This is a genomic window from Kibdelosporangium banguiense (assembly GCF_017876405.1).
In the GTDB taxonomy this organism is placed as follows: domain Bacteria; phylum Actinomycetota; class Actinomycetes; order Mycobacteriales; family Pseudonocardiaceae; genus Kibdelosporangium; species Kibdelosporangium banguiense.
The window spans coordinates 3,836,562-3,892,333 of the sequence record NZ_JAGINW010000001.1 but is presented as its reverse complement, the minus strand read 5'-3'; the positions used below and the strand labels follow the sequence as shown (position 1 = coordinate 3,892,333).

The window sequence follows — 55,772 nt, the reverse complement described above, 5'->3', positions numbered from 1 at the left end:
TCGTCCCCGCCGAACTCGTCCCTCGGATCATCGCCGCCATGCGTGGGCTCTACCCCACCGCCACCGCCGACCTCGATGATGAGGCGGCTGTTCGGGCAGTGCTGAAGCATTGGGTCACCACAACGCTTGCGACCTTCGAGGCCCAGCGCGTCGCGGCCCCCATGGCCGAGCAAGTGGCCGCGCTCCAAGCGGATGCCCAGCAGAAGGAGCAGGCGGCCCGAGAGCAGGCGGAGCGCGCCGCCGGACTGATCACCGAGGCGGCCCTTCCGTCGCCAGACGACCCGAGACTCTAATCCAGCTGAGAAGAGGCCCCTTTCCTATGCAGAAGGTGGCCTCTCGGCATCCCAGAAGGGAAAGCGATGCGCCACATGTTGGACCTCGTCGCCAAGTTCCGCCTCTTCTACGCCCCCACGCGCGAGCCGCTGCGCCGTCGCGTTCACACGACCCTCCTCGCCATTGCGGCCCTCGCCGTCACGGCCGGCCTCATTGCAGGCTCGACGGTCGCCGCCCTGATCGGTCCGCTCGCTCTGCTCCTGGCCGTGCCCGCCGTCGAGAAGGTCCGAGCCCAGGTGACGCCCGCGGCCTCCCCGCCAGGCAAGCACGCCGCCCCGGAGGTGACCGATGACTCCCGCTGAGTGGATTCCCATCCTCATCGCGCTGATCTCCGCCGGCCTACTCAAGTACGCCGTAGACGTCATCAAGTGGTGGACAGTGCGACGAAAGAGCAAGACCCCCGAGGGCAAGCAGGCCGCAAACCTCGCCACCCTCGATCAGTCCCTGGCCGTCGTCGCCCGCGCCCGCGACGAGCTGGAAGCAGACAATGCCCGGCTCCGCGCCCAACTCGCCGAGGCCGACGCCCGGCATGCCGTCGAGCGTATGACGTGGACCGAGGAGAAGGCCGCGATGAAGAGCGAGATTCACGAACTTGAGCGCCGTCTCCGCGAGATGCTCGCCGAGATCGAGAACCTCAAGCTCCGCCACGCCTGAGCAGGGCGTCAAAATCTCGCAGACCTCCCCATGTGGCAAGTCCCGACACCACATGGAGAAGTACATGGCATCTCTCGTCGTCGGCATCACCGGTAAGAAGCGGTCCGGAAAGGACACTTTCGCTCACCGGTTGATCGAGCACCACGGCTTCACCCGGATCGCCTTCGCCGACGCGCTCAGGGCAGTGATGGAGGGCGTCAACCCTGTCGTGCCCATCGAGGCCGACGAGACCGGCATCGTCTTCGGGCCAGACTCGTTCGGCCGCCGCGGCTACCACCGACTGGTGTCCCTCGTCGCCGAGGTCGGCTGGGAGCGGGCCAAGGAGGCCCGCGAGGTCCGACGTCTACTTCAGACACACGGTGTGAGCATCCGCGAGCAGGTCAACCCCGATGTCTGGGTTGACGCGGTCCGCCTCAAGGCCAACGCGATCCCAGGCCCCGTCGTGATCACGGATGTCCGGTTCCCGAACGAAGCGGAGTATGTCCAGAAGACCGTCGGAGGTCAGCTCCTCAAGATCGTCCGCAGTGGACATGACCACAACGACACCCACATCTCCGAGACCGCGCTGGACGCCTGGCCCGTCGACCACTACATCGCCAACGACGGCGACATGAACGACTTACATGTCCGGGCAGACGTTCTCGTCCGAATGTTCCTCACGACCTGCTGATAGCACCCCCGCAAGGCCCTCTCTGTCCCTGGACGGAGGGGGCTTTTTGCGTTTCTGGACTAATCTACCTACTCCGACGACGCCATCGATGTTATAGGTTGCTTGGGGACGTCACCGTGATTGAAAGAGGCCTGGAACATGGCGCGCAAGTCCGTCAGTGAGCTGACCTCCGAGGCCGTGGCCATCCTCAAGAAGTACCTTAAGAACCCACGCACAGAACATCTTCGCGAGCTGGCACCGGTCATCGTCGAGCTCAGGTCCAACTTCAACCTCGAAGACGGGCGAGTGGACTGGAGCGGCCGGTCACCCGGCTACCGAGAGGCGATCGCCGACGTATACAAGAAGGCTCGCGTGCCGCAGGACGACCTGGACCGTCTCCAGACAGCCCTTCGATACCACGTTGGCAACCTCATCCGCGAGCGGGTGCCCAAGCAGGAGCTGACCTCGGTGGGTCTCACCTCCGTGAAGCCGAAGGAGCGCATCCAGAACACCCGGGACGCCTTCCAGGCTATGAAGGAGGCCGCATCCCCACGCGACGACATCCCCCGTCTCGCGGCCTACGCACAGGCCCTCCTTGAGTACGTCGACGAGACGTGCATCCCCGATCTGAAGCCTGAAGAGGTAGAGGCGAGCCTGCTGGCGATGGAGGCCGTCCAGACCCGATCCGCCGAGCTTCTCGTCCGTCTCAAGGACGCAAAGAATGGTCATGGGATCACCCGACGAAACACGCGGGGCCGGCGGTCGCAGATTCACGGCGTGTAAACGACCGCTCCGCCTCCAAACCCCACCGAGAGTGGGGTTTGAACCCCTGCGCCTCATAAGTGCCTATATGAGTGTCTTTTCTATCCTCGTTAATGCCGAATACCACCAAGAACCTCACTGAGAGTGGGGTTTCGAGGGTGCGACCCCGCGATGCGCAGCTCCACACGCGACTATCATCGCATCTCGGTCATAGAGATCTCTCGGTGACTTGTTAGGATGCGTTGCCAGCAGTACGGTCTGACGCATGCGATCCACCGAGAACAAGGTCACCGAGAAGACCGGCCGGTGTATGACCGAGACCGACAAGTACGGCCAGTTCGTTCGCCGCATCATGCGCGCCTACGGCAACCGCGTGGCCGACCTGGACATCGAAGGGCTCAAGGGCCTCGTCGACCTTCGCGCCGAGCTGGACGCCGAGATCGCCAAGGCCGTCGCCCAGCTCCAGGACCGGCCGAAGGGCAAGGGCTACTCCTGGGCCGACATCGGCCGCGTCCTCGGCATCACCCGCCAGGCTGCCCAGCAGCGCTTCGGCAGGAGGTGATCATGTTCCCTGCCATGGTTGCTCGCCGTGGCGGGGGAAACCGCGATCTTCATCCCGTTACGTTAGGCCCTTTGGTGCCGATGGTGAGGCGTGAGCGAACCACCCGCCGTCCTGCCCAACGCGTCAGCTGACGGGCCACCGCCGAGGCGTCCGGTGCTGACGCCGATCCCGCGGTGGGTGATCGTGGTCGGCGTCCCGGTCATGGTCCTGGTCGCAGTCGCGACGGTGTGGCTGCTACTGGGCATCGGCGTGACCGGCGACAAGCTGGACGCCATCCGCACCGGCGGCACGCTCGGGGTCGGCCTGGGCGGCGTAGCGGTGCTGTGGCTGGCTGTGCGCCGGCAGCGCTCCACCGAACTGGATCTGCTGCAGAAGTACGAGGCACACCGACTCGCCGAACGCGTCGCCGCTCACAGTGCAGAGGACGCGGTCGAGCGGCGGATCACCGAGCTGTACACGAAGGCGGTCGAACAGCTCGGCTCCGAGAAGGCACCGGTCCGCCTGGGCGGACTCTACGCTCTGGAACGCCTGGCTCAGAACAACACGAGCCAGCGCCAGACCATCGTCAACGTCACCTGTGCCTACCTACGTATGCCCTACACCCCGCCCGACCTCCAGCTTTCTGACAACGCCGACACCGAGACCCGCACAGTCCACGAGCAACGGGTCCAGGAACGCCAGGTGCGTCTCACCGCTCAGCGGCTCCTCACCACCCACCTTCGCCCCGACCCAGACTCCGATCACCCGGTGGAAACCTTCTGGGACGGCATCGACCTCGACCTCACCGGCGCCACTCTCATCAACCTCGACCTCCGTCTCTGCCACATCAGGACCGCCCAGTTCACAGGGGCGACGTTCACCGAGATCGCCCGATTCGACCACGCGACGTTCACCGGGCCCGCCTGGTTCGACCACGCGACGTTCACTGGGCCCGCCTGGTTCGAAAGGGCGACGTTCACCGAGATCGCCCGGTTCGACCAGGCGACGTTCACCGAGGACGCCCGGTTCGACCAGGCGACGTTCACCGGGATCTCCTTGTACGCCGGGGCGACGTTCGGAGGGGCGACGTTCGGAGGGGACGCCCGGTTCGCCGGGGCGACGTTCACCGGGAGCGCCTGGTTCGACGGAGCGACGTTCGGAGGGGATGCCCAGTTCACCGCGGGCGCCTGGTTCGACGGGGCGACGTTCAAGGGCGGCGTTCCGCCCGAGGTTGCTCGCTTCGCTGCCGAGGCCAGCCCTCCGGCCGAGGCGGGCGCGGCGCCGGACCACTGAGGCTTCCTTGCGTGTCACGCCGTCTGGTTGATCAGTGATAAATCCGTTTATCGCCGAACTGGGCGGCCCTTGGGAGCGCGTGTTGCGCTGCTGCCGTGGGATGCGATGTTGAGGTGTGAGCGAACCACCTGTGCCCGTGCCCCTCTCGCCTGACGGGCTGCAGCCCCGGCCAGCGCTGACGCCGATCCCGCGGTGGGTGATCGTGGTCGGCATCCCGCTGATGATGCTGGTCGCGGCCGCAGCGGTGTGGCTGCTGCTCAAGTTCGGGCTGGACCGCGACAAGCTGGACGCGGTGCGCACCGGCGGCACACTTGGTGTGGGCCTGGGTGGTGTGGTCGTGCTGTGGTTGGCCGTCCGTCGACAGCGCTCCACCGAGCTGGACCTGTTGCAGAAGTACGAGGCTCACGTACTCGCTGAACGGATCGCAGCGCACAACGAACAGGTCGCCGCCGACAACCGCGCGCACCAGTTGCAGGTCGCGGAAGATAGCCGGCTGGACGCGACTGAGCGGCGGATCACGGACCTGTATGTGCGGGCCGCCGATCAGCTCGGTTCGGACAAGGCCCCGGTCCGACTTGCCGGGCTGTACGCCTTGGAGCGATTGGCCCAGGACCACCCCCGGCTCCGCCAAACGATCGTGAATGTGCTCTGTGCCTACCTGAGAATGCCCTACACGCTGCCCGTTGCTGCCCCGCGCGTCCCCCGCCCGCTGGGCCGTCGACGCCGGATCCACCCCGGCCACCCAACGCCTCCGCCAGTCAGCACTCCGACTACAGCACGCCCGGTAGCTGTAGAGATCGACCGTCAGGAACGCGAAGTCCGCCTCACCGCCCAGAGCATCCTCACAACCCACCTACATCCTGGTAACGACCCCGGCCACCCCGCAGACACCTTCTGGGACGACATCGACATTGACCTCACCGAAGCCACGCTCGTCAACCTCGACCTCACCGACTGCAAGATCAGCACGGCCACATTTGACAAGGTGAAGTTCGACGGGCCTGCCCGGTTCAACAGGGTGAAGTTCGGTGGACATGCCTGGTTCAACGACGCGGAGTTCACCGAGAGGGCATGGTTCGATCAAGCAGCGTTCAACGGGGACGCCGCGTTCAGCAAGGTGAAGTTCGACGGCAACGTCCGATTCGGCGAGGCCAAGTTCGTCGGGGACGCCCAGTTCAGAGAGGCTGAGTTCGCCGGAGACGCATGGTTCGCCAAGGTGAAGTTCGGTTGGGGCCTCTGGTTCAGCAGGGCGAAGTTCGACGGGACCGTCCGGTTCACCGAGGTGGAATTCGGCCAGGACGCTCGGTTCAACGGAACGAGGTTCGCCAGGGCCGCCTGGTTCCGCGGAGCAACGTTCACCGAGGACGCCGATTTCGGCAAGTCGGAGTTCGGCGGGAACGCCTTGTTCGAAGGAGCGAAGTTCCGCGCGAACGCTTGGTTCGACCTGGCAGCATTCAGCGCGCGTGCTCGGTTCGACGGAGTGCAGTTCGGCGCAGAGACCCGGTTCGAGGGAGCAACGCTGGCGAATGGCGTCCCGCGCGAGTTGGCCGCCTTCTTTCCGGGTCCACCTTCGAGCGCGGATACATGAGGGCTGACACCGCCTCGTCGTGGTCGGCCATGAGCCCTGACCGGCAGTTGCATGACGTCTAAACCGGTCCGCCATGATGGACCGCATGCCTCACGTGCTGATCTTGGGCGGGTCATGGTTCCTCGGCCGAGCGACCGCGGAACTCGCGGTCGCCAAGGGCTGGGATGTAACTATCTTCCGGCGCGGCCGGAGCGAGTCAGGGCCAGACCCAGCAGGTGTGCGAACGATCCACGGCGACTACGCAGACGCGCGGTCCGCGTCTGATCTCGCCGCACGCGGACCATATGACCTGGTCGTCGACAACCTCGCATTCACCCCACGCGACACCCTGGCGATGGCTCACGCGCTCTCGTCGGTGGCACAGAAGTACGTCGTGATTTCTTCTGTCAGCGCCTACAAGGGCTGGCCTACCGAACCTCTGACAGAGGACTCGTTCACTCTCGACTGCGAGCCGGACGCCGGCCCGGACCCTGGCTATGACGCCGACCCTGGCCCCTCAACCTATGGATTCGGCAAAGCAGGCTGTGAGCGCGCGGTGTTGCGGGTGTTCGGCGCGGCAGGATCGGTGGTCCTCCGCCCCGGCGTCATCCTCGGCCCCGGCGAGTACGTGGGACGTACGGCGTGGTGGCTCGCTCGAATGCGGAAGGGCGGCGACGTCGTGGCGCCGCACCCGGCCGACCGGTCAATCCAGCCGGTGGACGTTCGCGACGTGGCAGCCTTCGCCCTGACGGCCCCGACAGGCGTCTTCAACGTGACGGCAACCGGCATGGACACGTTCGGCGACTTCCTCGACGCCTGCCAGCGCGAGGCCCCAGCCCCAACCGGCACAGCGCTCCACTGGGTACCTCCGGAGACTCTCCTGGCGCACGACGTCCATCAATGGACCGAGCTACCTCTCTGGCGCACCTACGCGGGTGCCTGGGACGTGGATTCCTCTCGCGCCAGGGCCGCAGGACTGGTCACCCGACCCATCGCGGAGACCGTGCGGGATACGGCCGCGTGGCTGGCCGACGGCGGCGCCCTGGTCACCAGCGAGCGAGCCGCCGAGCTGGGACTATCACCCGAGAAAGAAGCCGAGATCCTCGCCGACCACCGCCGACGAACTCACGGGTCAGACGCCCGGTAGCTCGCTCGCGCTGGGCAGTTCGAGCGTGGCCGTAGCCTTCGGCAACGTGTCAGAAGCCCATGTGGTGACGGCGTCTCGGATACGAACGCCCTCGACGGCGCCGCGGAATGACCCGGCTGTCACCAGCCTCCCTAGGCCGGTTACTCGCTGGGTCAGCGCTTCCGTTCGGTGTTCGGCCGGAAGCGCCAGCACTGGCTTCAGGGCGTACTCGGCGCCTGCCAGGTCGCCGCGAAGGACGCGAGCGGTCGACAGGTCGACCTGGGCGGCCAGCTCGCCGGCCCGCCAACGCTGGGACACGGGATGTGCGGTGAACGCCTCAACGGCCGCCGCGGCCTCGATCTCTGCGCGCTCGCCGTCGCGCAGTGCGACGTGAGCGGCCCCGGCGCACAGAGCCCGGCGTGTGTGGCCGAAACTGAGTTCACCACCGACGCCGTCCATGAGGGCGTCATTCCCGGCCCGGTCCAGCTCGTCTGAGCACGCGCCTAGATTGGTGGCCACCTCATCGGCGGCGCCGAGGTAGGCGAGCGCCCGAGATTTCACCGCGAAGAGTCGAGCGCGTGGCGTCCCGGCGGGAGCCAGCTCGATGGCACGGGTCGCCACGTTCACTACGTCGTGGTAGCGACCACTCCACAGCAGTACCGACATCGTCAATGCCCTCGCCCATCCGCACAACGACGGGTGGTCGATGACGTCCCCGTAGGTGTACGCAGCACGGGCCAGTTCCTCGGCCGCTTCGGCGTGTCCGAGGTCGAAGGCGACGGACGACAGCAGGCCACAGGTTTGACCGGCCAGCAGGAACAACTCCGCGCGCTGGCGCGGCTTGTGAGTGCGTTCCAGTTGCTGATAGACGGTGTCGCGCAGCTTCACGAGTTCACCGAGCAGCTCTAGGGGCGCCTTGGTGAAGTACGCGCGGGCAAGGCGACCAGCCTCGGCGTGCAGTGCCTCCAAGGCGGCCGACGCCAGGGCGGTCGCGGCGTTCAGCGCGTGGTCCGCGGCTTCCCTTCCGGCAGACATCAGCAACTCCTCGGTGTTGACGGCGATGAGGGCGGGAGAGGCCTCACTCGGCGGGCCGAACAAACGATCTACGGGCTCGCGAAGCCAATACTCCAGCACTCGACGTGCCTGGGGTCGGGGCAGCTCTGAGGCTCCAGCCAGCCAGCGTTTCGCCTGCCGTTCGGATACCTGGGTGTTCTCGCCGATTTCCCCGGCTGCCTTGTTGAACGCTGAGCAGAACTCACGCAGGGTCCAGTGAGCCCCCTGCACGCGCTGTTCGAGGCGGGATCGGGGTTGTGGCGCGAGCCGCCTCCCAGTCGTTGACACAATCCAACGGTAGCTCGCCGAGGCACTGATTCTCTGCCTTCAGACTGAAATGGCCCCGCAATGACCCTAAGTGGCCCTTCCATGGCCTCTTGATGGCTGGGCTCCGAGGGCGAATCTTCAGTGAGACGCCTCGCCGTCGAGCCGTCCGGCCGTCCCTCCCGACGATATGCCGGGCCACACCTCGACGGTGGGGCGTCGCCCACAGTCCCGCGACCCACGGAGCCCCTGTGCGTTCCCGCATCGTATTTGCCATTGAAGGTCCTTGGCGGAAGTGCTCTATGCCAAGGTGCGAGCATTGCGAGACGTGCCGCATTGAACAAGCTGCTCGTCATGACGAGACGTGGCACTACGTTGATGATCGGACATTCGTAGTTTCGTGCGGACACCCGTATGGGCACCTAGAATCGAAAGGCGTCGCATTTCCGCCTCACCCGCTGGGTGGCTGCCCTCCATGCATGAAACATCAAGAAGCGAATGCCAATGCTGTGACGCTCAGCAGGATCACCGTCGCTCGGCAGCTTGTTGTTGACTCTTACGATCTCGCTGCGCGGGCAGTGGCGGCACAGCTGAAGATCGAAACTGAAGAAATCGCCAGCCAAATTTGCGACATGATCTCCGAAGGCGGACCAGTCTATGCGGACGCGTCATGAGCAAGCGTGCTCGTGGTGCTCGACGACTAGCCAGTTTGCTGACCGCCGCGTCCCATACCTACGTCCGGGTGTATTACGACCGGCAAATTCGCCGGTACCGAGTCGTGTGGACCAACGGGCCGGACGCTTCTCAGATGTTCACATTGGCAGTTCAGGCATCCGAGGAGGTACCGGACCTCGACATATCGACCCTGTTGTGGGACCGAGGTACTCGCTGAGATACCCCACGCGGCAGAGGAAGGAGGACACACAACCGTGCCCACATACGCCGTGCTCGTTGCTTTCATCGTGGCGCTACTTGCATTGCTGGCCTTGTTGCGCCTGCGCGCTCGGGATGGAGACCCAATCGGACGACATCGGGCCAACTCGGATAGCGCACCTACCATGCCCGACATTCTCGAACGGCTTGCCGACGCGCATCCAGACTCCTCCTGTCCCGGCCGTACGGTCCGGATCACATCCAACGATACGGACGCCGACAGGTTTAAACGGACCGGAGACTTCGACCCGGATTCCGACACTGACTTCCTCGACGTCTTCGCTTCGGCCCTCGTGAGGCCATATGTGAGTAAAACGGAGCAAGATCGACAGACTTCAGAATGGTTTGACGCATCATTCACAGCCCGCGAAGACCAGCCGGAATTGATTCCACCGGATCAGATGAGCGAAAACACAAACGTCGCTACACAAGAAGCAGAGCGCCATTCGCCGAATAACGTGCCGCCCGTCGGGGAGTCGGGCCGCGTCGCGAAGGTGGCTTAGAAACCTAACCGCTTGCGACATGAATTCACAGGTTCAACCCCGATGAACGGCTACCTAGAGCAAGAAATCATCGCGAGAGCTTCTCACGCAGACCTTGCGCTGTACTTCCTACTTCGTGGCGGAGGATACGTGAGCGCCATATCGTTAGCCCTCGCGACGGGCCACACCAAGGAGTTGTTCCGTGTCGCGCTGAACTGGGAACTAAAACACGGGAACTTGATTCGTCGGCCAGAGGCCGAACTCAAAGGCACAGGACCGAAAGACTACAACAGCGTCGAGTATCAATTGACGAATCAGGGAGTTGCAGCAGCGTTCTACGCATTGAAGCGCAGAAATCCTGCCCTGCACGTCATGCTGCTTGAGCAGCAAGGATGGCCTGATCACCCCTGCCGCATCGAAGCCTCGACAAAGGAAGGAAATACGCACAGGTGTCCGAAGAAATGTGTCTGACCAGAGGGCCGAGCGGGATGATGTGCACGTTACCGAAGGGCCATACCGGTGATCACATCGCCGAGTCAGGCAAGAGGGGCAACATCAAGGACGCGTTCCGAGAAGGCGTCCCCAGCGCCAGCGAAGAGACCGACCAGGAGCACGCCAGTACCGGCGGAGGCGGGACCGTGGTGGTCAAGGGCGGGTGCCCCCTGGTTGTCTTGCCCGTCGTCGGCGGCGTAACTGTCGTAGTGCTCTGCCTGATCAAGACACTCCGCCGCATTCGCTAGTCGTTGACGGCACGGATTTCGCTTAGCTGCAACAGAAACAAGAGCCCAGCTCCGCCCGGCCCCGCGCATGGGCGTCGAGCGGGCCGTGAGGGCAGCCCCGCTGAGCCTGGACATCGCTCAGCGGGGCTGCTGCGTTCCGTGAAGCCGCTCCCCGGCGACCTCACGACCCATCGCGCGGCTGGAGCGCCCCGAACGGCACTAGCTGATCTTCGAGAAAGACCCGGTGACGCCGCCCGTCGGCATACGGAACGTAAAAATTCACCACCCCTAGCCACCGGCCTCGTACCGACCGGAACCTCCCGTAGATCCAGCCCTCCGTCTTGAAGTCGAGGTCAAGGCCGTCGCCCACGGACCGTGGAGCCTCGTCCTCGCCGGCCTGGTACAGCACGTCCAAGAGGACCCAAACCGCGTCGGCCTTCGGGATATGGCCGTGGAGGTCGTCTTATGTGGACTATCTTGTTATGCCGATCTTGTTTGCGTTGTGCCTGGCGAGGGGTGTCGGTTCTATTTACACAGAAGAAATTCCAAACAGTTCGAGCCATCACCCCTGTGTTCAATTCTCTGGGGTGGACCGCGGGTCGCGCAGGCGCAATATTAGGTTTAGAGCCATTGCCCGTGCCGCACACGCCGAGCATTGGGTAATACCAAACAGTGCGGTCAGTCGGGCGACGTATTCACCAGCGCCTATCTCGTTCCCGCGCCCAACGAACCATGGAACGGTAATCGGCGTGCGGGGACTCGGCTCAGTCATTAGAAACGCTTTCCCCCTCCGGCGCATAGAATAGTATGTATTCGCTTGCAATGACGTCGACGATCTTCTCTGAATGAAAATCTTTAATGACTCGCCGGACGCTAGTGTCGCGGTAGAGGCGAATGCACGCTTGACATCGATGTGCGTACATTCCCTCCCATTCGATCGACGTGTCGTGTTCTGCCGCCCATGCGAGGATCCGCTCTGGTCCTTCTACTCGTAACCAATGCTTGAGAAAGTCATTCCCGGCCCGTTCATCCGCTTGGGCAAGGGTTGTATTTTCGATGTGGCCTACAAGTAACTCTGGAACCGTCCTCATTCCCAACCCGCAGCATGCTGCGATACTGCCGTCAGCTTGGATTGTCGTGGTGGTGAGAACGCTATCGCATCCTTTGCGCGCCATGACATTTGACCGATCTGCCGCCATGCCGGCAGGGTAATTCTCAATCAGGTCGGGCTCTATAGGCATCCACGGGCTCTCGCGAAGCGGAATGGCAACATTGGGGTGATCACGCCTTAACCTAACGTAATCTGGATGCTTGGCGATAGCGGCCGCCGTAATACGTCTCTGAGCCCTGGTTTCGACCATGATAGTGAGCGGAAGTTGGCGTTCTATGGCAGCGCGTGCGGCCAAGAACAGGCGCTCAAGTGGCACGAAACGCGCATGCTCGTCGCCGGTGGAAAAATTGATCTCGTCGAGTCCAGCGTCGAAGAGACGGCGAACTTTGTGGCGTGCAGCAGAAGGGCTTAGCGCCCAGTACCCGTTCGTCACGATTCGAGTGACAAGGTTACGTTTGCGTGCATACTTAATTGCCGCCAGGAGATTAGCGCCCGCTAACGTCGGTTCACCACCAGTAAAAACAACCACGAGATATTCGTTGTCACTGGCTTGGTCAATCACTCGTGTCATCTGCTCTAACGAGAGAGCATGTCGTTCCCGAGGGCTACTGCCAGTTCCGCAATGGAGACATTCGGCTGTGCACCGCCATGTCGTCATAATCGATAATGTTCGCCCACCAGGCAGTCCGCCGGTCACAACTGAGGCCCACGCCGTATTGCGTCCGGATCCGTTAGCACGCCTTGCTCTCGAAGAATCATAGCTCGCCGTTCGAAGCGATCCGACAGCAGGTTGCTCACTGCAGCAATATCTTCACGTGTGAGTCCCACGGGAGCCGGCTTCGGCGTAAAGTCGATCACTGTCACCACTACAAAAGCTAACGCCACAGCGACAGTTACGACCGCGACCTCGTGATATGCTAAAGTACTACCTACAGGTGGCCCTTTGGGGCCAACCTTTGGATCGGGACACAGATCTGGCAATTTTCCGCCAGGCTCGGGGATGTCAGGGCACCAATCTCCGCCGCCTCCTCCTCCAGGGTCAGGCATTAGCCTTGTCGTCGGGTCTACGAACGCCATCGAGAATAACAATTCACGGTCCATGTTTCTGATCAGACCGTCCGCGACGCGGTTATACAGAGCGGTTCGATCCATTCGAGTGGCGTACAAGCGAAGCCCTTCTTCAAAGTCCTCGATACCCTCGTTAGCGGCTTCGCGCCTAGCCTCAGATTCCATTTCTTCTTGTAGGTTCCGAGTGAACTCCATGAACCCTGGATTGCTCAGAACCGAGAACAGTATTCTATTGGCTTGATTGAGGGTTTCAGGCATGGGCGGCATGTAGCCGTTGAACACCTTTCGGCTAATCGTTCCGGCCGGATCGCGTAAAAACAGCTCCGTAAATGAGCGAGAGTCTCGCATATTCCAGAACAAGGATCGGACATGTCGAGAAAAACCTGAATAGTTAAGGATGAGTAGCTCATCAGCGCGCATAAGATCACCTCATGCCTTCACGACTGGACCAGGCGACTTACTGTAACTACGAGGACCCGGTGCATCTAGAGCTGACAAGCCCGAGCGCCTGATCCGTTGGGGTGAAATCGCATGGACCGCTTCGTTACATATGCAATCTAGTGTTTCCAGCTTCGTCCAATCGGTCTAATTTTTGTTCGCCACCGACCGAATCGCTGTCCGTAGTGGTGATCAAAAAGTAGGGTCGTACATCTTGATCGCGAGTCGCGATTAGTCGTGCGCGTACTGGATCGATCACGAAGCCCTGTGCCATTGTCTCGAAGTGTCGGACTGTCGAAAACGGCACGTTCAAACGGCATTGACTCTCAATGACCTGAGTAATAAGTAGCGTTGATCCATTATCCCGCCGGGCGGGGGCCGACGCCCCTAGCTTGCACGCCTCAGCCGCCTGTGATTATGCCGAGCCGACACGAGCATTGGCCGCCACCTCAAGGCACCCGCCGTGGGCGGCATAACGGAGAGATCCACATAAGACGACTTACGCCGAGGTCGGCATAAGTCGTCGCCGATCCAGGTCATGTAGGGGCTGATCAGCATGGGTCGAGGATGTCCACAGTAGAACAAATGTTCGAATCCGCCCGGATGTGCGTGGCGTCGATGGTCCTGCTAACCTACGGCCGTGAGGCTAGCCGCCCTTAGGCGCTAGCCACGCGAAACCTTCCCAGGATTGGCATCGACGGGCCTGTCCACTGCGGAAGCGATCGCGTAAAAGTGTCGAAGTGCGATAGTGCAGGACCTGCAGTAAGACTAATGTCCGAACCGTCGGGCGGATCTTAGTTCAACCAGTTCATAGGACTGGTCGAGCTGAGGTGCGCTTTCACCCTCTCGGCCAGCAGAGGGTGAAAGGGCGATCGTCGTGGTGGATGTCCTCGTCTACGCGGCAGCCGCGGCAGTGGCTTTGGGCTCTGTCGTCGGCCACATATGCAAGCGCCTGACGCAGCGAGACCTGATCCGGAAAGCTCGCGTGAGCGACATCGCGACCATCTCCAGCCACATTCACGGCCAGACTGAGCCGCCACCGCCGCAGCTCGACAGCGGGCAAGGCGGCCTCGATTCTTCCCCTCCCGCGAATCCGGACGGTCCTTCCGCTCCCTCCTGAGCAGACCTGTGCACACTCGCAGATGTCCCGAAGTGGCAACTAAACCCACCACTTTCGGAGACAACGCACATGACCGATCCGTTCACCACGGTCGCCACTGAGCTCCCTCGTGACCGCTGGGGCCGGCCACTCATCACGCCGCCGGAGGGCAGTGAGCCGGTCGCCTACATGCGGACGACGACATTCGTCGGAGCGCTGGAGGACACCTTCCACCTCGGTAGGTGGCAGATGCGTATGACCGCCCTGGGGATGGCCCGCCGCCGAGACCTCCAGCTCGCCGCGTCCGCGATCCAGGATCCCAAGGACCGCTACCAGAAGCGCACGCTCAACGACCTCGCCAAGGCCGCCATGGAGGCCGCCTCCGGGTCGGCAGCTGCCACCACCGGCACGGCGCTCCACACCTTCACCGAGAACATCGACCGCGGCCTCCCGGTCGGCTACGTACCGGAGGAGTACGAGGCGGACCTGGAGGCGTACCGTCAGGTCACCGCCGGATTCGCCGTCATTGACATCGAAGGCTTCTGCGTATGCGACCACCTCCGGGTCGGCGGCTCCTACGACCGGATCATGGGCCTGCCATCAGATGGCATCTTGGCCCCGGACTGGTGGCTTCTACGCCACCCCGCCGAGAACCCGATCATCACCGGCAACGTCATCTGGGACTTGAAGACCGGCGGTTCGATCGAGGACGGCCTCTTCGGCATGGGCAAGATCGCTATGCAGGAGGGCGTTTACACGAACTCCGTGTCGTATGACCACACTCTTGGGACTCGATCCCCGTTACCTGGCAACCCAAGGAAGGACCTGGGGATCGTCTGCCACCTGCCAGCAGGGAGCGGTCAAGCCCAGCTCCTTTGGGTCGACCTGGAGTCTGGCTGGGAGATGGCCGAGGAGGTCGCGCCGCGCGTTCACGTCTGGCGCAAGCGAACGGATATCTCCGCACCGTTCGCCGCAGCGACAGCGCGGCCCACGATCACCCCGATCCCGGAGTTGATCCGGAGAGCCAGCTCGTACGCCGAACTTCAGGCCATTTTCGCTGAGTACCAGATGGTCTGGACGCCAGGCCTCACCGCGCTTGCTGCGGCACGTAAGGCCGAACTGGCCGTGTGACTTCCGCGCCGAGGATCGCCAAACGATCCCGACTGGCGCTGAGCAAATGCCGCTCGCCTCGCAGACCTCTTTGAGTGAGGCGGGAAAGAGCCTGTCTCGCTCGCAAGCCACAAGAAGGAGCACGACTCCCGCATGAGCGAATTCAAGGACCCGAGCACGGCCACCGGCATCGAGTGGAAGGACTTGAACGGCGCGCTGCTGCTGTTCAGGGTTCACAGCCAGGAGCACGGCATCAAGACCGTGCACGGCGACTCCTCGGCCGTGCGTGGCGACGTGATCGTCCTGGACGGCGACAACGTCGACACCGTTTACACAGACACGCTGGTCTTCCCAAAGGTGCTCCAGAGCCAGCTCAAGCCGTCGATCGGTTCGATGGTGCTGGGCCGGCTGGGCCAGGGCCACAAGAAGCCGGGCCAGAGTGCACCATGGACGCTGGCCGCGGCTTCCGAGGCGGACAAGGGCGTCGCCCGGGAGTACCTGGCAAAGTCGGTCGAGACTCCTTTCTGAGCCAACCACCGAGATCTCTCGGTCGACTCGAGAAGCCTAGCCAGGTCACCCCCTGAGACACGGCTGTACCGGGCGGCTCGACCGAGCCCTGACTGGACAGGCGCCGTGAGGCGCTGCAACGGGTACCCGCCGCCGAGTGCGTTCCGGTGACGGCGCCTGTCCTCCTTTCCCTGGTAGCAAACAACTTTCCCAGGAGCGCACCATGACCGAGACCGCGACCGAGCCGACGACCGCCCAGATGCGCGCCTACCTGCGCGCCAACCGGCCGGACCTGGACGTCGGCATCCGCGGCTTCCTGTCGAAGGACGCCATCAAGGCGTACCGCGAGGCACACGGCCTGCCGGTCGAGGACTGACCTTCCCACTCACAGAGGCCCCGTTCCCACCGCAGGGAGCGGGGGCCTTCTGGCGCGAGCGATCCAGAAAGGACAGGGCTCGATGATCGAGAAGTCCACTGCGGACGCCGTCGGGACGGCTCTCCCGGCGGTGGTGGTGTGAGCGTAGATATGGACCGAGTGGACGCCGCGTGGCTCGCCGGGCTGCTTGACGGCGAAGGCTGTTTCGACGCGCCACGCGGAAACCCGCGCGTCCGCGTGAAGATGAGCGACTTCGACGTGATCCTTCGCGCCGCCGCGCTCATGGAAGCGCGAACGCATCGGGAGACAGTTCCCGGCCGCAAGCCGTTGCTCGTTGCGCAGATCACCGGAGAGCCCGCTGTGCGCGTTCTGCGCGCTGTTCTGCCTTTCCTCGGTGCGCGTCGTTCCGCTCGCGCCACGGAGATCATCGTGTCGCATCAAACCAAGGGGAAGACCGGCCGTCGTCTCGCCCTGGCGCGTGCGGCGTGAGCAACCCCAACAAGGCGCGTGGTGACCGCTGGGAGCGGTCCGTCCTGGATTTCCTCCGTGAGGTCTTTGGACGGGCCGCCATCCGGCCCCGCCAGGAGGGCCACATCGACGTCGGCGACGTCCACCTCTCTCCCTGGGCTCTCCAGCTCAAGGACGAGGCGTCGCACAACTTCTCCGGCTACCTCAACGACGCCGAGAAGCAGGCCGCCGCGGCCGGCGAGCCGTTTGCCGCCGCTGTCGTGAAGCGGCGCAGGTACTCCGTCGACCGCGGCTACGTGGTCATGACGCTCGCAACCTTCCGCCGTGCCACCGCGCGCCTTCGCCGCGCCGAGGAGCTGCTCCTCCGCGCCAACTCGGACCTCTTCGACAAGCACATGAGCGAGAACCTGAAGGAGAACGAGAACCGGTGAACACCGACACCCGCAACGCCTTGATCGGCGCCCTGCCGCACGGGTCGAAGTTCCTGTTTGTCCTGAACGCCAAGGCGTCCGCGACCGGCGCGCCGATCTTCGCTGGGATCGACCGGGCCGAGAAGCTCCGGCGCCGGGCGGCCGGGAAACGTCAGCGTGCGGCGCGCCGGATCAATCGGGCGGCCTGACGTGCCGGAGTCGTACGAGAAGCACGTCATCGGGGGAACGACATTCTCGTTTCCCCCGTTGCCGCCGAAGGACGAGATCGACCCGGTTCTGTTCGAGCGCCTCACCACCGAGCGGGAGAAGATCCTCGACGAGGCGCGGAAGGTCAAGCCCACCAAGCGAACGGCGCCGCGCGGCGTACGCACACCGAAGCCGGGCAACGGCGTCTTCGAGCCGGAACCCGGTGCTCCAGGGTCGGTGCTCGAAGTAGATGGTCGCCGTTTCGAGGTCTGGTGTTCCGCTCCGACTTACCTGGGTCACCGCGCTGTCTGGGCAACCGTCGAAGGTTCCGTTAGCTACTGGCACGTCAATTGCCATGGCTCCTATCAGGAATGCGACGCCCGGGGCCACCGCGTCGAGCGCGAAAAGGAGGCATGACATGCCGCGTCGCATTGCCACCGACGGCAAGCAGCTTTACCGGGCCGTCATCACGACCACGGTGACACGCCAGGGCGAAGATCCGAGATCCCGAACCGAGGTCTACGGCCCCTACAACCGGACGAACGAGGCCGCCGCACTGATCACGCGCGAGAAGAACGACGCCGAGCGTGAGAACTTCCGGTTCGGCCCGGACGGCATGGTCACCCACAAGCACGGAAGCCCGTGGACGGAGCGGGCCGAGGAAGGTCACGTCGAGAAGGCGACCGTCAACTGGGAGCGGGTGGGCGCGTGAGCAGGTACGCGCGGCAGTACGAGGGCGACGTCCTCTACCGGGTCGTCATCCGGATTTTCGACGAGAGTGGTCACGTCGTCCGCAAGACCTACCTCGGCCCATATGACACCCCAGGCAAGGCCAAGGCACGACTCACCGGAGCCATCCGCCACCGCGATCCCTCGCGGGTCGTCGGCCGGGTCGAGGAGGCCCGTCCCGATTGGATTCCCATCCAGACGTGAAGGAGTGCGCGTAGTGCCGTTCATGTTCGACCCTGCACTGTCATGTCAGGCCGACGGGGTTTCCTTCCGGCTCCTCGCGCCAAACGTCTACTTCGGACGGTCGGATAGGTGGATCATTCCGGAGGGCTTCGTTACCGACTTCGCCACGATCCCCGCCGTCGTCTCCTGGGCTATTCCAAAGCTTGGCGCCTACACAGAGGCCGCAATCGTCCACGACTACTTCTGCTCAGTAGGTATCGGTACCGGGGAGATCTCGGCGCGCGATGCCGACGCGGTCTTCCGCCGGATCATGCGTGAGCGAGGCGTAGACCTCGTCACTCGATGGCTCATGTGGGTCGGCGTCCGCTGGGGAGCGGCGTTCAACTCGATCCGTCGACCCGAGTGGTGGAAGGACATCCCCGCGGTACTGGCCCTCACGGTCCTCGCCGCGCCGGTCGTCGTCCCCGTATCGCTTCTGGCCGTCGGAGGCCGCCTGGTGTTGCGGGCGGCCTCATTTGTGGCCCGGATTTTCTGCCGGTAGCCACTCACACCGAGAAGACCCCGTCTCCACCCGGAGACGGGGTCTTCGTCGTTTAAACACAAAGGAGATCTCTTGCCCAAGTCCTACAACGGCTGGTCTGCCTCGCCCAACCCCGCAGACTTCGGAGGCCTGGCCCGGCTCGAAGTTGCCGGGGAGACCTTCGCCCCTGGTGTTCGCGCTGGCGATGTCCACGCGGTCTTCCAGTACCTCGCCGAGCAGCTCCACCGCCGCGTCGAGCCGATCGTCCGGCCGGACTGGCACCAGGCGGACGACTGGGGCTACTCGTACCGCAAGAACGTCAACGCCAACAATCTCTCTTGTCACGCCTCGGGTACGGCCATCGACTACAACGCCACGCGCCACCCGAACGGCAAGCGCGGGACGTTCTCTGCTGGGCAGGTCGCGGAGATCCGCCGCATCCTCGGCGAGCTGGAGGGCGTCGTCTGTTGGGGCGGCGACTTCACCGGCACGGCGGACGAGATGCACTTCGAGATCATCAAGGGCGCCGGGGACATCGCCCGCGTGGCCGCGAAGGTTCGTGGAGGTGCTCCGGCGCCCGTTCCGCCTCCGGCACCCGCTCCTCCGCACACTCCTGGCAAGTTCGCCTGGAACCTCCCGGCGGGTCACTACTACGGCAACATCGCCGGGCCAGCGAAGAGCCACGGCGGGTACTACAGCGCGGAGCGCGACGAGGTCCGCAACATCCAGCAGTGGCTGATCTACCACGGCTGCGTTCCGGGCGTGCCGTCGTCGGCCTGGGCTTCGAGCGGCTGGGCGGACGGTAAGTGGGAAGGCCCAACCGATGGGGCGATGGCTACCTGGCACGCCCGTTTCTACGCCGGCCAGCCGTTCCCGGCGCAGTGCTGGAGGGACGACTACGACCGGCTCGCTCGCGCCTGAGCCCGCCAGTCCGGCCCTGTCCTGGCCGTCCATTCGACGTCAAGTCCGTCTTGACGTGAGCAGATCAGTGCCTCCTCGCAGAGGTTCCGAGTGACAGCAGGACATTCCACCGAGAAGCCCCTGTCCTCCCAACGTGGAGGGCGGGGGCTCTCGTTGTTTACACGAGCAGGAGCACCGTGGACCCCTTCAACGACCCCGGCCCGGCTGGACGGTCGACGCCCCTCACGCTCGCGGCCCTCCTCGACCGATTCGACGAGGTCGAAACTGAGTCCAACGGATACGTCGTCACGTGCCCGAGCCACGAAGACTCCCGGCCGTCGCTGCGCATCGGCTACAACGCCCAGAGCAAGAAGGTCGGCCTCAAGTGCCGCGCCGGCTGCGAGACCAAGGACGTCCTCAAGGCCCTCGATCTGACCATGTCCGACCTGTTCAACGTCGAACCCGGCGACATCGACGACGTCCGCTCTGCTGGCCGCGTCCCGGAGAAGCCGTCCGTTGGTGACCGAGCCGCCCTCAAGCTCTATCTCGACCGTACCCAGACCATGCTCCGCTCGGTCTCCTACGAGGCCGACGGAACTCCGATCCTGTCCGAGGTCATCGACTACGCCTTCCGCCGCTTCGGGATCACCCTGGAGAAGGCGAACGAGCTGGGGCTGGGATACGACGACGGAACCGTGGACGGCGGCAAGCTCACGCTCTCCCGCGCCCTCTACCACGACGTCCCACGGATCGTAATCCCGTTCTATGACTTCGACGGACACCCGCAGTACCTCCAGGCACGCGCGCTGTCCGACGAGGGCGTCCGGGCGAAGTGGTCGGGGCCGAACAACCCAGAAGGCGCCGCGTGGGCGAAGTACGGCTACTTCCCTGGCGGCTCCGGCTGGAACGAGGTGATCATCACCGAAGGGCCAGGCGACGGCCTGACCGCAAACGCGCTGGGATATGACGTCATTCTGATCCGCGGCGCCGCGCTAGGCATGAACGCCGCCCTCGCCGACGAGCTGGCCGCTCACTTGCACGGGCGTCGCGTCGTAGTGGCGGGGGACGACGACGCCGCCGGAGTCAAGTTCACCCGCGACGTCGCCGGGGCGTTGTCGGAGCGCAAGCTCGACGTCCACAAGCTCTCAATCCTGGCCGACGCCAACGACATCACGAAGTGGCGAGAGGTCTCCGGCGCAGCCTTCGACAAGGCCTTCATCCAGGCCGTCAAGGACGCACCGCGCTACGGCTCCGACGAGATCACCGTGGAGCAGATCGCACAGGACATCACCCGCCTGTTCTCCGACGTCTACAACGCCAAGACGCTCCTCGCCGTCGTCCAGGAGCAGGGCGGAGACGTTCGCTTCACCTCCGAAGCGGGCTTCATCGTCTACCAGCCGGACGCGGGGACCTGGCAGGTCGACCACGCCGAGTGGGTCCGTTCACAGGCCCAGACCGTCGCGGCCCGAGTCCAGCGCGCCATCCTCGACCAGATGCAGTCGATGGACTCGCGCGTCGCGGGCATCGACGACAAGGACCTCCGCGAGACCACTGGCGACCTCCTGGACGCCCAGCGCAAGAAGGCCCGCTCCGGCTCGCTGGTCTCTTACGTGATGTCCACCCGCGGAATCGATTCGATGATCCGGGAACTCCGGGCGTTGCCCGGTGTCTTCGCGTCCTATGAGGACTTCGATCAGCATCCGCATCTCCTCGCGTGTGGCAACGGGGTCGTCAACCTCGAAACCGGCGAGCTGTCCCCGTACTCTCCGGCCACCAAGGACCTTCTCCTCCTGCGACGGGTCGACGTGCCCTACATCCAGGGCGCACGGAACCCGCGCTGGGAGAAGTTCCTCGTCGAGATCTTCGAGAAGTACCCGGACCTTCCCGCGTATATGAAGCGGCTGACCGGCTACGGGATCACCGGCCACACGACCGAACAGGCCCTGGTTGTCCTCTACGGCGGGGGATCAAACGGCAAGGGCGTCTTCATCGAAACCCTCACCGGGATCTTCAAGGGGATCACGACAACCACGCCGTTCTCGACGTTCGAGATCAAGCCGTCCGGCGGAATCCCGAATGACATCGCCGCCCTGAAGGGCTCCCGGCTCGTCATGGCGTCGGAGGGCGAGCAGGGTAGGCAGATGGCCGAGGCCGTCATCAAGAGGCTTACCGGTGGCGACACGATCTCCGCGCGCTTCATGCGCAAGGAGTTCTTTGAGTTCGTTCCGACGTTCCTGATCATGCTGGCCACCAACTACAAGCCCAACTTCCGGGGCCAGGACTACGGCCTGTGGCGCCGGGTCAAGCTCGTCCCCTTCGACCGCACCTTCACCGCGGACGACAAGGACAAGTACCTGACCGCGAAGTTCCTCGGTAAGCGCGTGCCGAACGCGGCTTACCGCGACGGCGAGGACTACGGCGACGGGCCGGCCGGGATCCTGGCCTGGGCCGTCGAGGGCGCGATGGAGTGGTTCTGCGACACCCTCAAGGACCCTGACGTGGTCACCAAGGCAACCGCCGAGTTCAAGGAGACGAGCGACAACCTCGCCGAGTTCTACGCCGAGCACCTCGTCAAGGACCCGGCGGGCCGGATCAAGGGCCAGGACGTCTGGGCGCTCTATCAGGAGTGGTGTGAGGAGGAGCAGCTCGACAAGAAGGAGCGCTGGAAGCGGTCGACGTTCTGGAAGGCACTGGAGGAGCGCGGCGCAGTCAAGACCCTGCCCGCTGGATCGGTGAGCTTCAAGGGCATCCGTAAGCGGCGCCCCTCCGAGCACATCGGCGACCCAGCCCCCGACAGGTCTCCGCAGAAGTCTGATGAGCCGCGAGCAGAAGCCTCACCGCTCGCAGATGTCCCGAGTGATGGACCGATTGGGGCGCCAGACCTCGACGCCTTCCTCTCGTAGCACAGGCACCTAGCCCCACCGCGCCAGCTCCATCCCAAGGCCCCGCCTTCCCATCCCGGGAGGCGGGGCCTTTCCGCGTTTACCCCCGGATCCGTGAAGGGCGACCGCCCAGTGAAGATCTTCAAGCACCGTGTAAACGGGGACGAAGTCCCCATCTTCTACCCAGAGCGCGACCAGGACATCACCGGCTTCGAGCGGTTCCTTACGGACACTCCCCGCGTGCTCGGTCTCGACACCGAGACGACCGGCCTCAAGATCTATTCCCGTGGATTCAGGACCCGGCTGGTCCAGTTCGGAGACAAAGAGCGGGCCTGGGTTCTCCGCGCAGACCAGTTCCGTGGAGTCATCGCCGAAGCGCTCGCCGCTCAGGAGCTTCGCTTCGCCGCCCACAACGCGCCGTTCGACCTCTTGGTCCTCGACCGCTGTGGGCTCGCGTCGCTGGAGTCCCTCGGCCCTCGCACGTTCGACACCTACATCCTCGCCCACCTCTGCGACCCGCGGACGGAGCACGACGGCGGCGCTGGCCTCGGCCTCAAGCCACTCTCGACGGTCTATGTCGACAACGACGCCGCCGACACGGCTAAGGGTCTCTACGAGGTGTTCCGCCGCGAGTACAAGGCGAACAAGTCGACCGGCTGGGCACTCATCGATATCGATCACCCGCTCTACGTGACATACGCAGGGCTCGATGTCGTTTACACGGCCCGACTTCTGGCTGAGTTGGGCCTCCTGATCAAGCAGGCCGGGCTCTCCAAGCTCGCCCAGTTCGAGCACCGAGTCCAGCTCATCACCACCCACCAGCAGCGCCGCGGCCTGCTCATCGATGTTGACTACACGAAGAAGCTCGTCGACCGGCTGGAGGAGGAGTCCGAAACCTACCTCCACATAGCTAAGGGCTACGGCGTCGAAAACGTCAACTCGACGCGCCAGGTGATCGAGGGTCTCCAGGGCATGGGCGAGGCCTGGAAGGACAAGACGGCCACCGGAAATCCCGCCGTCGGCAAGGAGGTCCTCCTCCCGATGGCCGACCTGGATAAGGACTGGAGTCGCATCGGTCGCCGGGACCCCAACCCATTGGCCGACGCGATCCTTCGGAGCAAGAGGGCCGCGAAGTGGCGGGAGTCCTATGCTTTGCCGTTCCTCACCGACCGCGACGAGAACGACCGGATTCACCCGTTCATCAAGAGCCTTGCAGCACGGACGGCGCGGATGTCGGTGTCTGGTCCACCGCTCCAGCAGCTTCCCTCGTCAGACTGGACGATTCGGCGCGCGATCGTCGCCGACCCGGGCTGGCTCGTGATCGCCTCGGACTACGCACAGGTCGAAATGCGCGTCCTCGCAGCGATGGCGGACGTCAAGGAGATGAAGAAGGCCATCCTCCAGGGTGTCTCGATCCACGAGTACACGGCGAACCTTCTGTGGCCCAACGGTTACGAAAAGTGGCAGTACAAGATCGCCAAGAACACCGGCTTCGCCAAGGTGTTCGGCGGAGGCGCGGCCACGATTTCCAAGACGTCGGGCGCAACGCTCGAAGAGGTCCGGCCGGTCATCTCCTCCTACGACGAGGCGTTCCCGGAGATCCCGGCCTATGGCCGCGTTCTCCAGCGGAAGGCCGCCTACGGCGGAGGCGCTGTCGTCACGCCGATCGGACGCCGTCTCCCGCTTGACCGCGAACGCGCTTACGCCGCAACGAATTACATGGTGCAGAGCACGGCCCGCGACATCCTCGCAAAAGCGCTATGTGCCATCGACGACGCCAGCATGAGCGAGTACATCCTCCTACCGGTTCACGACGAACTGGTGGCCCAGGCGCCAGCTGCGGACGCCGAGGAGGTCATCCGGGAGATCGGACGCCTCATGGAGCGCGACTTCATGGGCATCCCGATCACCTCCGACCCCGAGGTTTACGGGCGGAGCTGGGGAGCGGGATACATGGCGGCCGAACAGAAGCGGCTGCTCGACGCCGCCTGACGGCTGCATACCGCCCGTATGACGTGGTTTTCAAAGTGATCCACAACACCAAGTTTCAGGGCCTTCTGAAGTTACGGCAAATCCCGACGTGTCGATAGCAAATTTGAAAGGTGAATCAACCTCACTATGAGCACCGCGAAGGACGACTACAAGACACTCATCGACACCATCAGGAAGTTGGGCCTGGCATTGAGCCCTGCCCTTGCCGCCCAGTACGAGGCCCCGCCTCGGAGCCGACACTCAACGGGATCGGCCGAGTCCGGCGGCGTGCGGAACCCCACTTTGGACACCGTCCTGGATCCCCGGAGACTGGCCCTATCCGACGAAATCCGGGCCACTGCCACAACACTCCGCAAGGCACGCAACGTTCTTGAACCACACATCGCCGCCCTCAATGCCGCCGTCACCCGGTGGGAGGGTCAGGAAGGAAACGAATAGTGACTCTCCCCGGCCCTACGGTTGCAGAACTCCAGGGGCGAATGCTCTACGAGCGGCTCCTGGAAGAGGCACGAACCGTGGTTGCCGCACATGACTGGACGAGCGGTTCCGACTGGTCCCCATCGGTCGATGAGTTCGAGACAGAACTGAAGCCACCCAGAGAGTTAGCCGGATAACGCGTCACCAAGGACACAAGCCCCGCCTCCACCTGGAGAGCGGGGCCTTCTTTTTGTAGTTCCGCCAAACCATGTGCCCCCATGGGAAGCAGTCCAACTGGATGCTAAGGTCGCTCCACCGAGAACTCACGGTGAGACCCCTTGCTGGATCGCCGCCAGGCGACACCCTGGACTCCACCGCTCAAAAGTAGGGAAGACGAAGACAGCACAGCTCCACTAGCCAGCCGGTAAGCACGCCACAAGCGCCACGGCAGACGACCTGCCGGTTCCCGCCTTCCCCGGGCACCTCGCGCTAATCGCGCCTCTCACAGTCCCTTTCGTGCTCAGCACAGTCCCGGCTACCCCCATGCCCAGGTAAGTCACTGCCTGCAACATCGCCATAACGAGGAGTAATAACGTGCAGAACTACACAAACGTCGACACCACCGAGATTTTTCTGTCGCCCGAGGCGCAGTACGCCCTGATCTCCGCCGCTCAGGACGTCCCGTGCACCGTGATCACCGATGCCACAGGAAACGAAACTGTCGCCTTTGGCAAGACCCGCAAGTCGGAGGCTGCGCTCACGCGGCTCGTTCAGAGCTTCACTCCACTCATCCGCTCCATGGCCCGTACTGCCACCCGGCTCGACTACGACGAGGCCGAGGCGATCTGCTACGCCCGTTTCATGCAGGCCGTCCGGGAGTTTGACCTCGACTCCGATGTCCCGTTCTCCCGCGACATCCGGACCATGCTGCGGTACGAGCTCTCCGACAAGTCCCGGACCAAGGACCTCATTCAGGTCAAGGAGAACGTCGCCGCGCGCTACTTCCGGCTCCTGCGTCAGCACGACCGCGACGTCAAGGCCGCCTACGAGGTGTGCCGGACCACCCCGAACGGCCTCGACCCGTCCACCTTCCTCGCCGTCCACCGCGCCTACGGTCACGTCGTATCGCTTGACTTGGCGATGGACGGCGACGAGAACAGCGACGACCGTCACGAGGCGTTCCTGATCGACCACATGGCCGAGGACGCCGCCGATGACCTGGCCAACCGCGACCTCATCCGTTGGGCGTTCTCCAAGGTCTCCGACCGGGAGGAGCAGATCCTCCGCCTCCGTTACGGTTTCGTTGACGTTGCCACCGAGAACATTCGGTCGGCAGCTGGGTTCCGCTCCGACACGAGCGACCCCGTCATGAGCGACCGCGAGGTGGCCCAGTGCCTCGGCCTGGCCCTGTCCTCCTGCAACCGCTACCGCCGGGACGCGCTGGCCACCATGCGCGCCGCCCTGGAGTCGCTCGTCGCCGACGGGGAGTGAGCAGAGCCGACACCGCGCGCAGACCTCTCCAGTAGCCCCAAGCACAAGAACAAGAAAGAGCCCGAGATGCACACCGTCACCACTCTCTCCGCAGACGACCTCGCCAACTCCTGGCCGCTCGACTTCGACGAGCTGGACGAGCTGGAGGCCGACCTCGCCGTCCTCGCCCGCGATGTCCTCACCGGACTCCCTGCCCGGTCGGGAACCCGTCGATGACCGTCGTTTGGTTCCTCCTGACCTGGCTCCTCGTCGCCCTCCTCGGCGCGCTCCTGCTGGGCCGCCTCATTCACGAGAACGAAAAGCGCGGCTGACAGTCCGCTCCGTCACGGCCTCTGTCCCTGGGATCCATTGCCCTGGGCGGAGGTCGCTTCCGCGTCAAGAGGTCCTTGACGCCGCTCATACTGCTGCCCGCATCCCCAGTAACCACCCCAAACGCGGACTTTCCCGCGTGTGGTGAGCAGCCGGCCGCGCGCTCGCAGACGTCCCGGGTAGCCCGATCACACCACCGCACAAGGAGCGCGAGACGCCTTGACCACCGACACCTTCAGCCGCGAAGACCGCGTCATCATCCGCGACGTCGAGTCCTCGATCGACCGCCGCTTCATCGGACGCCAGGGCAGGTTCCTCGGCCGTACCGGGATCGGGCACACGGGCGCTTACATCGTCGGTATCCCCAATACGAGCAGCCTTGCTGGCCCGATCATTGTCCGTGCCAAGAGCATCGATCACGCCCTGGAGTCCTGGGAGCGCGAGCTTCTGTCCGAGGCCCGACCGCCGCGTTCCGGCCGTTTCAACGTGGCGCATCCGCCGCTGACTCAGGCTGTAAAGCCCAGTGTCGGCGACCGGGTCCGCATCGTCGCCGTTGCTCCACAGACAGACCGCATCGCAATCGGCAAGATCGGGACTGTGGAGGCGGCCACCCCGGCGAACGGACACATGCCGCGCCGGTTCCGTGTAAACGTGGCAGGGACCCAGTACGTCGCAACCCAGGTTGAGCGAATGGGACCCGCACTCGTGAGCACCATCGCCGACCAGTCGAAGCCTGAGACCGCCGAGGTCCTCATCGACCCGAAGCGGCTCCAGGCCGCACACGCCGCGCATGCGATGCTCGGCAAGGACGTCCACCTCGACGACCTCATCGGCGTAGCCGAGTTCATCCTGTCGGAGCACAAGCCTGTTCCGCGCGTCGAGACGACCGCCGTCTCCGCTCCGCTGACGCTGGAGGGGGCCCGCAAGGCCACCGAAAGCAGCTTGTCTGTCCGGGACCTTGAGATCCGCCGAGACCGGACGGATGACGACGACGTCGTGGAGATCGACGTCAACGGGGAGACCTCCTTCCTGACCAGCAGCGACATCGACCGCGTAATCGCCTACCTCGCCGCGGCGAAGGTCGACCACACCGCACGCTGACCCACCTCTGAGCCGAAGCCCGGCCGCCGGTTGACCACTGTGTCCCGGCGGCCGGGCCTTTTCCCATCCCGAGGAGAGATCAATGCCTGGTACCGCCACTCCCGACTACCGACCCGGCGACAAGGTCCGCGTCCTGGTCGACGAGCCCTACGCGACCGAACTGGCCGAGGGTGACATCGTCACCGTGATCGAGCAGCGCACAAAGGTAGAGCAGGGCGAGGAGGTCGAGGTCGTCGCGGTCTCTACGAACCACGGTAACCGGTGGCTCGGCCTCGATGTCGTCGAGCCGTTCCGCGACGACTACAAGCCCGCAGAGCCGGACGAACTGATCGACGCTCAGTTCCGCGCGCTGTTGGAGTCCGACGAGGAGCTGACCCGCTGGGCTTCCGATGCGGATACCACACTCGGCGCCGAGGACGAGAAGGTCCCCGGTCAGCTCACCCCCGAACAGTTCGACGGCCTGACCTCACTGCCCGGGAAGGAGAACCGCTTCCGCGCGACCGACTACGCAGGGGACGTCCTCGACGTCTACTACGCCGAGCGCGAGTGTGCAGATCACGGCCGGGAGAGTGCCTTCGTCTTCGACATCAACGACGGCGACGACGTGGTGGTGATCCCCGCGGGCTCTGTCGGTCCGCTCATCGCGTTCTTGTTGGACCGGGCACGGTTCTCGAAGCGTCCGCGGTGACGTAAAGTCGGGCGCCATGCCCACCTCAACGTTCTCGGTCGGCCTTGTGGCGCTGGCCGGCGCCCTGACCCTGACCGCCTGCGGAGGCAGCGACGCTCCTTCTCCAGGAGCCGCTGGAGCCACTCCGCCAGCAGCGTCCCAGGACGCCGGCCTCGACCCAGCCCAGTGCTCCGACCCGGGCTTTCTCAATGCACACAAGGCATTCTGCGAGGGACACGCACCAGTCTTGACCGGCCCGGCAACGGCCCCGATCACCCTGCCAGACGACATTCAGGTCCAAATCGTCTCTGCAACTTCCGGTGCGGCAGACCCGGCCATATACGACTCCGACCCCACCGAGAACACTTTGGCAACAATCACCACCGAGATCACAAATCGCAGTAACGCTACGTTTTCCTTCCCGGCCGAGAAGAGCAGTGTCCGCGCTTCGCTTCTCTACGGCGTGAACCGCTATAAGGCGACCGGCTGGGCGGTGAGCAACGGCGGCGCATCTGACCTGCCGGGCCAGCTCGTCGCGGGCACTTCGGCGAAGATGACATCCAAGTTCACCCTCCGCAAGGAGGGCCTGGACTCCGTCGTATTCCAGTTCAGCCCGAACGGCGACACAGCCGCTGACGCCACCTTCACCGACGTCCAGAAGCTCTTCCGCTAGCGCCCCTATCAGCTCGATCGAGCCCCCGTCTCCCGCGTGGAGGCGGGGGCTCTTTGTGTTTCAGGAGTGCATCCACACACGTGACCGTACCGAGAAATCTCGGTGAGCGCCACGTGTAAACACGTGACGACGAGCACACCGTTTACACTCTTGCATCCACCGAGAATTCTCGGTAGCTTTTGTCTTGTCCGGCCCACAAAGGGCCACAGAGCCAAGGAGGCCCCCGATGACCGCTCCCACCACCACCCGCGAGATGTGGCTCCACAACGCAATCGAGGCCCTCCGCCCCCGCTTCGTCGAGGTCGGCATGCCGCTGCCCGAGAAGATCCACGTCTCGGTCGGCTTCGGCTTCGGCTCCAAGGCCGAGAGCAAGAACATCCTTGGCCAGTGCTGGGCAAAGCGCGCCTCCGAGGACAACGTCAACCACATCTTCATCTCGCCAGAGGTCAACGACACCGCGAGAATCCTGGACATCCTGCTCCACGAGCTGATCCACGCGGCCGACGACTGCCAGCACGGCCACAAGGGCGCCTTCGCCGAAGCCGCCACCCGGCTCGGCTTGCAGGGCAAGATGACCGCCACGACCGCTTCGGTCGAGCTGGCCGCCGAGTTCGTCTGCCTCGCCGAGACGCTGGGCGAGTACCCGCACGGCGCGCTCACCGCCGCGACGCTCATGCGCACCAAGCAGCCCGTCCCGGCCGGTCCCGGTGGCGCGGACGGCGACGGCGGCCGGATCTCCTCCGGCCCTAAGCCTCAAGGAACTCGGATGCTCAAGCTGGTTTGCCCGGAGGACGGCTACACCGTCCGGACCACTGCCAAGTGGATTGCCATCGGGCTCCCCTCCTGCCCTTGCGGGACCCAGATGGTCGAGGCGTGACCTTTCCACCGAGATCTTTCGGTCGCTTCGTCATTCGTTAGCGGAGCGACCGGCCCACAGGGAGACCGACATGGACAAGAAGACCGGCCACCTCGTGCGCCAGGCCAAAGATCAGGGCTTTCAGGTGGAACGCAACAAAAAGAACCACTACGTCATCCGAACTGGAGCGGGCGATTTCGTCACTGTGCTCGCCTCGACGCCTTCGGACTGTCGGAGCTGGAAGAACGGTGTTGCCGCGCTGAGACGACACGGCTTCGCCGACCCCGACCGGAAATTTCGCTAGAACGACTGTGCTCCTATGACCCAGGACCAGGTTCGTCTTCCTTGCCGTCTTGGTCTTGAGTCGTCGAGTCTGCAGGATCGGATTTCCCGCCAAACTGGAGTCTTGGCCGGTACATCTCCCGGGCGATGGCGGGGAGATCCTTCTTCGCGGCGTGCTTAACGAACAAACGGGCGGTGGCGAACCTGAAGCCAGCGGCGCCGAGAAGTGAGATAGCACCGACAATCGGTGCGATTATGTCGACCATCGCAATGGACCTTTCACCATTGCTGGTCGAGACTGCGGCACACCTCAGCTCGACCAGCGAATTGGGCTGGTTGAACCAAGGTCCACCTGCGCGGCAGGCTCTCGCGTCGGATGATCCCAGTAGCGGAACCAAGATGTGGTGCTTCGTCAGGTTGCGAGAGAACAGAGCGGAACTTGAGAGCAGCTGCGCTAGTGCGCCCGAGCTGCTAGTCCTCCGCACCTCCTAATGCGGTCATGGCATTGCCCGGACTTAGGCACCTACCGGTCGCCCAAGTCCGTTCCCTTTCAATGGCAAGTGTAGCGCAGAGACCAGCGATCCCGGCATACCTCGCCTTGACCGCAGGGGTCCCGCCTGAGCAAACGTCCTCCGCCGCGCAGACGTCAGGACTATGAGCGAGCACCCGATCAAGGACACCGAAACCGTCGAGGCCACTCCGGAAACGCCGTACGTACTCGGCGACGTGTCCGAGGAGCGCAGTCTCCAGGTATATCGGGACGGCGTCCTGAGCCTGCCGGATAACACCGGAGTTGCCTGGCTGGCCGCCGCCGGAGAGGCCTTTCGGATCACCACTGAGCGCGAGCGTGAGGGCCTGCTCTGCTGGCCGGACCTAGTCCTGAAGGACGTCTTCGCGACTCTCGCCCAAGACGACCCCGGCGCCCTCCGCTCCATGCTCATCCAGCTCGCAGCCACGGCGACGGCGTGGGCCGAGGACCTCGACCGCAGGACGGCACACCGTGGCTGAACAGACTGTCGCCGACCTTGGCGCCCGCGCGATCCGGGATGCCTACGAGCAGGGCCGCCAGGACTTCGCCCAGGAGGCACTCGACGACCTCACCCACCGCGGCTTCTCCATCGCACTGTGGCAGAGCCACACCCGCCACGACATCCGCCGCTGGCTCAACGCCCTCCGCAATGGACAGAAGTGGAGCGACCCAAGGTGACTACGTTAGAGCGTCGCTGTTGCGCCGGCCCGCTGGCCGACGGCAGCCACTTCGTCAACTGCACTCAGCGGTGCTGGGACTGCTACGGGGACCCGGACGGCCCTCGCGCTTGCCGATGTCGCGAGCTGACTGACTTCCCCTACCGCCAGTTCCCGCACCGACACGCGGGAAGCAACCCGGAGCGCCAGTCCGTCGGCGACCCCGGCCACTGCGAGCCATGTGTCTCGGTGGGCCACGTGAAGGCCCATCCCGACCTCGGGTGCGGGGACGTCGGGTGTGCGGCCTCACACGAACACAGCATCCGCTTCGTGGCCTGGCCCGCCTCAAGGAACGACGCAACCGGCCTGCCTCTCATCGACTGGCGATGCTCGTGCGGCGCGGCGGATGTCGGCTTCGGCGTCGAGGACGAGGCCCGCGACGACGCAGAGAAGCACCTCGGCGACGCCGACCCGAGCGAGCCCGCCGGCGTACCGCCCGCCCGCCTCCGCGAGTTGGCCGCATTCCTGGAGGACTTGGCCGAGAGTGGCCGGTTCTGGATGCCCAACAGCACCGACGGCGAGCGCAAGGCCGGAGGCCAGGCCCTGGCCGACACGGCCGCCCGGATCGAGAAGCTCATCACGGAAGGGACATTCAACTGAACGCCCTGGGCCAGCTCGGCCCTGTAGAGCGGGATGCCTTGGAACACACGGCCGTCGTTCACTTCCGCGACGCGGGCGAGCTGGCCGCCGAGTTGCGTAGTCCGGACGTCCGTCGGGAGCCCGTCCGGCGCTCAAGTTCCGCAGTGGCCGACCGCATGGCGGAGTTCCCTACCCGGCTCCGCGCATTCCGTTGCTGTGGCGCGCCGAGCCTCTGCGGTGCGGCCTGTTTGAACAGTCAGGAATCGCACCTTCTGGCCGAGGCGCACACCGTGCTGACCGAGGCGCTTCACGCTCTGCACCGTTTACACGACCCGAACAAGGAGGCCTGAGTGACCTACCCGCCCGCCCTCATCACGCTCCTCGACCCCGACGAGGCCCGTAAGGCAGCCTCCTTCGTCAAGGCCATCGCCGAGATCGAAGCCAAGTACGTCCTCGACCACGTCCCCGGCGGTATCCGCATCGGTGGTCTGACTGCTCCGTACGTGTTGGCCCGGGAGTCCAACCAGCACCCGCTCACGCTCGCGCTGGAGACGCGGACCGAGCAGCTGCGAACCGATGCCCCGACGGTGGCCGACATCAAGGCCGACCCGAAGTATTGGATCTCCGGCCCTGGCCGGGACGTCGCAAGCCGGACGAAGTGCCCGCATGAGTACCGGCTGACCGACTCATGCCCGAACTGCGACGCTGACCTGGAACTGGCAGACGCGAAGGCGACCCAGCGATGGTGAACGACGTCGAACGCGTTTCAACGATCCGCCGGGTTCTCCACGAGCACCGCGAGACATCCGGTATGCGGGTGGCCGCGGGATGGACCTGCCGATGTGGCCACTGGGCAACCGGGCGACCGGGGAAGAGCCGCGAGGACCACTGGGCTGCCGTTGTCGTCGAGGCCCTCCGCGGACGCGTCACAGGGCCGGCTGAGAGGGTCGGCGCTTACCTCGACGAACTGGACCGGCGAGTCGCCAACGGCGGGAACACCGACCCGGAGCGCATCCACTCCTTCGGGCTCGACGGCGACGCCGCCCGCCTCCTCGTCTCCGACCTGCACGCCCTCCTGGCAGCAGTGGGCGAGGACAGAACCTGGTGAGTCGCTTCCATGATGAGCTCGTCGCCGCGCGCCGTCGCGGAGATGCCCCAGGCCAGGCACCTCAGCCAGCATCGCCGTCGGCGGTCCCGGCGACCTTCTCCGAGATCCCCCAGGGCGTTCCGTTGGTCATCTGCTCCCGATGCGGATCGGTCGTGACGGCGGACCGGACCGAGTATCACGCCGACTGGCACGTCCTGATTGGATACTGAGGACACGAGGCCGCTGTTCTCCGCCCGGTGACGGCGGCCTCGCCACCGAGAGGTTCACGGTAGCCGAGTGACGCACGCGGGTAGGAGCCGACCGGGCGCCCACGTCGTTTAAAACCCCACTGACAGTGGGATTTTGACGCCCTGGTCCGTTATTCCTTATATAGAGACGTTTCATATAGGTATAGATGACAGAACAGGCAGAAAACCCACTGTGAGTGGGGTTTCGCCCTCGGCCTCGCCACCCGCACGCCCGTAGATCACTGCTTCGGGTCGGCAGCCGACGGCTCACCACCCTCCGGCTCAAGCGCGCGGCCTTCGCCGCGTACCTCCCCTTCGATGTCTTTGCATGTTATATCCATCTCAACGCGAGGCCACGGCAAAAGCCGCACAACAACCTTCACGTTCTTGTCAGCAGCTGCCGACCTGTCCAGGACAGAGTTCACGATGGCGCTCACCCAGAGCGCTGCGACGATGGCAAGCAGTACAAGCCCGACCGGGCCGAGGAAAGACAACACGGACACAGCCCTTCACCAGCTAACAGCCCAGGGCTCTGATCGCTAGATCAGGAGAATCACCGTGCATGCCTTATTAGGACTGGGGAGCCCTTAGGACACGACCACCCAGCTTCACTGCACTCCGCTCCTCCGTGCCGCACACAGCTCGGGTCACTAGAGCGGTCACACGCATGTCAGCCTGACGGCTGAAAGACGGCAACGCCGTCTACGCCCTACCGGACGTCTTAGTGGTCGCTCCAGCCCTGGGATGGCGGGACGCCTGGCAACGACCTGCACTCCGCACTTTAGCTCCTTGGCTCGCGGACTATGTCTGACAATGTCGGCGGCGACCACAATTAGGATCTCCGCACCGCCGTGGTGGTTCTCGCCTCTACTCCCGAACCGTCCACAGCTACAGGACCAGGCTAACGCGATCCGCCCCGTAAGTCACTTCCTTCGCCCAGTTAGACGAGCCGGGTTCGCGGCACTCGCAATAAGTTCGCCGGCCGGCGGACGCCTAACTCGCAGACGTCCCATCCATGGCCGTCTTTCGAGAAACCGCTACCAGCACATATGATGCCGCCGATCTCTTCGCCGGACCTGGAGGATGGGACGTCGCCGCCCGCGACCTCGGCCTCCGGGTCCGCGGCATTGAGAAGGACCACGACGCATGCGAAACCCGCCGCGCCGCTGGGCTTCCGACCTACGAGGGCGACGTCCGCGACTTCGACCCGATCGAGTTCCTCGGCGTGCCCGGATTCATCGCCTCGCCGCCGTGCCAGACCTTCTCCCCAGGAGGGAAGGGCGCCGGTCGAAAGACCCTCGACCTCGTCGTGATCGGCATCAAGAGCCTGGAGGCCCGCCACACCGTCGATACCTTCGCGTTCACCGACGAGCAGACCGCGCTCGTTCTGGAGCCGCTCAGGTGGATGCTCGCGCTGCTCGACTCTGGCGCTCCTGCCGAATGGGCCGCGTTTGAACAGGTTCCGACCGTGTTACCGGTCTGGGAGGCCGTCGCCGACGTTCTCCGCCGCGAGGGCTACTCCGTGGCCACTGGAAACCTCGCCGCCGAGGAGTTCGGCGTTCCCCAGACGCGTTCCCGCGCGATTCTCGTGGCGAAGCGATCCGGCACGGCCGCTCTCCCGACCCCAACCCACCGCCCGCTCGTAAAGGACGTCCCTCAGGACAACGGCGACTCCTCCCTCTTGCCCTGGGTCTCGATGGCCGAGGCCCTCGGTTGGCCCGCCGGACTGGTCGGCTTCCCGCGGCTCGTCGACCCCGGCGGCCGGGCCATCACGATCAACGGCACCGACTACCGCGCTCGGGACCTCCGCGCAACCGGCCAGCCGAGCTTCACCGTCACCGAGAAAGCCCGGAGTTGGCTGCGCTGGCCAACCGAGAGTGTGGACTCGGAGCCGGACCGCGTGACGGTCGAGGAGGCTGCCGCCCTCCAGACCTTCCCTGCCGACTACCCATGGAAGGGCGTCCGGACCAAGGCGTTCCAGCAGATCGGCAACGCCATTCCTCCAGTACTCGCTCGCGCTGTTTTGTCCGCAGTAACTACGTAGCGCGTTGCCGCCGTAGGTCGATCAGCACGAACCTGGCCTATGGCTAAGTCGACAGTGAGCGCCGCTCCTGCTGACGCACGCGGCGCTTCCGCCGCCGGACCGCTTGAGCTGCCGTGATGCTGGCAGCTGCACCGAGACCGCCCGATAACCACGGTGCCGAAAGCGCGGTAAGAAACACAATCGCAGCGAGTACTAGAGCCAGCCAAAGGCTTAGCCAGAAGGGCGCCGCGCGCCAACTGAGAACAACGAAGATCACACGCCAGTGGGGCGGATCTGACGACTTCGCACGCGTGGGCGTAGCTGGAGCTTGGGAGCGCGGCATGCCTGAAGTATTCCTCAAGGCACTCGCCTACGCGACAACCGTAACACGGATTGTCAAGAGGGCGCGACTGCCTGTTGGCCGACAGTACGAGAAGTCAAGATATTTGAACAGACTTTGTTGATCGGACTTCAAATCAGGCCATCCGGCGCCTCATTCAACGGGAAGCAATGCCGCCTCGGCCAGGCCGAATATAGAAAAATCACACAGCGTCACAGGTAAGATCGCGAAGCGTTACCACCTAACAGGTGACACACATCACATGGGATGGCCCGCTAGTCGAACGAATCTGTTCGACTAACGAACTGAGCAGAGATCGAAAGTCGCGCAGACATCCCACAAATGCCCGACTTTCAGAGCGAGCCGTACGACGCCATCGACCTGTTCGCGGGCCCTGGCGGTTGGGACGTGGCGGCCCGGCAACTCGGCATCACCGCACTCGGAATCGAATGGGACTGCCCTGCCTGCGCTACCCGCCGGGCGGCCGGGCTGCTGGCCGTCGAGGACGACGTCCGAAACCATCACCCGATCAGCTTTCGGAGCGTGCCCGGCTTCATCGCTTCCCCGCCGTGCCAGCCATTCTCGGCGGGAGGGAAGGGTGCGGGCCGGGCCGCGCTCGACACCGTCTATCACCTGGCAAAGACCTTGGAGGCTCGCCAGTCTGTCGACTACTCCGTCTTCGCCGACGCTCGCACCGGCCTTGTCCTAGAGCCCCTCCGCTGGGTCCTCGACGCCCTCGACAACGGCCAGCAGTACGAGTGGCTGGCCTTCGAACAGGTTCCGGCCGTCCTGCCGGTCTGGGAGTACATGGCCGAGGCGTTCCGGCGCGAGGGCTACACGGTCGCTACCGGCAAGCTCTCCGCCGAGCAGTACGGCGTACCACAGGTGCGAAAGCGGGCCTTCCTGGTAGCCCGTTTACACGGAGGCGTATCCCTCCCAGCCCCGACGCACCGGCCGTTCAAGCGCGGCGTCCCCCAGAACGAGGGAGACCCGACGCTCCTCCCATGGCGGAGTATGGCCAACGCTCTCGGCTGGGGGATGACTCACCGTCCATACCCGACAATCGCGTCCGGCGTGACCGGCGGTCCCGACCGCGAGAAGGTCGGTGGCTCCGGCGCGCGAAGGCAGATCTACGCCGAGAAGGACGCGGGCCGTTGGATCCCCAACGCCGCCGACGACGCTCGGATCTCGATGGAGGAAGCCGCAGTTCTCCAGTCGTTCCCCGCGGACTACCCGTGGCAGGGGAGCCAGACCAAGATCTTTCAGCAGATCGGCAACGCCGTTCCCCCCGCGCTCGCCCGCGCCGTTCTGTCCGCCGCCATCCCCTGAGCACGAAGGCCCCGTCTCCCGGTGAGGAGGCGGGGCCTTTTGCGTTCACATGCTCTGTCGGCCTGTCTCTGCTGGCCACTGATGTAGTCTATGGCGAACGTCGCTCCTTCGATTTCGGTGAACATGGCGCTTGTGCGGTTGGGCAGACCGGACTCGCGGACCACCCGGACCGCCTGCGCTACCGCCTTGGCCACACTGTCGGATTCGCCGCCGAGTGGGCTGACACTGAACGCGACCAGCATGTGGGCCTCCTTTCTGCTGCGGACATTGCATGGATACCGCCTGGTAGCTTTTGGCGCCATGACGTCACGCCCGTTGCCGTTCGACCCCATTGCCCGTGCGGCCGAGATATGGGAGGAGCGGATCGGCCCGTCCGAGTCCATGGCGGCGGTCACCAGCGTGATGCGGGTCCAGCAGATCATCCAGTCGGCGGTGGACGGTGCACTACGGCCGCACGGCTTGACTTTCGCGCGCTATGAGGCTCTTGTCCTGCTTTCGTTCGCCAAGCGCGGCAGCCTGCCGATGCGGGTGATGGGCGAACGCCTGCAGCTGCACCCGACCAGCGTGACCAACATCGTCGACCGGCTGGAGGCCGACGGCCTGGTCAAGCGCACGCCGCACCCGACGGACAGGCGCACCACGCTGACCGAGATCACTGAGGCGGGCCGCGAGCGCCGGGAAGCAGCGACCAAGGCTGTCACCGAAATCGACTTCGGCCTGCGCGGCCTGACCACGCGGCAGACCAAACAGCTCTCCGAGCTGCTGGCCCGGGTACGTAAATCGGTCGGCGACTTCACCGACTGACTGCCAGGATCTGCAGCCATGTCCTGGACTGCCCCTCAAGTCGGCCGGATCGACGCGCCGCCGGCCGCGGACGAACGCACCATGCTGCTCAACTGGCTCGACTACCACCGCTCGACCTTCCTGATGAAGTGCGCGGGCCTGACGCCCGAGCAGCTGGCCACCAGGTCGGTACCGCCGTCCACACTGTCCCTGCTCGGTCTGATCCGGCACCTGGCCGATGTCGAGCTGGTCTGGTTCCGCCGCCGGTTGGGGGGCGAGGACGTGCCGATGAACTTCTACAAACCGGGCGATCCCGATCCGGATTTCGACCACAACGGCGCGACCGCGCAGACCGCCGAAGCCGACTACAACCTGCTGATCACCGAGATCGAGCTGGCCAAGAAGTCGTTCGAAGGCATGTCGCTGGACCACTCGTTCGACGAGCCACCGCACCGATACGGACTCACAGCCCGCTGGGTGCTCGCCCACATGATCGAGGAGTACGCCCGGCACAACGGGCACGCCGACCTCCTGCGTGAACGGATCGATGGAGCCGTGGGCGACTAGAGATCATGGACGACTGCCACATCACCGAAGACATCAACGAGTTTCTCGCCCGAGCCGGTGACTTCCTGCGCTCCCGCCCGGCTCTGCACAACACTCCGCTGACGGCGATCGAGAAACTGCGGACACGCGGGGCGGACGCAGCCACCATGTTCGGCTGGCTGGAGCAAGGGGGCGAGGTCAACGCCATCTTCTACCGCCTGCCGACCCGCCGCCTGAGCGTTACTCTCCTCTCCCCCGAGCAGGCTGACGCACTCGCCGCGCACCTGGCCGGCCTCGGCCAGTCCTTCATCGGCGTCACCGCGGCCCACGACACCTCCACCGCTTTCGCCGAGTCATGGCAGCGGCACACAGGCGCAGTGCCGACGCGCTTCTGGCGGACCCGTCTTTATCGTCTCGGCACGCTCACGCCGCCGGAGCCGGTCCCTGAGGGCCGGGGTCGCGTTGTGGACGCGCAGGACCGTGCACAGCTCATGCGCTGGTGCGATGCGTTCGTCACCGAGCTCGGAGAGACCCCCGCCATCAACGCCGGCACGTGGGCCGGCTCGCGCTTTGCCGACAAACAGTTCACGTTCTGGGAAACCGGGGCCACTCCCGTCGCCATGGCGGGCTCGACTTCGATGGTTGCCGGGATGGTCCGAGTGGATCCCGTCTACACACCGGTCAGTCTCCGGAGGCGTGGCTACGCGGGCGCCGTCACGGTCGAGGTGAGCCGGGCCGCGCTGGCCGCGGGCGCGACGGACGTGGTGCTGTTCACGAACCCCGACAACCTCACCAGCAACGCCCTCTACCAGCGAATCGGATACGTCCCGGTCACCGATTTCACTGGTTACAGCTTCTCCGAAGATGCCATGACCACAGCCGGGTAGCCACCGCAACGGTGTGGCGCTCGGCACACTGGGCCTTGTCAGGCGACCCGGCCTGACCACGCCCGCCGAACGTGCCAGGATGGATACGTGACAAGGCCAGATCCACGTCAGACGGCCGCGATGTCCGCGGCTCTGTCCGGTGCCGTCGACCTGTCCGCGCTCAAGGCGCGGGCGGACGCCGTACGGCAGGCACCCAGCAGGCCCGCGGCGGCCCCGCCCGCAGGTGGCGGTGCACCCGCAGCAGGCGGGCCGTTTGTCTTCGACGTCACCGAGGCGACCTTCCAGCAGGACGTGGTCGAGCGTTCGCTGCAGGTCCCGGTGGTGGTCGACCTGTGGGCCGAATGGTGCGGCCCCTGCAAGCAGCTGTCCCCGGTGCTCGAGCGGCTGGCGAACGCCGGTGGCGGCGCCTGGGTGCTGGCGAAGGTGGACGTCGACGCCAACCAGCGGATCGCGCAGCTGTTCGGGGTGCAGTCGATCCCGACGATCGTGGCGATCGCCGGTGGCCAGCCGGTCGACGCGTTCTCCGGCGCGCAGCCCGAGCCACAGATCCGGCAGTGGATCGGCGCGCTGCTCGACGCGCTGCGTGACCGTCTGCCGGGCATCGCGGCCGCCGAGGCGGCTGCGGGCGGCGCACCGCAGGAAGTCGCCGAGGAGCCGGTCGACCCGCGCCTGATCGAGGCCGAGGACGCGTTCGAACGCGGTGACTTCGCCGCGGCCGAGCAGGCCTACCAGCGGATCCTGGACGTCGAGCCGGCCAACGAGGAGGTCAAGGCCGCCCTCGCGCAGGTCCGGTTCACCGCCCGCGCCGAGGCAGCGGACCCCTCGACGGTCGGCAAGGCCGACGCCGACCCCGGCGACCTGGACGCCCAACTGGCCGCGGCCGACGTCGAGGTCGCCCAGCAGCAGGTCGACGAGGCCTTCGCCCGGCTGATCAAAGCTGTCCGCAACTCGGCCGGTGAGGACCGCGACCGGGTCCGGTCACACCTGGTCGAGCTGTTCGGCTTGTTCCCCAGCGACGACCCCCGCGTAGCCAAGGCCCGCCGGGACCTCGCGTCAGCATTGTTCTGAGCCGGATCGGCGGGCTCCGGCACGGCCAGAGCCCGCCGACACCGCGTGGCGGACGAGGACCGCTGCGGCCGGAATGGCTTGCAGCGGCAAGTCGGTGACGTAGTCGAGGACGGGTGTCACCAGGATCGCGATATAGATCGCCGGGTGACTCCAGGGGCGGATGGATGGTCCGGGACGCAAGCGTCCCCACGGTTTGGTGCGGCCGATCCAGGCGAGAACAGCGATCGCGACGACCATCAACACGCCACCCGGCACAGGAAGGCCGTGCGCGAACAACGTCCGGCCGCCGAGCGCCAGAACCAGGGTGACGGCGAGTTTCACCGTGACCCACCAGAATCTGGTGTATCCCCAGTGTGCGGTCCCGGCCAGCATCAATCCTGTGTAGACGGTCATAAACGAGAAATCGGCGAGTAATCGGTCGTCGACGAGCAAGGCCGCGTCCGGGTGACCGGACAACAGCAGGACGGCCAGAGTGGCGGCCAGCCAGCCGAACGCAGTCATCAGATGCAAGAGCACCAGAACTTGACGAAGTCGTTTTGCCATGACAAAAGCGTGGAGCACGGGACTCGTAACCCGCGTCAGCCGGGCAAAGGAAGTTCCAGCTACCGCACAAGACCAGACTGATAGGCGATCACCACAATCTGCGCACAGCCCATATCCAGAACCACCAGACCCATGCCCGCACCGGTTGCGAGTCTCGACGATCAGCCGAGCCGGCTCGTAGGTCAAGGTCAGCGTCGCCTTCCCGGTGCCGTGTTTCCGGGCGTTGGTCAGGGATTCCTGGACGATCCGATACGCCGTGATGTCCACAGTGGCCGGCAAGGGCCGCTGGGCGCCGACGACTGTCAGCTCGACATCGTCGTCCAGCAAGGCAGGCAGACCGGCAAGGCCGACCGCGGGTTCACGCAGGACGCCGAGCAACGCCCCGAGCTCGTCCAACGCCTTGCTGCTGGCCGCGGTCACGTGCCCGAGCGCCTCCCCGGCCTTGTCCGGCTGGTCTTTCAGCAGGTGGGAGGCTGCGCCGGCCTGGACGTTGACCACCGCGATGTGGTGGGCGACCATGTCGTGCACGTCCTGCGCGATGCTCAGCCGCTCGTCCTGCCTGGCCTGCTCCAGGCGTTGCCGGGTCAGCTCCTGCCCGGCCTTCACTGCCAGGCCGACAGCCGCACCGGCTGCCAGCACGGCGAGCACCATCGGCCGCATTCCCGCCCACCAGTCGGGAGTGAAGCTCATGAACTGCGCAGTGACGCCGTAGGAGATCCCCATTGACACAACTGCCGACAAGGTCACCGGCCAGCTGTACCTGTGCCCGACCGCGAATGCCGCGAACGCGACCAGAATGGCTCCCCATGCGGTCAAATCGCATTTGACCAGCACGGCAGCGGCCTGAGTCGCGAAGAAGAGAACGACAATACGCACATCTACGACGCTACGGATTTTCCCGCGCCACGACATCCCACGATCGCGGTACATCAGCGCTACCGTGTCCACAGTAGGCATCCATGAGAGGGTGACCGCGTGGAATTCCTGTATCGAGTGCTCGCCTCAGCCGTCGCCGTCTGGGCGGCCACCATTCTGCCGGGGATCAACCTGCTCACTGGTTCGACCGCGGCCCGCATCGGCACCCTGATCGGTGTCGCGCTGCTGTTCGGACTGGTCAACCTGATCCTCAAGCCGATCGCCAAGATCGCCGGCTGTGTGGTCTACATCCTCACGCTCGGGCTGATCGGCCTGGTGGTCAACGGGCTGCTGTTCTGGTTCACCGGCTGGCTGGCCGGTGAGCTCGATCTGCCGTTCGAGGTCACCGGCTTCTGGGCGGGCTTCCTGGGCGCGATCATCGTGGCCATCGTCAGTTTCGTGCTGACGCTGCCGCTGCACCTGAAGAAGCTGACCAGCCGCGGCTAACGAGCGGCCGGTGCCAGCCCGATCCGATCCAGCTTCTGCCACGGCAGGCGGGCACCGGCCACCGCGGTCATCACCGACTGCACAACCACCAGGTACATCAGCTGCCGGTAGACGAACTGCTGCAGCGGCAACGCGAGCAGCGGCGCGAGCGGTTCGTCGTCCAGCCGGAACGCCACGATACCCGGTATGACCTGCATCAACTGGAACGCCAGCCAGAACGCGAACGCGCTCCACCAGCCGCCGGCCAGCACGCCGAAGATCGCGGCGACGTCGACGAACGGCGCGGCCAGTGGCAGCACCACCTGGAACAGCAGCAGATACGGAATGCCGCGCCGCCCTAGCCGGCCCGCGGCGCCACGGCTGAACACCGCGCGCCAGTGCTTCCAGACCGCCTGCAAAGTGCCATAGCACCAGCGATAGCGCTGCTTCCAGAGCTGTCCGAGGGACGCTGGGGCCTCGGTCCACACACGCGCGCCCTGCTCGTAGACCACGCGCCAACCGCCCCGCTCCAGCGCCATCGTCAGATCCGTGTCCTCGGCAAGAGTGTCCAGCGGCACGCCACCCAGGCCGAGCACGGCCGATCGGCGAAACGCGCCGACCGCACCGGGAACAGTCGGCATGCATTCCAGGATGTCGTACATCCGGCGGTCGAGGTTGAAGCCGATCACGTACTCGATGTGCTGCCATTTGCCCAGCAAGCCGCTACGATTGCCCACCTTCGCGTTGCCGGACACGGCACCGACGGTCTCGTCGGCGAAGTGCTTCACCAATTCGCCCACCGTGTCCGGTTCGATCAGTGTGTCGCCGTCGACCATCACCACGAACTCCGTGCGTGCGGCGGCCAGGCCGGCGTTCAACGCGGCCGCCTTGCCCGCGTTGCGTTGCCGGATCACACGGACTCGCCGCAGGCGCAGCCGTTCGATGATGTCCGCGGTGCCATCAGTCGAGCCGTCGTCCACAACGATCACTGTCACCGGATGGGTGGAGTCCAAGGCTGACCGCACGGTCGCCTCGATCCCTGCTTTCTCGTTGTACGCCGGGATGATGACCGTCACCGGCTTGCTGGTCCCCAACAGGTTGCGGAACTTGCTGCGCCGCACGTGCATTCGGGTGGTGACGAGGACGAGCAGGGTCCGCAACGCCGCCAGAGCAGCGGCTACGACAAGCACCACGGCCATGAAGCCGGAAAGGACCTCGCTTGCCCAGGCCGCGGCCACCAGCAGCCATCCGCCGATTCGCGCGACAGTCCCCGCTGAGGAGTTCACCTCCGTCATCCCGACGGTCTCGCTGACCGTACCGACTGTGCGCCCGTCCGCGCGCAATGCCAGAATCAACTGGTCCAGGGCGGCAACGGTTTGCGACCGGTCGCCACCCGCGTCGTGCATGAGCACCACGGCACCGCGCTCGTCCCGGGGTGTGGAGTTCTTGACGATCTCGGCGGTACCGGGCCGTTCCCAGTCTCGGGAGTCCAAGTCGGACAGCACGACGAGCCGGCCCTCGGCTCCGATGGCCGTATACGCCTGCCAGGCCAGGTCGTCGACCGAGTCCGGCGTCGCCGAATACGGCGGCCGGAACAGCGAGGTCTGGACATCGGCCGCACCTGCCAGCGCGACGTCGGTCAGCCGTAGCTCCAGGTTGGTCCGGGCATCGCCGGCGCCGCGGACATCCGTGTGGGTGGCCGTGTGGTTGCCGATCTCATGGCCCTGGTCGAGGATGTCCCTGATCAGGCCGGGATGCTCGGCCGCGTGCGTGCCTGTGACGAAGAACGTGGCTTTCACGTTGTGCCGCGCCAGCACCGCGAGCACCTGCGGAGTCCACTGTGGATCAGGGCCGTCGTCGAACGTCAGCGCCACGGTCCGGTCCTTCGGACGCAACGCGACTGGCGTGGCGGTCCGGTCGTCGATGACCGCGCCGCCGTCCCGGATCTCATCGGGCACTGTGTTCGCCGTGCCAGGTGGCACGTTCTCGTCCGCGTTGAAGTCGCCCAGTACCAGGGCGTTCAACGCGAGCAAAGCGATGACGACGGCGAGTGACGACGCCAGCAGCAGCCAGTGCGCACGAGGAGCGGGTCTACTCACTACCTGCCATTTCTGCCGGGATTCGATTCGCTGTGTTTGGTGAGGCCCGGCGGCGCCGTTGCCGCGTTGGAATTGGGCCTTTCCGGTGTCAGCGCCGAACCGGCCGCCGGCGTCACAGTTGCGGTTTCCGGTGACCCTGCTGTCGCGGAAACCGCAGGTCCGCCCGTCTGTGGTCCGCCGCGGTCCCGCGACGGCTCAGCACGCTCGGACGTGCCCGCCGCAGGGCCGTTCGAGGCGGGCGGACCTGGCGGAGTTCCGTTCTGCACGGGGTCCTGCCACTGGGTCGGCTGCACGGGCGCGGCCGGCAGCGGGATCAGCCCTGATCGAGGGATTGGGGCACCGAGCAGCGCGGCGATGAACGCGATCAGGTAGCACACGAAAAGCGCGCATGCGCCCAACGCGACGTATCGCACGATTCGGCGGCGCCGGCCACTCGGGTCGACGAATACCGGCGGCAGCGCCAGATCCTGGGTGTCCTGCTGATCGAGTGAAGTCCGCATCCTCGGCTCTCCGGGCAAAAGGGAAGCACACTCTAAACAAGACCCGGCGGCGAGGGGAAGGCCGGCATTTCGTCACGAACCCGGACGAGATCAGGGAACTCTCAGACCGCGGCGAATCGCAGCGGCAGCTCCAGGGGGCCGCGGCTGATCAAGTGGTTTCGGTACTTGATCTCGTCGGCCGGCCGGTCCAGCGTGACCGCGGCGAATCGCTGGATGATCGTCTCGATCGCGATCCTGACTTCGGCGCGGGCCAGCATCGCGCCGAGGCAGAAGTGCACGCCATGGCCGAAACCCAGGTGCTGGTGTTCCGGCAACCGCCGTAACCGAAGTGTGTCGGGTTCGCAGAAGACCGCTTCGTCCCGGTTGCCGGAACCGAACAGCAGCAACAAGTGCGCGCCCGCGGGCACATCGACCTTGCCGACCTTCGTGTCCACCAACGCGGTCCGGAAGAAGCCCTGGAACGGCGACTCCAGCCGGATGAGTTCCTCGACCGCGACGGAGACCGTGGGCGGGCACATCTGACAGACCGCCAGCAGGTCCGGGTCGACAGCCAGCCTCAGCATGACGTTGGTCAGCAGGTTCGTCGTGGACTCGGTCCCGGCCACCACGATGGTCAGGCAGAGGCCGAGCAGTTCCTCGTCCGACAGCGACTGCCCGTCGTCGCCGGCCGCGACCATGCGGGCCAGCGGGCTGCCGTCCGGCTTCTGCCTAAGCTCCTCGAACCTGCGCCGGAAGAACACACTGAAGTCGGCCATTCCGGTCACGTACTCGGTGAACACCTCCGCGCTGATCTCACGGCCGCTGGTCACCTCGGTCACGCAACGGGTGCACCAGCGAAAGAACGCGTAGTCGGAACCCTGTACTCCCAGGGCTTCGGCGATGACCTCCACTGCGAGCGGCGCCGCGAACTCCCGGACGAACTCGACCGGCTGGCCGGCTTGGATGCGATTGACCAGCTCCGCGCACCGGGTGGTGATGAACGGTTCGAGTGCGTGCACTGCGGCGGGGTTGAAGGCCTTGGCGGCCAAGCGTCTCAGTCGGGCGTGCCGCGCGCCGTCCATCGTGTTCACCGACGACAACAGGCCGAGCAGTTCGGTGTTCAGTTGCGACGCCAACGATGTCAACTGCTCGATGGCACTGGGACCGGCCATGTACCGCGACGAGAAGGTGTCCGGGTCGTCGAGGATCTCACGCTGCTCGGTGTATCTGGAGACCACGTACACGCCGCTCGACGATTCGTACCACACCGGTGCCGCGTCACGCATCCGCGCGTAGGCCGGGAACGGATTGCGAATGAAGGCCGGATCGTTGTCGAACAGCTTGCCGAAGTCGTCCATGTTCGCCTCTCGAGTGGTCGATGGGTATACCAGGCAACCAAGGGCCTGCTGTACGGCGGTTGCATCCGGGTTGCGTAGTTCGGTGGTTCCCGAACCCATCAGCGTCACTCGAACGTGGAGCCGCGTCACTTGTTCGGCCCTAGCGGCCGTCACAGAGCGAATGGTTGTGTCACAAGGCTTCCACTTTCAGCCAGCAGGAAGATCACATGCGGGACGACGTGAATGTTCGCCTACTGGGCTCGTTGGAAGTTACCGGCTCACTGGGAACGGTTCCAGTGCACGGCGCCGGTCACCGCACGCTGGTGGCCAGGCTGGCGGCACATCCCGGTGAGACGGTGCCTGCCTACGCGCTGATCGAGGCCCTGTGGGGTGATTCCTTTCCGATCACAGCAATCAAAACGCTGCACAGCCACCTCGCCCGGTTGCGCCGGGATCTGCGCGAAGCCGGCCTGGACGGCCTGATCGCCACCCGGCCACCGGGATACCTGCTCGACATCCGCCCGGAACTCGTCGACGCGATCCGTTTCGAATCCCTTGCCCTGCAAGGAAGGCAGGAACTGGAAGCCGGCCACACCACGACCGCGGCGAGAACCCTGACCAGGGCAAAGACGTTGTGGCGGGGTGAACCGCTCGGCGACTGCCGCCGAAGTAGCTGGGCACAGCAGGAATCCGCCCGGCTGAGCGACATCCACATAGGCCTGCAGGAGAACCTGTTCAGCGCACAGGTGTCGCTCGGCGAACACACCGAGGTGGTGACGGAACTCTCGACGCTGGTCAAACGGCATCCGTTCCGCGAACGATTATGGGAACTGCTGATGCTGGCGCTCTACCGCGGCGGCCGGCAGGGCGAGGCGCTCAACACCTACCAGCGGGCCCGCGCCATCCTGGTCGACCAGCTGGGAATCGAACCGGGCAAACGATTGCAGGCGCTGGAGGCGTCGATTCTGACCGGCGATCCGGACCTCGCCCCGGCCGAGACCCACACCCTGGTCAGACGTCCGGTCACCAGCAATCTGCCGGCCGACGTGACGAGTTTCGTCAGTCGGGACACCGAGACGGCCGAGATCACCTGGCTGCTCGCGACAAGCCGGATGGTCAACCTGGTCGGTGTCGGCGGAGTCGGGAAGTCCCGGCTTGGGCTGCACGTGGCGCGCTGCAACCAGCCGTCGTATCCCGACGGCGTGTGGCTGGTGGAACTGGCCGCACTGAACGATCCCGCGCTGGTCGCGCACACCGTCGCCGACGTACTCGACGTGCACGACCAGTCCGGCCGTGACATGACAACGGTCCTCGCGGAACACCTTCGTACGCGGGCAGCGCTGCTCGTGCTCGACAATTGCGAGCACCTGGTCGAATCCTGTGCTGTGTTCGTCGAAACGCTCCTGCGTGCGGCGCCTGGTCTGCGTGTGCTCGTGACAAGCCGCCAGGCTCTGCACGTCGAGGGCGAACGTGTTGTCATCGTCAACCCGTTGCCTGTCCCCGATCTCGACGAGCAGAACGACGGACATGAGTCCCCCGCAGTCACATTGCTGGTCGAACGCGCGGACGCGGCGCTACCGGAAGGTTTCCGCCTCACCAGCGACAATCGGGCCGCGGTGACCGCACTCTGCCAACGTCTGGAAGGAATTCCACTGGCAGTGGAACTCGCCGCCCGGCGACTGCGGGTGCTGTCCCCCGAGGAGTTGCTGGCGCGGTTGGACGACCGGTTCCGGTTGCTCACCGAGGGCGGGCGGATGGTCCTGGCCAGGCAGCAGACGTTGCGTGCGACCGTGGACTGGAGTTACGAGCTCTGCTCGCCGGCCGAACGCCTGTTGTGGCGCCGGATATCGGTATTCGCAGGCAGTTTCGATCTTCCCGCGGTGGAGAACATCTGCACGGGCGAGGACGCCCCGGCGGACACAATGCTCGACGCCATCGCGGGCCTGGTGGACAAGTCGGTTCTGGTGCGTGTCGAAGGCACGGGTGCGGCGAGATATCGCCTGTTGGAGACGCTTCGGCAGTACGGTCACGAGCGACTACGCGAAGCCGACGAAGAGCATCAGCTTCGTGGCCGGCACCGAGACTGGTATCTCGGCCTGGCTGAGCAGGGCGAACAGCGCTGGTTCAGCGCCGCGCAGACCGACACGTCCATCCGGACCAGGCTTGACCACGCGAATCTCCGTGCGGCACTGGAGTTCTGCATGACCGAGCCGGGCGAGGCCACGACCGGGCTACGGCTGGCAGGCGCGTTGTGGTTCTACTGGATCGGCAGCGGGCTGCTCGCCGAAGGCCAGCACTGGCTGGACTGGGCGCTGTCCACCACCGAGCAGACCTCGATGGTTCGTCCGAAAGCGTTGTGGGTCAACGGCTATGTCGCAGCCCTGCAAGGAAAGACCTCAACAGCCAGGGAACTGGTGGCGCAGATGCGGCCGGACGCCGACCAGACGTCACAAGCGCACGCCACTTTCGTGCTGGGCGCGGCCAGCGTGTTCGACGGCGACCTGACGACCGGCGCACACCTGCTGGCGGAGGCGCACGAACGGCACCGCGAACTCGGCGACCCGGACAGCAACGTGATCATGACCCGAGTGGCCCTGGCCATCACGGTCGCGTTCGAAGGAGACCTGGCCAGGGCCGAGTCACTGTGCCTGGACGCCCGCACGATCTGCCTGGCCAACGGGGAACAATGGGCGCTGGCCTACGCTTTCTGGGTCCTGGCGTTCATCACCGCCAGCCGTGAGCAACCCGTGTACGCCACCGAACTGGCCCGCGAATCGTTGCGGATCAAGCACGCCTTCAACGATCTGCTCGGTGTGGCGGTCGCGATCGAACTGCTCGCACTGCTCGCGGTCATGACCGGCGACGCCGCCAGATCCGCGGCACTTCTCGGTGCCGCACACCAGATCTGGCCACGCGTGGGCGCACAGTTGTTCGGCTCGGCGCATTTCAACGCCACGCACCAGCAATGCACAACCCTGACAAAGCAGGCCTTGGGCGATCTCGCCTTCGAGATCGCCTTCGACCGGGGCGCCTCACTGCGGATGGTGGACGCCGTCACCTACGCCCTGGATGACAAAGCAGAACTGGACTAGTCGAACTGGCCGACCTTGTAGTCACCGGCCGGCAGCTGGACCATGACGTTCACCCGGTTGAAGGCGTTGATCAGGGCGACGAGCGACACCAGGGCGGCGAGCTGGTCCTCGTCGTAGTACTTGGCGGCGTTCGCCCAGACCTCGTCCGAGACGCCACCGGCCGCGTCGGCGATGCGGGTGCCCTGCTCGGCCAGTTCCAGGGCGGCGCGCTCGGCCTCGGTGAACACCGTCGCTTCTCGCCAGGCCGCAACGAGGTTGAGGCGCGTCGTGGTCTCGCCGGCATGCAGGGCGTCCTTGGAATGCATGTCGGTGCAGTAACCACAGCCGTTGATCTGGCTGGCCCGCAGCTTCACCAGTTCCTGCGTCGCGGCAGGCAGACCCGAGCCGGAGATCGACTTGTCCGCCGCGATGATGTGCTTGAGGAACTTGCCAACGACCGCGTTGCCGAAGAGGTTCAAACGGGCTTCCATCGTGCACTCCCTTGTCGTTTCGTCGGTACGCCTCGTTGACGAAATGACTCGGCAGGATGTGACCGGACTGGATTGTGACGTGCGTCTCCCTGCCAAAGCAGCCGCAGGGAGACGACGTCCAGGCGTCTAGCTGTCCCAGCGGAACAGCCGCGTCGCGATGAACCCGATCACCAGGGTGAACGCCAGCAGGATTCCGCACGGCAGCAGCAGGGCTTCCACACCCTTGCCGCGAACCAGGAAGTCCTGCATGCCGTCGTTCATGTGCCGCAACGGGAAGATCTCCGAGACGGTCTGCAGCCAGCCCGGCGCCCGGTCGATCGGGAAGAACGTGCCGGACAGGAAGGCCATCGGCAGGATCACGATCTGCGCCGCGCCGTTGGCCGCTTCCTCGGTCTTGGCGAACGAGCCGATCAGCAGGCCGATGGCGAAGAACGCGAGCATGCCGAACAGGAAGACCGGAATCGACAACGCCCACGTGCCCGACAGCTTCAGCCCGAACAGAGGCAGCGTGGCGATCCCGATGAACAGGACGGCCTGCACGACCGCGACGCCCAGCGTCACGCTGATGCGTGAACCGAGCACGGTCAACGGCGACACCGGCGCCAGCCAGAGGCGTCGCAACACCTGCTTCTTGCGCCAGGCCACGAACGTCAGCGCCGAGCCGAAGACGCCGGCCGAGGCCACCGCCCAGGACAGGATTCCCGGTGTCAGGTACTGGATCGCGTTGAGCGAGTTGTCCTCGACCTGACTGGCCTGGAACTGGAATCTGGGCTGCTGCCCGGTCGCGGCGATGTTGGACTTGTCGACCACACTGGACACCAGGCCCTGCACGATCCCGGCCTGGGTCTGGTCGCTGACGGCGAACCGCAGCTGGACGTCGTTGCCGTTCTCGATCACGACGCCAGGCAGGTCACCGTCCTTGACCTTGGCGATCCCGGCGTCGGCGGTGTCGAACTTCGTGACCTCGACGACCGGCAGCTGCTGCAGCGCCTGGACGACCGGGCCGTCACCGGCCAGCCCGATCTTGATCTTGTCCGTGCCCGCGTCCCGGAACAGCAGGCCGAACACGACCAGGAACATCAACGGGAACAGGAAAGTGAAGAACAGCGCGGCCTTGTCGCGCGTGAATGTCTTGATACCCGCTCCTGACAGGCTTTTGAACGCGCTCACGCCCGGTACTCCCGTCCGGTCAGGTCAAGGAAAACGTCTTCGAGGGTGGCGGTCCGCACCTGCAGTCCGTCCAAAGTGCCACGCTCGGCCAGCGCACCGAGAACCGGCGCGGGCTTGCGGGTGATGATCGTCAGGACCACGCCGTCGTCTGTCACCTCGTCGACGCCGACGAACTCACGGACCTCGTCGGCAGGCAGAACACCGTGCTCCAGCAGGATGTGCGCGGGCGCGTCGAGTCCACGCACCAGCGCTGCGGGCGTGTCCATCGCAAGAATGGTGCCTTTGTCCATGATCGCGACGCGGTCGCAGAGAATCTCCGCTTCGTCGAGATAGTGCGTGGTGTACACGATTGTCTTGCCGCGTGCCTTGATCTCCCGCAGCACGTCCCAGAGATTGCGGCGGGCCTGCGGATCCAGGGCCGCGGTCGGCTCGTCGAGGAACACGATGTCGGGATCGTGCACCAACGCGCACGCGATCGACAGCCGCTGACGCTGCCCGCCGGACAGCTTGTCCTCGCGTGTGTTGGCCTTGTCGCTCAGGCCCACAATCTCAAGCATGTCGTCGATGCTCTTCGTGCCGACGCCGTACAGCGACGCGAATGTCTCCAGCTGTTCACGTGCGGTCAGCTTGTCGAAAAATGCCGACGCCTGGAGCTGGACGCCGATTCTCGGCAGCAGTTTCACCTTGCGTGGCCAAGGGTTCTCACCCAGTAGCGTGACCGTGCCCGAATCGGGCTCCCGCAATCCCTCGATGATCTCCAAAGTAGTCGTCTTACCGGCGCCGTTCGGCCCCAGAATGCCGAAGAACTCCCCCTCGGCCACGGTGAACGACACACCGGCGACCGCCTGCAAGTCCCCATAACTCTTGCGTATGTCGGAGACGACGATCGCATCTCCCCCAGCTGCACTCATGCGGGAAAGATATCCCGCGCGCCACCGGAAAACAGCGACGCACGGGCCATTCGATACAAATATCAGTCTTTCGATTACCCCATTCGGCCTATTCCGCTGACGAGGCGAACACGTGCTGCGACCCGCCGGGCACTCTCGTCGTGCGAGCAGGGCGAAGCCGGCCATCCCACCCCGCGTTCCACAAAGGACTCGGTTGGCCAGGTCCCGGCCGGCCGAAAAGTCACGCCCGCGATGCCCGTACCCGGCCAAGATCGTCGCGAATCGGATCGCACAGGGCGTGACCGGCGACTCCAGTCGTTGTACCGTTGACACGCGCCGGAAGCGCAGTGATACTCAGCGCCACCATGACAACGTTGTCGGAACCAGGGACACGCAAGGTCCGCCGGGCGACCATGAGTGACGTCGCGCGGCTCGCCGGTGTGAGCATCAAAACTGTCTCCAGGGTGGTCAACGACGAGCCCGGTGTCCACCCGGACACGGCGGAACGTGTGTTGGCCGCGATCGAACAACTCGGCTTCCGCCGCAATCTGGGCGCCCGCAACCTGCGCCGCGGGATGTCCACCGGGACCATCGGCCTGGTCCTGGAGGATGTCGGAAACCCCTTCTACTCAACGCTGACACGCGCGGTCGAAGAGGTCGCCAGGACCTACGGCAGGCAGGTGCTCACCGGCTCCTCCGCCGAGGACCCGGCCAGGGAACGTGAGCTCGCGCTGGAGTTCTGCTCACGCCGGGTGGACGGCCTGATCGTTGTGCCCGCCGGGATGCAGCACGGCTACCTCGTGCCCGAGATGCGCGCCGGAACGCCAGTGGTGTTCGTCGACCGGCCGGCCGGTGATGTCGTGGCCGACACCGTGCTCGTCGACAACCTTGGCGGGACCGCGATGATGGTCAACCATCTCGCCGGATACGGGCACTCCCGGATCGGATTCCTCGGTGACGCACCGGATATCTTCACCGCGAGTGAGCGGCTGCGCGGTTTCCGGGAAGGGTGCGCGAGGGCCGGTATCCGTTACGACGAGAGCCTCGTCGTGATGGGGCCGCACAGCGACGCGGGGGTGGCAGTCGCCGTCCGCCGCCTGCTGGCGGGTGTCTCGCCCGCGACCGCGTTGATCACTGGCAACAACCGGATCACCATCATGGTCCTGCGCGCGTTGAGCACGTTGAACACGCGCCCCGCGCTGGCCGGGTTCGACGACTTCGAACTGGCCGATCTCCTGAGTCCGCCGGTCACCGTCCTCGCGCACGACATCGCCGCGATGGGCCGCGCCGCCGCCGAGTTGTTGTTCGCCCGGATGGAGGGCGATACGTCACCGCCGCGCAGGCTAGTGCTGCCGGCCGACATCATCCCTCGGGGATCGGGAGAGGTAAGCCCTTGAACAGCGCAGACGCCGCCACAGGTCGTGGTCCCGTGTGGTTGCCGGCCAACCAGCCCACCCAATTCTACGCCGGCGGCGGCGCGATCGAGGCACTCAGGGGCACCGGCAAGGCGCGGACCGAGTTCGGTCCCGAGGACTGGGTCGCCTCGACAACCCCGAGGTACGGCAAGCAAACCGACGGCATGACCAAGCTCGCGGACGGTCAGTGGCTGCGCGACGCCGTCCGTGCGCACCCGGAGAACTGGCTGGGCAGAGCACATTCCGACAGATTCGGGGCGGACCCGGCCGTACTGGTGAAACTGCTCGACGCGGGCCAGCGATTGCCGGTGCACTGCCACCCGTCGGACGCGTTCGCCCAGGCACACATGGGTTCGCACTTCGGCAAGACCGAAGCGTGGATCATCGTCGGCACGCCGGGCGAAGGCGGTTCTGTCCACATCGGATTCCAGGAGGACCTGTCGAGCACGACGGTCGCCGACTGGGTGGCCGAGCAGGACACCGCGGCAATGCTCTCCGCGCTGAACCCGGTCACCGTCCGGCCCGGCGACACGGTCTTCGTGCCCGCAGGCCTGCCGCATGCCATCGGCGCGGGCGTGTTCATCGTCGAACTGCAGCAGCCCACCGATCTCTCGGTTACGTTGGAATGGAAGGACTTCCTGGACTCCGAGGCGGGCGGTCACCTTGGCTTCGGCTACGACGTCGTCCTGGACTGCGTGGACCGGTCCGGCTGGGACGCCGACCGGCTCCGCTCGATCGTCCGGCACGCCGAGGACGCGTCGCCGGTGACCGATCTGCTCGGCCCGGACGCGGCCGGTTTCTTCCGGGCACAACGAATCCGCGGCGGCGCCACACTGGACGCGTCGTTCTCGATCCTTGTCGCGCTCGAGGGTTCGGGAACCCTGCGCACCGAGCATGGTGAAGTGGCGGTGAACAAGGGCGATACATACGTGTTCCCGTACGCAGCCGGGCCGTCTGCCGTGGACGGTGATCTCGTCGCGATTCGATGCCTGCCACCGGAGGTTTCGCAGTGACACCCGTGTTACAGGCCCAGAACATAGTCAAGCACTACGGTTCCGTTGAGGCACTGCGAGGCGCCTCGTTCGAAGTCGCCGCCGGTGAGGTGGTCGCCCTGATCGGCGACAACGGCGCCGGGAAGTCCACATTGGTCAAATGCCTGTCCGGGGTGGAGATCCCGGACTCCGGCACTGTGCTGATCGACGGGAACCCGGTCACGCTCGACTCGCCGGTGACCGCACGACGGCTGGGCATCGAGACCGTCTACCAGGATCTCGCGGTCGCGCCCGAGCTCGACCCGGCCGCGAACCTGTTCCTGGGCCGAGAGATCAAGCGCAAAGGCCTGCTGGGCAAGCTCGGCGTGCTCGACAAGCCGGAAATGCGCAGGCAGGCCGCTGAGGAGTTCAGCCGGCTCGGCGTGACGCTGCAGAGCATCGATGTTCCGATCGGCTCCTTGTCCGGTGGTCAGCGTCAAAGCGTCGCCGTCGCGCGGTCGGTCGTATGGGCGAGCAAGGTCGTCTTCATGGACGAGCCGACTGCCGCACTCGGTGTGGTGCAACGGGAAAAGGTGCTCGACGTGATCCGGCGGGTCCGGGACGAAGGCATGGCGGTCGTGCTGATCAGCCACAACATGCCCGAGGTGCTCTCGGTGTCCGACCGGGTGGAGGTACTGCGGCTGGGCCGCCGCGTGGCCCGGTTCAGTGCGGCCGGCGCGACGCTGGAGGACCTGGTGGGCGCGATGACCGGCGCACTGACCCAGGAGGACGCCGCATGACGACCACATTGGACACACCGCCGACGGTCGAGCGGCGCTCCTTCAGCGCGCGGCTGTTGTCGGCCAACACGTTCTGGATCGCTTTGGTGCTGCTGGCGCTGGTCGTGGTGTTCAGCGTGCTCGCGCCGGACTCGTTCCTGACGTTCTTCAACTTCCAGCAGCTGTTCATCGAGACCTCGGTACTGCTGGTGATCGCGGTCGGGATGACGTTCGTGATCATCACCGGCGGCATCGACCTGTCGGTCGGCTCGGTGCTGATCTTCGCAGGGATGATCTCGGCGAAGACCATGGAGTGGATGAGCCCAGGTCAGGACGCCAGCAACGCGGGCTGGGGCGTGATCCTCGTCGGCCTGGTCGTGGCGATCGCCGGTGGCGCGCTGTGGGGCCTGGTCAATGGCCTGCTGGTGGCGCGGGCGAACATCCCGCCGTTGATCGTCACGCTGGGGACGCTCGGCGCCGCGCTCGGTGTGGCGTCACTGCTCAACGACGGCACGAACGTCCGCACGGTTCCGTTGGAACTGCGCGACAGTCTCGGTTTCGGGACGCTGGAAGGCAATATCCCCAACCTGGTCGTGGTGGCCGTGGTGATCACCGTGATCTTCGGATTCGTGTTGCACACCACCAGGTTCGGCCGTTACACCTTCGCCATCGGTTCGAACGCCGAAGCCGCCCGGCGCGCGGGCATCGGCGTGACCCGGCATCTGACCAACGTCTATCTGCTGACCGGGTTCCTGGCCGGGATCGCGGGTTTCATGTCGCTGGCCTACTTCCAGTCGACCACGATCTCCGGGCACACCACCGACAACCTCAACGCGATCGCCGGCGTGGTGATGGGCGGCACGAGCCTGTTCGGCGGGA

62 protein-coding genes and 1 pseudogene (1 of these 63 only partly in view) are annotated in these 55,772 nt (G+C 65.2%); 51 read left to right on the top strand and 12 right to left on the bottom strand.

Annotated elements, in window-relative coordinates; genetic code table 11:
* Nucleotides 1-38: 38 nt before the first annotated feature.
* The 9 genes from JOF56_RS18520 (at nt 39) to JOF56_RS18480 (ending at nt 6,946) form a co-directional block, all read left to right on the top strand.
* Nucleotides 39-293, top strand: coding sequence for a hypothetical protein (locus JOF56_RS18520; protein ID WP_209639596.1), 255 nt, complete (start codon nt 39-41; stop codon nt 291-293).
* Between the two features lie 66 nt (nt 294-359).
* Nucleotides 360-635 carry a hypothetical protein gene (locus tag JOF56_RS18515; RefSeq protein WP_209639593.1) on the top strand — a complete coding sequence of 92 codons (276 nt, stop codon included), beginning with the start codon at nt 360-362 and terminating at the stop codon, nt 633-635.
* Nucleotides 622-987 (top strand): hypothetical protein, encoded by a 366-nt coding sequence (locus tag JOF56_RS18510; RefSeq protein WP_209639590.1) that lies wholly within the window; start codon nt 622-624, stop codon nt 985-987. Before JOF56_RS18515 ends, JOF56_RS18510 begins: the two co-directional genes overlap by 14 nt.
* 64 nt (nt 988-1,051) lie before the next feature.
* The gene (locus JOF56_RS18505) at nt 1,052-1,657 is read left to right on the top strand and encodes a deoxynucleotide monophosphate kinase family protein (RefSeq protein ID WP_209639587.1); all 606 of its coding nucleotides are present in this window, start codon (nt 1,052-1,054) and stop codon (nt 1,655-1,657) included.
* Nucleotides 1,658-1,795: 138 nt separating this feature from the next.
* On the top strand, nt 1,796-2,419 hold the full coding sequence (locus tag JOF56_RS18500; RefSeq protein WP_209639584.1) for a hypothetical protein: 624 nt from the start codon (nt 1,796-1,798) through the stop codon (nt 2,417-2,419).
* A gap of 244 nt (nt 2,420-2,663) precedes the next feature.
* The gene (locus JOF56_RS18495) at nt 2,664-2,960 is read left to right on the top strand and encodes a hypothetical protein (RefSeq protein ID WP_209639581.1); all 297 of its coding nucleotides are present in this window, start codon (nt 2,664-2,666) and stop codon (nt 2,958-2,960) included.
* A gap of 90 nt (nt 2,961-3,050) precedes the next feature.
* Complete coding sequence (locus JOF56_RS60155; protein ID WP_209639578.1) at nt 3,051-4,232, top strand: pentapeptide repeat-containing protein; 1,182 nt, start codon at nt 3,051-3,053, stop codon at nt 4,230-4,232.
* A gap of 115 nt (nt 4,233-4,347) precedes the next feature.
* On the top strand, nt 4,348-5,820 hold the full coding sequence (locus JOF56_RS60150; protein WP_209639575.1) for a pentapeptide repeat-containing protein: 1,473 nt from the start codon (nt 4,348-4,350) through the stop codon (nt 5,818-5,820).
* A gap of 85 nt (nt 5,821-5,905) precedes the next feature.
* Nucleotides 5,906-6,946, top strand: a complete 1,041-nt coding sequence (locus JOF56_RS18480) for an NAD-dependent epimerase/dehydratase family protein (RefSeq protein ID WP_209639572.1) — start codon at nt 5,906-5,908, stop codon at nt 6,944-6,946.
* Here the strand turns inward: JOF56_RS18480 and JOF56_RS18475 are convergent.
* Nucleotides 6,932-8,266: a hypothetical protein gene (locus tag JOF56_RS18475; protein ID WP_209639570.1), complete on the bottom strand. Its 1,335-nt coding sequence runs from the start codon at nt 8,264-8,266 to the stop codon at nt 6,932-6,934. The two genes, JOF56_RS18480 and JOF56_RS18475, sit on opposite strands and share 15 nt — an antisense overlap.
* A gap of 455 nt (nt 8,267-8,721) precedes the next feature.
* Between JOF56_RS18475 and JOF56_RS18470 the strand changes: the two genes are divergently transcribed.
* The 4 genes from JOF56_RS18470 (at nt 8,722) to JOF56_RS18455 (ending at nt 10,397) form a co-directional block, all read left to right on the top strand.
* Nucleotides 8,722-8,916 (top strand): hypothetical protein, encoded by a 195-nt coding sequence (locus JOF56_RS18470; protein ID WP_209639567.1) that lies wholly within the window; start codon nt 8,722-8,724, stop codon nt 8,914-8,916.
* A 255-nt stretch (nt 8,917-9,171) separates the two neighbouring features.
* Nucleotides 9,172-9,678, top strand: coding sequence for a hypothetical protein (locus JOF56_RS18465; RefSeq protein WP_209639565.1), 507 nt, complete (start codon nt 9,172-9,174; stop codon nt 9,676-9,678).
* 42 nt (nt 9,679-9,720) lie between these two features.
* The gene (locus tag JOF56_RS18460) at nt 9,721-10,128 is read left to right on the top strand and encodes a hypothetical protein (RefSeq protein ID WP_209639562.1); all 408 of its coding nucleotides are present in this window, start codon (nt 9,721-9,723) and stop codon (nt 10,126-10,128) included.
* Nucleotides 10,119-10,397: a hypothetical protein gene (locus JOF56_RS18455; RefSeq protein ID WP_209639559.1), complete on the top strand. Its 279-nt coding sequence runs from the start codon at nt 10,119-10,121 to the stop codon at nt 10,395-10,397. The genes JOF56_RS18460 and JOF56_RS18455 overlap by 10 nt, the downstream gene beginning before the upstream one ends.
* Nucleotides 10,398-11,140: 743 nt before the next feature.
* Here JOF56_RS18455 and JOF56_RS18450 read toward each other — a convergent pair.
* A complete protein-coding gene (locus JOF56_RS18450; protein ID WP_209639557.1) occupies nt 11,141-12,145 on the bottom strand; it encodes a radical SAM protein in 1,005 nt (334 codons plus the stop codon).
* A 35-nt stretch (nt 12,146-12,180) separates the two neighbouring features.
* The gene (locus JOF56_RS18445) at nt 12,181-12,975 is read right to left on the bottom strand and encodes a hypothetical protein (RefSeq protein ID WP_209639554.1); all 795 of its coding nucleotides are present in this window, start codon (nt 12,973-12,975) and stop codon (nt 12,181-12,183) included.
* 1,207 nt (nt 12,976-14,182) lie between these two features.
* On the opposite strand from JOF56_RS18445, the gene JOF56_RS18440 reads away from it, so the two are divergent.
* The 26 genes from JOF56_RS18440 to JOF56_RS18315 all read left to right on the top strand — a co-directional run bounded on the left by JOF56_RS18440 (nt 14,183) and on the right by JOF56_RS18315 (nt 33,104).
* The gene (locus JOF56_RS18440) at nt 14,183-15,223 is read left to right on the top strand and encodes a hypothetical protein (RefSeq protein ID WP_209639552.1); all 1,041 of its coding nucleotides are present in this window, start codon (nt 14,183-14,185) and stop codon (nt 15,221-15,223) included.
* A gap of 132 nt (nt 15,224-15,355) precedes the next feature.
* A complete protein-coding gene (locus JOF56_RS18435; protein ID WP_209639549.1) occupies nt 15,356-15,730 on the top strand; it encodes a hypothetical protein in 375 nt (124 codons plus the stop codon).
* Nucleotides 15,731-15,932: 202 nt separating this feature from the next.
* The gene (locus JOF56_RS18430; RefSeq protein WP_209639546.1) at nt 15,933-16,085 is read left to right on the top strand and encodes a hypothetical protein; all 153 of its coding nucleotides are present in this window, start codon (nt 15,933-15,935) and stop codon (nt 16,083-16,085) included.
* A gap of 138 nt (nt 16,086-16,223) precedes the next feature.
* The gene (locus JOF56_RS18425) at nt 16,224-16,574 is read left to right on the top strand and encodes an LAGLIDADG family homing endonuclease (RefSeq protein WP_209639543.1); all 351 of its coding nucleotides are present in this window, start codon (nt 16,224-16,226) and stop codon (nt 16,572-16,574) included.
* A complete protein-coding gene (locus tag JOF56_RS18420; protein ID WP_209639541.1) occupies nt 16,571-16,984 on the top strand; it encodes a hypothetical protein in 414 nt (137 codons plus the stop codon). The genes JOF56_RS18425 and JOF56_RS18420 overlap by 4 nt, the downstream gene beginning before the upstream one ends.
* On the top strand, nt 16,981-17,172 hold the full coding sequence (locus tag JOF56_RS18415) for a hypothetical protein (protein WP_209639538.1): 192 nt from the start codon (nt 16,981-16,983) through the stop codon (nt 17,170-17,172). The genes JOF56_RS18420 and JOF56_RS18415 overlap by 4 nt, the downstream gene beginning before the upstream one ends.
* Before the next feature lies 1 nt (nt 17,173).
* Nucleotides 17,174-17,587 carry a hypothetical protein gene (locus tag JOF56_RS18410; RefSeq protein ID WP_209639535.1) on the top strand — a complete coding sequence of 138 codons (414 nt, stop codon included), beginning with the start codon at nt 17,174-17,176 and terminating at the stop codon, nt 17,585-17,587.
* Between the two features lies 1 nt (nt 17,588).
* A complete protein-coding gene (locus JOF56_RS18405) occupies nt 17,589-17,882 on the top strand; it encodes a hypothetical protein (protein ID WP_209639532.1) in 294 nt (97 codons plus the stop codon).
* Entirely contained in the window at nt 17,879-18,103 is a 225-nt protein-coding gene (locus tag JOF56_RS18400; protein WP_209639529.1) for a hypothetical protein, read from the top strand. Before JOF56_RS18405 ends, JOF56_RS18400 begins: the two co-directional genes overlap by 4 nt.
* Before the next feature lie 22 nt (nt 18,104-18,125).
* Nucleotides 18,126-18,623 (top strand): DUF1353 domain-containing protein, encoded by a 498-nt coding sequence (locus JOF56_RS18395; protein ID WP_245379712.1) that lies wholly within the window; start codon nt 18,126-18,128, stop codon nt 18,621-18,623.
* A gap of 72 nt (nt 18,624-18,695) precedes the next feature.
* Nucleotides 18,696-19,523 carry a M15 family metallopeptidase gene (locus tag JOF56_RS18390; protein ID WP_209639523.1) on the top strand — a complete coding sequence of 276 codons (828 nt, stop codon included), beginning with the start codon at nt 18,696-18,698 and terminating at the stop codon, nt 19,521-19,523.
* Nucleotides 19,524-19,699: 176 nt separating this feature from the next.
* Nucleotides 19,700-22,405: a phage/plasmid primase, P4 family gene (locus tag JOF56_RS18385; RefSeq protein ID WP_209639520.1), complete on the top strand. Its 2,706-nt coding sequence runs from the start codon at nt 19,700-19,702 to the stop codon at nt 22,403-22,405.
* Between the two features lie 93 nt (nt 22,406-22,498).
* Nucleotides 22,499-24,376, top strand: coding sequence for a DNA polymerase (locus JOF56_RS18380; protein ID WP_209639518.1), 1,878 nt, complete (start codon nt 22,499-22,501; stop codon nt 24,374-24,376).
* A gap of 126 nt (nt 24,377-24,502) precedes the next feature.
* Nucleotides 24,503-24,814: a DUF7169 domain-containing protein gene (locus JOF56_RS18375; RefSeq protein ID WP_209639515.1), complete on the top strand. Its 312-nt coding sequence runs from the start codon at nt 24,503-24,505 to the stop codon at nt 24,812-24,814.
* A gap of 573 nt (nt 24,815-25,387) precedes the next feature.
* Nucleotides 25,388-26,284, top strand: coding sequence for a sigma-70 family RNA polymerase sigma factor (locus JOF56_RS18370; RefSeq protein WP_209639512.1), 897 nt, complete (start codon nt 25,388-25,390; stop codon nt 26,282-26,284).
* A gap of 66 nt (nt 26,285-26,350) precedes the next feature.
* The gene (locus JOF56_RS18365) at nt 26,351-26,500 is read left to right on the top strand and encodes a hypothetical protein (protein ID WP_209639509.1); all 150 of its coding nucleotides are present in this window, start codon (nt 26,351-26,353) and stop codon (nt 26,498-26,500) included.
* A gap of 312 nt (nt 26,501-26,812) precedes the next feature.
* The gene (locus tag JOF56_RS18360; protein ID WP_209639506.1) at nt 26,813-27,694 is read left to right on the top strand and encodes a hypothetical protein; all 882 of its coding nucleotides are present in this window, start codon (nt 26,813-26,815) and stop codon (nt 27,692-27,694) included.
* An 82-nt stretch (nt 27,695-27,776) separates the two neighbouring features.
* A complete protein-coding gene (locus JOF56_RS18355) occupies nt 27,777-28,382 on the top strand; it encodes a hypothetical protein (RefSeq protein ID WP_209639503.1) in 606 nt (201 codons plus the stop codon).
* A 226-nt stretch (nt 28,383-28,608) separates the two neighbouring features.
* Nucleotides 28,609-29,034, top strand: coding sequence for a hypothetical protein (locus tag JOF56_RS18350; RefSeq protein WP_209639500.1), 426 nt, complete (start codon nt 28,609-28,611; stop codon nt 29,032-29,034).
* A gap of 226 nt (nt 29,035-29,260) precedes the next feature.
* Complete coding sequence (locus JOF56_RS18345) at nt 29,261-29,911, top strand: SprT-like domain-containing protein (protein WP_209639498.1); 651 nt, start codon at nt 29,261-29,263, stop codon at nt 29,909-29,911.
* Nucleotides 29,912-29,981: 70 nt separating this feature from the next.
* Nucleotides 29,982-30,194: a hypothetical protein gene (locus tag JOF56_RS18340; RefSeq protein WP_209639495.1), complete on the top strand. Its 213-nt coding sequence runs from the start codon at nt 29,982-29,984 to the stop codon at nt 30,192-30,194.
* A gap of 632 nt (nt 30,195-30,826) precedes the next feature.
* On the top strand, nt 30,827-31,180 hold the full coding sequence (locus tag JOF56_RS18335; protein ID WP_209639492.1) for a hypothetical protein: 354 nt from the start codon (nt 30,827-30,829) through the stop codon (nt 31,178-31,180).
* A complete protein-coding gene (locus tag JOF56_RS18330) occupies nt 31,173-31,379 on the top strand; it encodes a hypothetical protein (RefSeq protein WP_209639490.1) in 207 nt (68 codons plus the stop codon). The genes JOF56_RS18335 and JOF56_RS18330 overlap by 8 nt, the downstream gene beginning before the upstream one ends.
* A 308-nt stretch (nt 31,380-31,687) precedes the next feature.
* Nucleotides 31,688-32,017, top strand: coding sequence for a hypothetical protein (locus JOF56_RS18325; protein WP_209639487.1), 330 nt, complete (start codon nt 31,688-31,690; stop codon nt 32,015-32,017).
* A 329-nt stretch (nt 32,018-32,346) separates the two neighbouring features.
* On the top strand, nt 32,347-32,745 hold the full coding sequence (locus JOF56_RS18320; RefSeq protein ID WP_209639484.1) for a hypothetical protein: 399 nt from the start codon (nt 32,347-32,349) through the stop codon (nt 32,743-32,745).
* Nucleotides 32,739-33,104: a hypothetical protein gene (locus tag JOF56_RS18315; RefSeq protein WP_209639480.1), complete on the top strand. Its 366-nt coding sequence runs from the start codon at nt 32,739-32,741 to the stop codon at nt 33,102-33,104. The genes JOF56_RS18320 and JOF56_RS18315 overlap by 7 nt, the downstream gene beginning before the upstream one ends.
* A 466-nt stretch (nt 33,105-33,570) precedes the next feature.
* On the opposite strand, the gene JOF56_RS18310 is transcribed toward JOF56_RS18315, so the two are convergent.
* Nucleotides 33,571-33,834, bottom strand: a complete 264-nt coding sequence (locus JOF56_RS18310) for a hypothetical protein (RefSeq protein ID WP_209639477.1) — start codon at nt 33,832-33,834, stop codon at nt 33,571-33,573.
* 512 nt (nt 33,835-34,346) lie between these two features.
* Between JOF56_RS18310 and JOF56_RS18305 the strand changes: the two genes are divergently transcribed.
* Together JOF56_RS18305 and JOF56_RS18300 are read left to right on the top strand one after the other, a co-directional pair.
* Complete coding sequence (locus tag JOF56_RS18305; RefSeq protein ID WP_209639474.1) at nt 34,347-35,375, top strand: DNA cytosine methyltransferase; 1,029 nt, start codon at nt 34,347-34,349, stop codon at nt 35,373-35,375.
* Nucleotides 35,376-36,036: 661 nt separating this feature from the next.
* On the top strand, nt 36,037-37,023 hold the full coding sequence (locus JOF56_RS18300; protein WP_209639471.1) for a DNA cytosine methyltransferase: 987 nt from the start codon (nt 36,037-36,039) through the stop codon (nt 37,021-37,023).
* 104 nt (nt 37,024-37,127) lie between these two features.
* Here the strand turns inward: JOF56_RS18300 and JOF56_RS58025 are convergent.
* A pseudogene (locus tag JOF56_RS58025) lies at nt 37,128-37,265 on the bottom strand (thiamine-binding protein); the annotation flags it as partial.
* A 58-nt stretch (nt 37,266-37,323) separates the two neighbouring features.
* On the opposite strand from JOF56_RS58025, the gene JOF56_RS18290 reads away from it, so the two are divergent.
* The 4 genes from JOF56_RS18290 to JOF56_RS18275 all read left to right on the top strand — a co-directional run bounded on the left by JOF56_RS18290 (nt 37,324) and on the right by JOF56_RS18275 (nt 40,307).
* On the top strand, nt 37,324-37,827 hold the full coding sequence (locus tag JOF56_RS18290; protein WP_209639464.1) for a MarR family winged helix-turn-helix transcriptional regulator: 504 nt from the start codon (nt 37,324-37,326) through the stop codon (nt 37,825-37,827).
* A gap of 18 nt (nt 37,828-37,845) precedes the next feature.
* Nucleotides 37,846-38,373, top strand: coding sequence for a DinB family protein (locus tag JOF56_RS18285; protein WP_209639461.1), 528 nt, complete (start codon nt 37,846-37,848; stop codon nt 38,371-38,373).
* 5 nt (nt 38,374-38,378) lie between these two features.
* Nucleotides 38,379-39,239, top strand: coding sequence for a GNAT family N-acetyltransferase (locus JOF56_RS18280; protein ID WP_209639458.1), 861 nt, complete (start codon nt 38,379-38,381; stop codon nt 39,237-39,239).
* A gap of 120 nt (nt 39,240-39,359) precedes the next feature.
* Complete coding sequence (locus JOF56_RS18275) at nt 39,360-40,307, top strand: tetratricopeptide repeat protein (protein WP_209648321.1); 948 nt, start codon at nt 39,360-39,362, stop codon at nt 40,305-40,307.
* On the opposite strand, the gene JOF56_RS18270 is transcribed toward JOF56_RS18275, so the two are convergent.
* Complete coding sequence (locus JOF56_RS18270; RefSeq protein WP_307855148.1) at nt 40,293-41,726, bottom strand: sensor histidine kinase; 1,434 nt, start codon at nt 41,724-41,726, stop codon at nt 40,293-40,295. The genes JOF56_RS18275 and JOF56_RS18270 overlap by 15 nt on opposite strands.
* A 99-nt stretch (nt 41,727-41,825) precedes the next feature.
* On the opposite strand from JOF56_RS18270, the gene JOF56_RS18265 reads away from it, so the two are divergent.
* Nucleotides 41,826-42,212 carry a phage holin family protein gene (locus tag JOF56_RS18265; protein ID WP_209639451.1) on the top strand — a complete coding sequence of 129 codons (387 nt, stop codon included), beginning with the start codon at nt 41,826-41,828 and terminating at the stop codon, nt 42,210-42,212.
* Here JOF56_RS18265 and JOF56_RS18260 read toward each other — a convergent pair.
* The 3 genes from JOF56_RS18260 to JOF56_RS18250 form a co-directional block, all read right to left on the bottom strand.
* The gene (locus JOF56_RS18260) at nt 42,209-44,290 is read right to left on the bottom strand and encodes a bifunctional polysaccharide deacetylase/glycosyltransferase family 2 protein (RefSeq protein WP_209639448.1); all 2,082 of its coding nucleotides are present in this window, start codon (nt 44,288-44,290) and stop codon (nt 42,209-42,211) included. The genes JOF56_RS18265 and JOF56_RS18260 overlap by 4 nt on opposite strands.
* Nucleotides 44,290-44,790, bottom strand: a complete 501-nt coding sequence (locus tag JOF56_RS18255; protein WP_209639445.1) for a hypothetical protein — start codon at nt 44,788-44,790, stop codon at nt 44,290-44,292. Before JOF56_RS18255 ends, JOF56_RS18260 begins: the two co-directional genes overlap by 1 nt.
* A gap of 101 nt (nt 44,791-44,891) precedes the next feature.
* Nucleotides 44,892-46,226, bottom strand: a complete 1,335-nt coding sequence (locus JOF56_RS18250; protein ID WP_209639442.1) for a cytochrome P450 — start codon at nt 46,224-46,226, stop codon at nt 44,892-44,894.
* A gap of 107 nt (nt 46,227-46,333) precedes the next feature.
* Here JOF56_RS18250 and JOF56_RS18245 point away from each other — a divergent pair, with 107 nt between their 5' ends.
* Nucleotides 46,334-49,198, top strand: coding sequence for an AfsR/SARP family transcriptional regulator (locus JOF56_RS18245; protein ID WP_209639439.1), 2,865 nt, complete (start codon nt 46,334-46,336; stop codon nt 49,196-49,198).
* Here JOF56_RS18245 and JOF56_RS18240 read toward each other — a convergent pair.
* From JOF56_RS18240 to JOF56_RS18230, 3 genes are all read right to left on the bottom strand, one after another.
* Nucleotides 49,195-49,668 (bottom strand): carboxymuconolactone decarboxylase family protein, encoded by a 474-nt coding sequence (locus tag JOF56_RS18240; RefSeq protein WP_209639436.1) that lies wholly within the window; start codon nt 49,666-49,668, stop codon nt 49,195-49,197. The two genes, JOF56_RS18245 and JOF56_RS18240, sit on opposite strands and share 4 nt — an antisense overlap.
* 126 nt (nt 49,669-49,794) lie before the next feature.
* A complete protein-coding gene (locus tag JOF56_RS18235; RefSeq protein WP_209639433.1) occupies nt 49,795-50,838 on the bottom strand; it encodes an ABC transporter permease in 1,044 nt (347 codons plus the stop codon).
* Nucleotides 50,835-51,749, bottom strand: a complete 915-nt coding sequence (locus JOF56_RS18230; RefSeq protein ID WP_209639430.1) for an ABC transporter ATP-binding protein — start codon at nt 51,747-51,749, stop codon at nt 50,835-50,837. Before JOF56_RS18230 ends, JOF56_RS18235 begins: the two co-directional genes overlap by 4 nt.
* 392 nt (nt 51,750-52,141) lie before the next feature.
* On the opposite strand from JOF56_RS18230, the gene JOF56_RS18225 reads away from it, so the two are divergent.
* The 4 genes in view from JOF56_RS18225 to JOF56_RS18210 are tightly spaced (each overlapping or abutting the next) and all read left to right on the top strand, a layout consistent with a single transcriptional unit that may run on beyond the window.
* On the top strand, nt 52,142-53,125 hold the full coding sequence (locus JOF56_RS18225) for a LacI family DNA-binding transcriptional regulator (RefSeq protein WP_209648320.1): 984 nt from the start codon (nt 52,142-52,144) through the stop codon (nt 53,123-53,125).
* A complete protein-coding gene (locus JOF56_RS18220; protein WP_209639427.1) occupies nt 53,122-54,156 on the top strand; it encodes a class I mannose-6-phosphate isomerase in 1,035 nt (344 codons plus the stop codon). Before JOF56_RS18225 ends, JOF56_RS18220 begins: the two co-directional genes overlap by 4 nt.
* Complete coding sequence (locus tag JOF56_RS18215; RefSeq protein WP_307855147.1) at nt 54,153-54,914, top strand: ATP-binding cassette domain-containing protein; 762 nt, start codon at nt 54,153-54,155, stop codon at nt 54,912-54,914. Before JOF56_RS18220 ends, JOF56_RS18215 begins: the two co-directional genes overlap by 4 nt.
* Nucleotides 54,911-55,772, top strand: partial view of an ABC transporter permease gene (locus JOF56_RS18210; protein WP_209639421.1) — the 5' portion only. 170 nt of this gene lie beyond the right edge of the window; the window shows 862 of its 1,032 coding nt (coding positions 1-862); the start codon lies at nt 54,911-54,913; its stop codon lies off the right edge, out of view. Before JOF56_RS18215 ends, JOF56_RS18210 begins: the two co-directional genes overlap by 4 nt.

What these genes read in the sequence shown, in the direction of transcription:
- JOF56_RS18275 (WP_209648321.1), top strand. Translation starts at nt 39,360, where the DNA reads ATGTCCGCGGCTCTGTCCGGTGCCGTCGACCTGTCCGCGCTCAAGGCG.
- JOF56_RS18515 (WP_209639593.1), top strand. Translation starts at nt 360, where the DNA reads ATGCGCCACATGTTGGACCTCGTCGCCAAGTTCCGCCTCTTCTACGCC.
- JOF56_RS18520 (WP_209639596.1), top strand. Translation starts at nt 39, where the DNA reads ATGCGTGGGCTCTACCCCACCGCCACCGCCGACCTCGATGATGAGGCG.
- JOF56_RS18255 (WP_209639445.1), bottom strand. Translation starts at nt 44,790, where the DNA reads ATGCGGACTTCACTCGATCAGCAGGACACCCAGGATCTGGCGCTGCCG.
- JOF56_RS18280 (WP_209639458.1), top strand. Translation starts at nt 38,379, where the DNA reads ATGGACGACTGCCACATCACCGAAGACATCAACGAGTTTCTCGCCCGA.
- JOF56_RS18230 (WP_209639430.1), bottom strand. Translation starts at nt 51,749, where the DNA reads ATGAGTGCAGCTGGGGGAGATGCGATCGTCGTCTCCGACATACGCAAG.
- JOF56_RS18460 (WP_209639562.1), top strand. Translation starts at nt 9,721, where the DNA reads ATGAACGGCTACCTAGAGCAAGAAATCATCGCGAGAGCTTCTCACGCA.
- JOF56_RS18435 (WP_209639549.1), top strand. Translation starts at nt 15,356, where the DNA reads ATGAGCGAATTCAAGGACCCGAGCACGGCCACCGGCATCGAGTGGAAG.
- JOF56_RS18470 (WP_209639567.1), top strand. Translation starts at nt 8,722, where the DNA reads ATGAAACATCAAGAAGCGAATGCCAATGCTGTGACGCTCAGCAGGATC.
- JOF56_RS18440 (WP_209639552.1), top strand. Translation starts at nt 14,183, where the DNA reads ATGACCGATCCGTTCACCACGGTCGCCACTGAGCTCCCTCGTGACCGC.
- JOF56_RS18340 (WP_209639495.1), top strand. Translation starts at nt 29,982, where the DNA reads ATGGACAAGAAGACCGGCCACCTCGTGCGCCAGGCCAAAGATCAGGGC.
- JOF56_RS18375 (WP_209639515.1), top strand. Translation starts at nt 24,503, where the DNA reads ATGAGCACCGCGAAGGACGACTACAAGACACTCATCGACACCATCAGG.
- JOF56_RS18395 (WP_245379712.1), top strand. Translation starts at nt 18,126, where the DNA reads ATGTTCGACCCTGCACTGTCATGTCAGGCCGACGGGGTTTCCTTCCGG.
- JOF56_RS18495 (WP_209639581.1), top strand. Translation starts at nt 2,664, where the DNA reads ATGCGATCCACCGAGAACAAGGTCACCGAGAAGACCGGCCGGTGTATG.
- JOF56_RS18355 (WP_209639503.1), top strand. Translation starts at nt 27,777, where the DNA reads ATGCCTGGTACCGCCACTCCCGACTACCGACCCGGCGACAAGGTCCGC.
- JOF56_RS18510 (WP_209639590.1), top strand. Translation starts at nt 622, where the DNA reads ATGACTCCCGCTGAGTGGATTCCCATCCTCATCGCGCTGATCTCCGCC.
- JOF56_RS18315 (WP_209639480.1), top strand. Translation starts at nt 32,739, where the DNA reads ATGGTGAACGACGTCGAACGCGTTTCAACGATCCGCCGGGTTCTCCAC.
- JOF56_RS18505 (WP_209639587.1), top strand. Translation starts at nt 1,052, where the DNA reads ATGGCATCTCTCGTCGTCGGCATCACCGGTAAGAAGCGGTCCGGAAAG.
- JOF56_RS18445 (WP_209639554.1), bottom strand. Translation starts at nt 12,975, where the DNA reads ATGCGCGCTGATGAGCTACTCATCCTTAACTATTCAGGTTTTTCTCGA.
- JOF56_RS18300 (WP_209639471.1), top strand. Translation starts at nt 36,037, where the DNA reads ATGCCCGACTTTCAGAGCGAGCCGTACGACGCCATCGACCTGTTCGCG.
- JOF56_RS18405 (WP_209639532.1), top strand. Translation starts at nt 17,589, where the DNA reads ATGCCGCGTCGCATTGCCACCGACGGCAAGCAGCTTTACCGGGCCGTC.
- JOF56_RS18305 (WP_209639474.1), top strand. Translation starts at nt 34,347, where the DNA reads ATGGCCGTCTTTCGAGAAACCGCTACCAGCACATATGATGCCGCCGAT.
- JOF56_RS18345 (WP_209639498.1), top strand. Translation starts at nt 29,261, where the DNA reads ATGACCGCTCCCACCACCACCCGCGAGATGTGGCTCCACAACGCAATC.
- JOF56_RS18480 (WP_209639572.1), top strand. Translation starts at nt 5,906, where the DNA reads ATGCCTCACGTGCTGATCTTGGGCGGGTCATGGTTCCTCGGCCGAGCG.
- JOF56_RS18245 (WP_209639439.1), top strand. Translation starts at nt 46,334, where the DNA reads ATGCGGGACGACGTGAATGTTCGCCTACTGGGCTCGTTGGAAGTTACC.
- JOF56_RS18225 (WP_209648320.1), top strand. Translation starts at nt 52,142, where the DNA reads ATGAGTGACGTCGCGCGGCTCGCCGGTGTGAGCATCAAAACTGTCTCC.
- JOF56_RS18240 (WP_209639436.1), bottom strand. Translation starts at nt 49,668, where the DNA reads ATGGAAGCCCGTTTGAACCTCTTCGGCAACGCGGTCGTTGGCAAGTTC.
- JOF56_RS18250 (WP_209639442.1), bottom strand. Translation starts at nt 46,226, where the DNA reads ATGGGTTCGGGAACCACCGAACTACGCAACCCGGATGCAACCGCCGTA.
- JOF56_RS18365 (WP_209639509.1), top strand. Translation starts at nt 26,351, where the DNA reads ATGCACACCGTCACCACTCTCTCCGCAGACGACCTCGCCAACTCCTGG.
- JOF56_RS18500 (WP_209639584.1), top strand. Translation starts at nt 1,796, where the DNA reads ATGGCGCGCAAGTCCGTCAGTGAGCTGACCTCCGAGGCCGTGGCCATC.
- JOF56_RS18455 (WP_209639559.1), top strand. Translation starts at nt 10,119, where the DNA reads ATGTGTCTGACCAGAGGGCCGAGCGGGATGATGTGCACGTTACCGAAG.
- JOF56_RS18290 (WP_209639464.1), top strand. Translation starts at nt 37,324, where the DNA reads ATGACGTCACGCCCGTTGCCGTTCGACCCCATTGCCCGTGCGGCCGAG.
- JOF56_RS18285 (WP_209639461.1), top strand. Translation starts at nt 37,846, where the DNA reads ATGTCCTGGACTGCCCCTCAAGTCGGCCGGATCGACGCGCCGCCGGCC.
- JOF56_RS18430 (WP_209639546.1), top strand. Translation starts at nt 15,933, where the DNA reads ATGACCGAGACCGCGACCGAGCCGACGACCGCCCAGATGCGCGCCTAC.
- JOF56_RS18450 (WP_209639557.1), bottom strand. Translation starts at nt 12,145, where the DNA reads ATGACGACATGGCGGTGCACAGCCGAATGTCTCCATTGCGGAACTGGC.
- JOF56_RS18335 (WP_209639492.1), top strand. Translation starts at nt 30,827, where the DNA reads ATGAGCGAGCACCCGATCAAGGACACCGAAACCGTCGAGGCCACTCCG.